The sequence below is a fragment of the Paenibacillus sp. P4_E11 genome, from assembly GCF_056401635.1.
This window is the reverse complement of the sequence record NZ_JBFUIX010000063.1, coordinates 1-41,582: the sequence shown is the minus strand read 5'-3', so window position 1 is coordinate 41,582 and position 41,582 is coordinate 1. Positions and strand designations below refer to the sequence as shown.

Sequence of the window (41,582 nt, the reverse complement as noted above, 5' to 3'; positions counted from 1 at the left end):
GTACCTACCGGCTGTGTGTTGATGTCTGGCGTTGCCGCATTCGTCAGCGCGTTAACGGTAACTTTGACCCTGTTGCTTATAGCCGAAGCGTATACGTTGCCGGTTACAGTGTTGTCCTCGTTCGTTACGACCACATAATAGTACGTGTCGCCGGGGCTTGAAGTCGGTACGGTGTATGAGGAGCTCTTTGCATTCAGTATTTCGAAGACGCCCATCATGCTATCCTGGGTATTTCGGTACCACTTGTAGCTTAGCGTTCCTTTGCTAGAGGTAGCCGCTACGCTTAGAGTGACGTTGCCGCCCTGATCGACCGTTGTACCTACCGGCTGTGTGTTGATGTCTGGCGTTGCCGCATCCGTCGGCGATACGGCTAATGCATGGAAAGAGAATAAATTTGATAGAACTAGGCATGTTACTAACCAAATGGAGAGTCGTTTCAACTTAATGCTCACTTTCGTTCCCGATATAAACCTTGATATTCCCATAGTTATGGAGTCTCCCTAGCTATTAATGTTCAACTGCTTTATACTAGCCCGCTTTTTAAAACTATGTTCCATACCTGTTATTAATCCAGTTAGTCTGAATCCATAGGGATTCAACAGAAAAAATCACCCCCTATATAGAGTTTATTAGCCACATACATATTCTTCAGCCCTAATAGCAGCCAGCAACCTTGATGAGTTGCTACRATTTTGAGTGAGCTGAAGCGTATTTATGTAAACACCATAATAATCCAACTGTAGTAACACTATCATGATAGCACATATTTTCGACAAATAGTTCCAAGTGCCATTGTATAAAAAATTAAGATCAAACTTAAGGAACGAGGTCTCTCAAACTCGTGACTTTAGTCATGAGTTAGAAAACTTCGGATAAGGTGCGTCATAAGACTCGTCAACGATCCGAAAAATGTTTAGGAATCAAGTACAAACATTATTTTATGACGAACTTGTGTACTAAAATTGAGGTGTGTTCCACAACGAAAGGAGATTGTGTTTAGAGGGGCTGCCCAAGAAACTCGTGACTTTAGTCATGAGAGGTTCAAGAGACTGGTTGTGTTTGGAAGAGTTGTGTGATCTTTTCTTATCGGCTTTCTAGGCGACATCCTCGATGAACTCTATGAGTTGCTTTAGGCAGAACGCCTCCGAATAACTGTCTCTCTATTACTCCGTCACAGGTGAGTGTGGCTACCCAAGGTAAAAAGCGAGAGAGTTAACCGCCTAACTCGATAGAAGCTGAAATAGCAAAACAATCAGACTTTATTACACTGTTATTTGCCCGGTCATCTTCTAAACTGATTTTGAAAGCGATACTAGCTTACAAATGATAAAGATGGAGGGTCGGAAACAATGGTGAAGAAAAGACTAAGCTTACTGATCGTCTGCGTTTGGTTCATGACGCTGCTGGCGGCGTGCGGCGGAGGCAATGAGGCCAAGAATGAAAGCAGTGACAAAGGTGCAGCCACGCCTGGCTCGGCACCCCCTGCAGCTGCCGTAACCCCAGCACCGAAGAAAGATCCGGTCGAGCTCGTATTCTACTCCGCATCCGGTGACTTCGACAATGACGGGTTCATGAACATGTTCGGCAACAAGATCAAGGAGAGATTCCCTCATGTCACAGTGAAGTTCCTCCCGTACAACGCGAACAACGTGATGTCGAAGATGGTTACCGCCAATGAAACGCTCGACATCCTGTACTATTCCAGCGGGCAGACGTCCGAATTGCTGCAATATGGACTTGAAACCGACATCTCCGATCTCGTCAAAAAGTACAACTTCGACTTGAGTCGGATGGAGCCGACCGCTATCGATTTTCAGAAAAAAATTGCCAACGGTGGTATTTACGGCATCCCAGTCTTCAACACATCCATGACACTCTACTACAACAAAGACCTGTTCGACAAGTTCGGTGTGAAATATCCGAAGGATGGCCTGAACTGGGATGAACTGTACGATCTGGCGAAGCAAATGTCTCGCACAGAAGGCAATGTGAAATACCCAGGCTTGGCGCAGTCGATGTCGCACAACATCATCATGAACCAATACTCCCTGCCATACACAGACGCATCGACGAATAAAGTGACATTCAGCACCGACACCTTCAAGAAGTTGTTCGAGCAAATGTCGAAGTTCTACTCGCTTCCTGGCAATGGCGTTGATAAAACGAATGTGGACCACGTATCCCAAGTCAACCTATTCGACAAAGACAAAAGAGCGGCTATGTTCCTAGGGCTGTCCACATTCTCAACCGTTCGTTACAAAGATACGATGAATTGGGACGTAGCTTCGTACCCGGTATTGAAAGACAAACCAGACGTTGGTCCGCAAGGTTATCCGACCTTCTTCTACATCACGAAGACGAGTAAGTACAAAGAGCAAGCGTTCGAAGTAATCTCGTATCTGGCTTCCGACGAATTCCAGACGTATCTGGCCAAGAACGCAATGTTCCCGGCTCTGAAAAACCGCGACGCGGTGATGAAGGATTTTGGTGCAAACGCGCCATACATGAAAGGTAAGAACATCAATGCGCTGCTGCCTAAAAACTTTGCCCCAATCGCGATGTCGACCAAAGCTCAGCTGATTTCTGCGACAAAAGCTTACAACTCCTTCCTGCCTTCCTGGAACGCAGTTCTCCTGGGGGAGAAGGACATGAATACAGCGATTCGCGAAGCGGAGGAGAAAGGCAACAAGGACGTTGCCGCTCTGCTGGAGACGATCAAGTAAACCTGCTATACATCAAAAGGGGAGCCATGCGGCTCCCCTCATGATTCCTTGACCGTTGGTGAGAACGGATCGGAATAGACGGCAGTTAAGCTGGATAAGCCTCTTCCGAAGCTGATGTCCAAGGTTTTGGCATATTCCGTCGGCTTCATACCCGTGAGTCGTTTGAATTGCTTGGAGAAATACTGCACGTTGTTGTAACCTAATGAATCGGAAATTTCCGTAATGGTCAGGTTATCTTCGCGAATGAGTCGTTTGGCTTCCTCGGTCTTGAGAATTTTGAAATATTMCATGACTCCGAGGCCGGTCTTCGCCTTGAACGAGGAGCTGAGCTGGGCTTTTCCGATACCGAAATGCCTGCATAACTCTTCCACGGTCAACGGGGAGGACAGACGCTCGCGCATATATTTCACGATATTGGCGAGTAGGCTGTTCTTCCTGTTGTCATGTGTAATTCCGGTGGTTTCCTGTTCTGGCGAGCTTACTGTGGTAGAGGAACGTCTGCGGATGAACTGGAGAAGTAAGATTTCCAAATAGTTTTTGATTAACTGCTCCCCGGCGTACGGAGCGTCCTGTTTGCGGAGGACGATGCAATCCTGCGTTAATAGCTCGAATGATTCGTAAGCTTCGTTCAATATAGTAGACACAATCGGCTTTTCGCCTGCCAGGAGCGGAAACGAAACGTTGGCCAAATATTCCATGCCGGATGCAGTGCAATCGAATGTGACGATCATCAAGTTGGGCGGATGGGCAGACGTACACCCCCAGTATAGCGTTTGCGGTTTGTAAAAAATGATGTCACCTTGTTTCAAGTTTTTGGTGGAATCGTCGAAAAAAACTTGCATTTCCCCCTTGACCATATAGCACATTGTCCAGAAATCGTGCTGGCTATGAACGGTCGTATAGTTGCGGGGGAGCTCAAAATAATAGAACGTGAACAGGTTCGTAATTTGTAAGTCTACATGGAGGGGATATTTGGGGTGAAGAAGTATGCTCATCTGGATATTCCTCCGCAATGAAAAGGTTTTCAATCATCTCATTTTATTATATCGTAAAATACAATCTAGTTGAAACAGACGGAGAGGATCGTAATCGTGAGAGATTGGTTGATGGAGGTACCGTCTGCACAGGATGTGGGCGCTAAAGGCGATGTGAAGGCAGTTTGGACGAACAAATGGGGGATTGTCCCAGCCATAAGGCCGATACAGGCTGCAGAGGAGCTTATAAGAGGTAGTATCCAATGGGAGTCCATCCCTTACTTGTCTGACTTCCGAACATTAGGCTCGGGAACGGAGGCGAGGTTGGTTACACAGATCCAGATCGCCTGCGACCGGGATTGTCTATATATACGAGTGATCGCTGTGCTACCGGGAGGGGAACGGTCATGCCCCCAGGAGCGGTTGGAACAGATCGATCTGCTACTAAGTCCGAGGGCGGCTGGGGATGAGTATGTGCAAATTCCAGTGCGGTTCTCCAATCGAAAGACAGAGGAAGAAGCGGGTCTGAACCTGTTAACCAACTGGGACACAATAGGTCCGATCAAATGGCGCAAGCCACTTGTTGAACAGGACTACCAGCTTGAGATAAATCGGACGGAGCTTGGTTGGGAAGCTCTTGTAATCATATCCTTCCATTCCTTGGGTGTCGAGTACATCCTCCCAGGGACAGAATGGAGATTCAACGCAATCCGCTACCAAGAAGGCGATGAGCCGGTGAGTTCATGGGTACCGCTATTGCAGTCTTACTACATGGACAACGCCATTAATACGAAACCGGATGAGCTACGCAACTATGTCGTCGGCTACAACGCAGCAGGACAGGGGCGGATGGGCAGTCTGTTGTTCCTTAATGATTCCTATGCAGGACAGGTGGAGGAAGGAATCGTGAATTCAGGTGGAGAGCAGATGTGGGAGCCGGAAAGATTTGATCTTCGCTATATCGATCACCATGAGAAAGAACTTTCATTTGATGATGTTAGTGATTCTGAAGAATGTGTTAAGGCCAATGTGGAACGGCGTGCAGCGCTGCAAATTCGCTGGAGGCAGCCTTCCGGACGGATGGTCGATGCCGAGGTGACGCAGTTGAAATGGGAGGAAGTTGAAGTGGGAGGGGGCAGCTGGATTGCCCGCTTCTTATCGCCTCCCCTCGTTGAGTCAGGTATGATTCAACTGCATTTAAGGTTCATGCCTCAGGGGAAGGGTGGAGTTGCGTACTGTGGAATAGTCGCCTTCGAGGAGGAGGCGTTGATCGCAGCCGGCAACGAAGTGATCCGCTCGAGCGGGCAAGCTGACGTGGACCCGTTCTGCTCGACAGAGCAAGCGGACGGGGTTGCACATCCATCGCAACGGGTCGAGCATGCACCTGCTTCTGCTATCGTGAAGCGCGTAATGGCGATCATGCCTGCGCAGCCGGGATTCCTGTTCACGGGTGTACCGCATGATCCTCTGACTCGGACGGACGCCGTCTACACGTTCAATCCCGATAAGCCGGACCAGCTTGTGTCGGTCAAGGACAGCATCGTGTACCCGAACGAGCAATACGTTGAGAATCGCCGACTCGTCGTGCACAACTCGAAGGGCGAAGAGGTCGTCTATCCATACCATGAGGGTGAAGATGGCCGACGCTATTTCATCACGGCTCATCTGTGGTATGAGCAGAAGCGTTATGCGCTGTCAGCGACCAAGGAGATCGCCCTCACCGATCCGTTAGGTGCTGCCCGTCTGCTATACCAATGGGTAAAGTTGTACGATGGATACGTGCCAGTGAACGATTACATTTGGCGCAACTATCCGGTTCATGCATCACGAACGATGCCTTATCCTTATTGGGGCGGTATAATGGCCCGCTGGTTCTGCCTGGAACTGTATGAACTGACCCCGATAATCGAGACATACGCCATCATTCGTGATTCGAACGCATTCGAGATGCTGAGTCGAGAGACTGGGGAGGATGTAGAGCATAGATTCGTGAACGACCTGCTTCTGAAGGAGCTGGCGTTCGTGACGAGCTATGTTGTGATTAACGGTAACCTCGATTATTTGATATGGTTGGGCTACATTCGGCTTGGAAAAGCACTCAGGGAGCCTGACCTCATTCACAGGGCTGTAAGGTTGATGAAGCAGTTTTACGAGAGCCAGTTCCTAGCCGACGGGTTCTGGAACGAAGTGTCGCTTAGCTATCACGAGCAGAGCGTGCATGGATTCCAGCAGGCGATCAAGGAACTGAATGGTTGGAGCGATCCGGTTGGTTACCTATCGCCACGTAATGGATTGCGGTTCGACAAGCTGGATTTACAAGGGCTGTTCCCAGGGCTTGCTCAATCCATTACCCTCGGTAGGCTGTTGACATACCCGGACGGCAAGTACATCCCGCTTGGCGACACCTGGGCATCCGACGAGCTCACACAGCCGTCAAGAGGAGCAAGTTCAGTGCTGCTTCCATCAGTACGGGTAGCCAAGCTTGCCGCGGGGGCCGGAGTCGAACAATCACAGGCTGTGTTACATTTCTCACCTAAGTATGGGCATCACCATGCTGATCCGTTGGGATTGATTATGTATGCGAAGGGGAAGGAGCTGCTGCCGGATATTGGCTACACTTATACGAGACATCGTCTGCTGTACGTGTCCACCTTCGCCCATAACACAGTCGTCGTAGATGGACGAGATATGGCGTGCAATTCTGGCCTCTCGCGGCATGGGGGCAATGTCATGGTATTCGCTCCGGTCGAGCAATCGTTCCAGATCGTTAAGGCCAGCCAGGAATCCGCCTATCCGAAAACCGAGCAATACACGCGTGAGCTCTGGTGGATCGGATTCGAGGGTGCAGCGGATGAGGAGGGTTACTTGGTCGATCTATTCCGGGTTGTTGGTGGTCGCCGCCATGAGTATACGTTGAACGGTGCCGCTAATGTCGATGCACGATGGCATACGGAAATCCAGCTCACCGATTATGGACCTTATCTGGTGCCGCCAGGGACCCTAGTGGTCGAGCCTGCAACGGAATACGATTATGGTCATGCGGGTGGGGAGTATTACGGCTATATGTACATGCAAGACGTGAAGCGAGCGGAAGTAAAGAGCGGCAAATACGGGCTGACCCTGATCACCGAGGATGGGACGTCAGAGTCTGCTAAACTGAATATTACAGGCTTCGTTGAGCCAGGCGGAAATGAATTGTTCGTAGGCAAATCCTCATCACTACGGACGACACGTACAGGCGGACCGCGTAACAAAAAGGCGGATATCAATGACCAGTTGACTCAATATTTTTTGCCCAAGTTCGTGCTGAGGCGAGAAGGCGAAGGGCATCAACAACTGAGTAGCACATTCGTAACGGTCATGGAGCCTTATACTGGGGCAGAACCGAGAATCAAGCGAATCGAGCAGTTGAATGTGGAATCGGTCGGACAAGGGAATGCAGCGGTCGCGATCACATATGAGAATGTAACGGATTATGTACTTAGCTCGAATGATTCGGATGCTCCGATGGTCGTCGGTGATATGCTCCTTCAAGGACGAATGGGCTTTATTCGGGTAAAAGATGGGCGAGTGAGTCAGTTGCGACTAATTGGGGGAACGCGGCTCAGAATTGGAGACACGGCGATTGTGGGCAGTGGACCGTTGCGAGGGACTGTTATCGGGACTACTAGAAAAGCAAATGGCGATGAAGAGAACAGGCTCATAACCGCAGAGCCAGTTCCGCATAAAATGAATGGGCAACACATCGTCGTCACTCATCCAGACGGCCAGACGTGTGGTCACCGGATTACAGCAATTTCCACTTATAGAGGCGGGTCGCAGTTGGCGATCGAATACGACCCTGGCTTCGAGATTGGCGAAGACGGCGTATCGGGTCAATGCTGTTATCCTCACCTGAAATGGCAAGGTGAGCACCGATACTGCATTGATAATATCGAGACATGGGTAATCAACAAGCCGGCGAAATAGACGCCGGCCTCTTGGTGTGCTGCACTATTAATGGGTCTCATATAGCATTTGGTTCTGAAACTCAGCTTATAACTTTCTCGCGACCAGGGTGAACGTCTTAGGTATCCCTTTGTCGAACACATCAGAAGAAGCATTCGCCTCTTCCTCCAGAAGCTCTACGAACAGACCGGCGCTGGCGACATTGGTTACGATCTCGCCTAGCGTCCACTTCCGCAGCTTGACTTTATACATGTCAGCAAGGTCGGTTCCGGCAAACTTGGCGTAGGCGACTTCCGTCTCTTCTATGGAAGTGTCGAAGTAGTCGCCGGTAACTTTGTGCTTACGAATGTTAGCAGTCGTGCCCCGTGAGCTGATCAGCTTAGTCGAGACAGGGTGAAAGTCCTGCAGGATGAGTCGTCCTCCTGGACGAAGCAGCTTGGATGCAATGCTAGTTAGCGGCTTGAGATCCAGAAAATAATGGAGGATGCCGAACTCCATCAGCACGACATCGTAGTCGCCAGTCAGTTCTTCCTCCGGTAGTTCCAGTACATCGGCGATCACGTACCGAATGTGGACGCCTGCTTCCTCAGCGAGTCTAGTGGCGTATTTGGCGTTCTCCGACGAGAAGTCGACGATCGTAACGGCGGCTCCGAGAAGAGCCATCGGAACGGCTTTGCCGCCGTGCGAGCCGAGCAGGTTCGCCACCTTCTTGCCAGACAGCTCACCTGTATACGCCGCGAAGGAGCGGATACGGGAGGCTGGATCCTGCTTGATCCGTGCCGCTGCCTGCTCCGGGGTGCCAAAGCGGTTCTCCCATGCGGCATAGGCGTGCTGATTCCAAGCTTGAGCATTACTGAGATTCATTTCTTTTTGCATTGTTCGTTCGATCCTCCGTCGGGCAATTCGTTAGTCAACAGTATACTGGACTGGACGAGAAGTCGCAATTGAGCAAGGCTACAATGGAGCGAGGGCTACGGGAATAGTGGAACATTGGTGCAAAATTCTGCACTTGCTATTGTATTAAAATACGAATTAATGCATAATTATAAGTAAATACAATCATTAATGTTGAGGTGAGTATTGTGATGATTGAATTCGTCAATCGAATACCGGATGCGAACAAACTGAAGCAGTTGCTGGGGCTGAGCTACAGGGGGCCAGAGGCTACTGCACAAACGTCTAATACGAATGACCGATATATAGCGGCTTATGATGAGAATCGCTTGGTTGGCTTCGGACATCTGAGCATGGAGATCAAGGTTGGGGACCGTACACAGGGGCATGCGCCAGAAATATTCGTGCTGTCCGAGTACCGCAACCGGGATTTGATCCCGACGATCGCGAAGCTATTACACGCACGCAAACATATCCACCGTCACTCCTCCTTAAAGTGAGGGGGTGGGTCCCCGCAAAGTAATCGGATTATACTCCGTAGCCTCCGCTTCACTTTGGGGGGGGGCTTAGGGGTGTTTTTTTCTTWGCATGGAAACAGGTTTGATGTATGATGGGATATATCGTCAAAGCTAACATCAGAAAAATAACTTTGCCTGGGCAAAGGGATCGGGAGGGTTGATTGGATGAATGAATTGAAGCATAAAATTCTGGAACTTCTTAAGGAAGATGCTCGACGTGGCGTCGATATCATCTCAACGATGCTGGACGTGAGTCAGCAAGCAGTCATTGATGCGATTGACGAGATGGAAGCGGACCATGTAATTGTGAAGTATGCAACTGTAGTCAATTGGAGCAAGGTTGACGATGAGAAAGTAACGGCGTTGATCGAAGTGCAAATTACGCCGGAACGTGGACGGGGATTCGATGCGATTGCGGAACGCATTTATTTGTATCCAGAAGTAAAATCGGTATACTTAATGTCGGGCGCCTATGATTTGCTCGTTGAAATCGAAGGCAAGAATTTGAAAGAAGTCGCGGCGTTCGTATCCAACAAACTTTCGCCGATCGAGAGTGTACTTTCGACGAAGACACATTTTATACTTAAAAAATATAAGCAAGACGGGATCATCTTCGAGGAACACGTGGACGACCACCGTATGCAGATTTCTCCATAAAGGAAGCGATGGCGATGATCAAACAAGATGAGTTACAGCCGGGAACGGCTACTGCAGCCAAGTCAATGAGCGACTATTTGTCACCGGTTGTTCGCGATATTCCGCCTTCAGGCATTCGCAAGTTTTTTGATCTCGTGAGCGCTAGTAAAGATATTATATCGCTTGGGGTGGGTGAACCGGATTTCGTAACGCCGTGGCGGGTTCGTGAAGCGTGTGTCTATTCACTCGATAGAGGTAGAACCGCTTATACACCCAATGCCGGGATGCCGGAATTAAGAGAAGCGATCGCCGACTATCTGAACCGCCAGTTCACGGTGTCCTATGAGCCGAAGGATGAGATCATTGTTACGATCGGGGGCAGCGAGGCGATTGATCTGGCTCTGCGAGCTCTGATCTGTCCAGGGGACGAGATTCTGATACCTGAGCCTTGCTACATCTCCTACTCGCCGATTACAGCGATTACGGGTGGTGTGCCGGTTGGGATTGAGACGTTCGCCAAGGATGAATTCAAGCTTACGCCAGAGTCGCTGCGTGCCAAGATTACACCGAAATCGAAGGTGTTGATCGTCTGTTACCCGAGCAATCCGACCGGAGGCATCATGACCCGTGAAGATTGGCTGCCGATTGCGAAGATCGTGGAAGAGAATGACCTGATCGTCATTTCCGATGAAATATATGCAGAGCTCACGTACGGAACAAAGCATGTCAGCTTCGCCTCATTGCCGGGCATGAAGGACCGGACCATTCTGGTCAGCGGTTTTTCCAAAGCATTCGCGATGACCGGTTGGCGGATGGGTTATGCTTGTGGGCACCGCGAGCTGATCGCGGCTATGCTCAAGATTCATCAATACACGGTCATGTGTGCACCCGTTATGGGCCAGGTCGCTGCCTATGCAGCGTTGACGAACGGGATGGATGAGATGGAACGGATGATGGAAGCCTATAACCAGCGACGCCGATTAGTCGTGAAAGGGTTCCGCGAAATCGGGCTGGAATGTCATGAACCTCAAGGTGCTTTCTATGCGTTCCCATCTATCGCTGCAACCGGACTTACTTCGGAGGAGTTCTGTCAGCGACTGTTGCTTGAAGGCAAGGTTGCGGCAGTGCCCGGTCAAGTGTTCGGTCTAGGAGGAGAGGGTTACATCCGCTGTTCCTATGCGACCTCTACAACTCAGTTAACCGAGGCGCTGGATCGGATCTCTACTTTTGTCGACAAAATTAGAGTCGGATAGACAGCGGAATGCAGTAGGGATAGTGCATTAGGCACTCTCGAAAATTGTTCATTTCTGGTATAATGGTCATAATTGCCATGCAGCAAACAGCGATCTTTGTCAAAGATTGAAACGGAAGGAGGGATTTCTATGTATTATGAAACAAGTATGGTTCGATTATCCAATCACAGTCTGGTACAGGAGCAATCGAAACCGATTCGTTGGTCATACCGTCTCAAGAAGAATTCCTCAAAGCCGGAACAACCGGAACCCGTCTCGTTGGAAGATGAAATTGTTCGATTGCGTAGGACGATGGAGCAGGCTTTCCTGGATAACCAGTCACTCACTGCCGAGATCGTCGTGGAAATTAGCCGTAAACTGGATGATAAGATTAATGAATTCATGAGAAAGTCCAAGTAGTAGGGGATGGACCGAACTCGTACGACAAAGACCTAGCGGGGTTTTCCTGCTAGGTCTTACTTTTTTCCAACGAAGGGGGAACCTGGCGTTTTATCCGTAGCCTCCATTATGATATGATAGAGTTGCAAGAATTGGAGAGTAGAGAATGTTAGAGGATACGGACCTAAGGGGAGAAACGGCAGATGAGGAAGAAGAAGTGGTCGCTTGCCATCGTAATTGTCTTAATTGTTAGCGTATTGGCCGGATGCGGCGGACCGAAATCAGACGTACCAGTGTTTGTCATGTTTCCAGAAAATGCACCTTTCAACAAGAGCGACGAGATGGAAGCATCACTTAAGGATAAGGTCGGAGAGACGCCAACCGTATCATTATTCGTCAGCCCGATGTTCAGTCTGGATAAGCTGGTTGTAGAGCTTGCGGCGGGAGATAATGGTTTGTTCATCGTGCCGAAGCAGCAATTCGACATATTCGCTAGCCAGGAAGGGTATATTAGTTTGGACGATACGTTCAAGAAAGAAGATTATCCAGTGGGTGTGTACAACGGTACGTTATATGGCGTTCCGGTTACGAATACTAAGTGGTTGAAGGACTTGGGTTACAAGGGCTCCGAAGTGATCGCCTACATCCCGTTCCGAGCTAAAGACAAGGAAAAGTCCAAGCAAGTGCTGAAAGCCATCATGGAGAAATAAGACCAGCGGACATCCGACATATGTTCCGATCGGATAACGAAAGAGGGACCTAGGTTCCTCTTTTTTTGACGATTCAGAAAGTATAACTCCGCTGATTGTTCATCGTCTCGGCAAACGCACGGCGTCAAAGGACGCCGTTAGGCGTTTATCCTTGACCTATTAGAATTTAGTTTATAAGTTTTTGAGGTGAAGGGGGCTTCATCCTTTATTCACATTTTGGTAAGGGTATGGAGCCGTATTCTAAAACGCATATTCTTTGATGAGAATAGACACTGGGATCGATTCGTGGAGAAGCACGGAAAAAAGATCCGTTCCAATTTGAAAAAGAAGTGAGCAAATTCCAAGGTTGTGGCAATCCGAAGAATGGATTTAAGCTACTGGTCTGCGAAGGCTGCCATGACATAAGACGAGTCCCGTACCGGTGTAAATGTACAACCTGTTCGTACGGGAGTTTCGCTTTTAATGATGATATGCTGAACCATACCACAAGTGATGGCAGGTTTCCACACCATATTTTATTGCCGAGCTAAACAAAATAGATGAATAAACCGATATAAAGTCTTAGCAAAAATTTACTAAATGAAAAGGAGAACATTGTAAATGAAAAAGAAGTTTTCAAAGTGGTTGCTGCTACCGTTAGGACTTGTTCTGCTCTTGCCAAGTGTAGTCGCCGGAGCAGACTCAAAAACGTCGGCTGATTTTAAAGATTTGGCGGGCATCGATGCAGCGCTTAAGGCCAAAATAGATGCGTTGCTGTCAAAAGGTGTCTTCGACGGTGTCAGTCAGGACTCTTTCGGAATCGATCAGAATATGACGCGGGCGCAAATGGCCAAAGTGGTGGCCTCGATTTACGGCGTTAAAATCGACAACTCTGTCAAATCCTCGTCTTTTAGCGACGTGAAGAGTGACGACGCTGCCAACGGTTGGGCTATTCCCTATATCGAAGCGGCGAAAAAGGCTGGATTAATCGATGGCATGACAGATACTACCTTCGCTCCAAGTGACAGTGCGACCTTGGGGCAAATGGCTACACTTTTAGTTAAAGGGTTAGGCAAAAAAGTAGACACAACGGGTACACCTTGGTACAGCGATGCCATCAAGCAAGCAGTGGACAATAATATTCTGCCGAAGGGAAGCGACGGAGGCAGTCTTGCTACCCGCTCTGATCTTGTCGTGGGCGCGTATGGCGGACAACAAGCGTACGTAGAGGCTAAACAATCAGCTGAACCAACGCCAACGAAGACACCAACACCAACACCAACGCCAACGAAGACACCAACACCAACACCAACACCAACACCAACACCAACACCAACACCAACACCAACACCAACACCAACACCAACACCAACACCAACACCAACACCAACACCAACACCAACACCAACACCAACACAGGAAGACACGACCGCACCGAGCATCATCGCAGCTACCATCAACGGCAACAATGTGGCAATCACAAGCGGGAGCAGCGGCAGTATCAGTCTGGCGTCCAACGCTTACTTAACATCGGGAACGATCACGTCGGATGAAGACGCCACATTTAGGGTCACATCTGTGCAAGGCGTAAACCTGGCGAATTATGCGTCCCTGCAATTCACGCAGCATCTAACCGGGGGAACCGCGGCGTCCTTGGACCTGATCAACTTCCTCGGCAGCTTGGATGCGCAACACAACGGCTTGTCCGTCAGTAAGCTGAAGATTCTCGGCAACAACTCGAACCAAATGAATGTAACAGGCACGTTAACGGATGCTGGGGGAAACTCTCGTCAAATCTCGCTCACGTTCTATTGGGGCCAATAATAGACCATACATACAAAAGGGGGCTGTCCGAAAAGATAAAGACTTTGGGCACTACCCGCAAAAAACAAATGGAATTCCATTAAGCAATAGACACCGCTAATCAAATCCATATTCCTGTACCAACCAGAAGACTGAATCGCCTCACCGCATAGGGGGGATTCAGTTTTTTTATATGGCTTGGAAAAGCCCCATATCCGTGGACTTCGCATAGCTTCGACCATTGAAGCAGTGAAGAATGCCCAGTGGCTTCTACATTTGTTCGGTAATGACGAATTCGGTTAGGAGTTGGTGAAATAGTATTGACGAATGTGGCGGAAACTCGTAAACTTAACATAAGGGTATAGGATGGTAAGACCAGGACAGGTCGGGTGATTACCAGCCGTGCTGATTTGAAATGGAAGGAACATGCAAACCATGGTTGAGCGTTTTGTCTCTTGTGGTCTGACCATATTATAAATGGCGATTTCAGGGGAAGCTGATCGACCACTATTGTGAAACCTAAAAAAATAGGCTTACAGCCACTACAGGGAGAGAAAATGTATGCATATTGATGGATTTATTACAGCACTTGGCACTCCGCTTGACAATGCGGGAGAGGTCGTCGTTTCGAGTTTACAGCGTCATGTTGAGGATCAAGTCCAAGCGGGCGCTGCGGCGCTCCTGGTCATGGGATCGATGGGACAGCAACCGTATATTAAAGCAAGTGAACCAGTTCGTATTGCCCGTACCGTCGTTGATACCGTGAAAGGCGCAAGCCCAGTCCTTGTCGGTGTAATGGACAATTCGATCGGTCGCGTGAAGGAGAGAATCGAAGAGCTGCGAGGACTTGATATTGACGGAGTCGTCATGACTACGCCTTACTATTATCCGATGTCCCAAGAGGATATCAAGGCATTCTTCACGGCACTTGCCTCAACATCACCATTCCCTATTTACTTGTATGATCTGACCGTCGTGACACAGAGTAAGATCACAGCAGATACTGCGGCACAGCTGATGACTGTTCCTAATATAGCCGGGATCAAGACAGGTGACTTGACGACCGCACGTGTGCTGTCGAGACTTAAGGCTTCCGTCAATCCTGCGTTCAGCGTCATGTTCAGTGGACTTGATCTGTTCGATGCCGCTTACGCGTATGGAATCCGACAAAATCTGGACGGGATGTTCAGCTGTACTGCGGCAATAGGGTCCAGAATGTACAAGGCACTGGCTAAAGGCGACAGCGTAACGGCTGCTCAAGCATTGGATGACATCTTACTAGTACGCGATACGTTCATACAAGTCGGTGTATTCCCAGCCTTCACTCACTCGATGAACCTGCTCGGATTCGAAGGATCGTTCCACCCTGATTATATGAAGCCACTGAATGCAGAGCGTCAGGAGATTGTGAAAGCTTGCATGAAGCAAGTGAACTTGATCTAAAGGTTGAGAAAAGTATAGAATACAAAACCATCTCTCGGTGAACGGGAGATGGTTTCGTGTTCTTCCGGGATTCGCACGGTATAAGAAAAAGCCGGAGGAGCAGGGCTCTTCCGGCTTGCCAAGCGTACAGACTTCATAAGCGGCGATTCGTCTATTCTTCAGAGAGTTCCTTCAGAGATTTAACTTTCCCATGAGGGTGCTGCGTTTGCTTGCGCATTTTGCTCGCGTTTTCTCGAAGTCTTTTGGACGTGGTCACTGGGAAAACCCCCTATTCGCTATGATGTTGACGCTCCTCTATAGGATGTCACACCATGCCGATCTTTACTCAACTAGGGTGTGGAATGAATCAACTTTCAATATTTGGAGGCTGTTGATTGGGTTGCTGTCTGCGATTGAGAATTCCTTTGGCGAATTTCCAACCAGCACCTAGTAAAACTACAACGACAATCCAGAATTTTTTGGCTAGCAGCACGATCAACGCAATTAGACCAACCTTCTTGGCGACAACCAACCCTGCGCCCCCGAGAATGAGTGCGGTTAATCCTAACTCGGACACCTTGTCCGTTGAGGCGTTGAAATCTTCGTACCGTTGTCCTTGTGTAGGGGTCAACTTCGGCAAGATTTGCTCGGTCAATACTTTGCGGTCGGCATCACGATGCGCGGGATCGGACACTAGAACGGCTGAGATATAACCGGTTCGTGTCAAGTAACGAACGTTGTAGTTGAGCAGCGGTACTTTCTGTGCATCTTCCGCGAGCATCGACCAAGTCAGATTATGAGTTTTGTCCTCATAGAAAGGATTGATGTCCCAGCCCGTTACGAAGAGCTGCTCTTCCTTGGTCCTGTTTTTATTGGATTCTTCCGTTCCCTTCTTATAGCTTTTCAATATGGCATCCGCATCAATCTTGCTCTTCTCCTCATCCTTGATGTGTCCGGACTCCGCATACTCGAATATGACGATCCAGTTTTGCTTAGGGTCTTTCGGGTAGACGCTGCCAATCTCTCTTCCGCTAGGTGAGTCTTTGCTATCTGTCATCATGAGCTTCGTGTTGTCCGAATCAAGAAAAACGAAATCCGTGCCCAGATCCAGGGATGCTATTTTCCCAAGCTGTACGGGCTTGCCGCCTTCGATCCAATTGTACTTTTTGTCCTCGGCCAATGCGTTGCCGGAAAACAACAGGATGCAGAGAAGGGATAAAGCTAAGGTTCGACGTAAAATCATGAATTGAGCCTCCATGCTCAGAGTAGGAAATCATCTCGGTTATACCATTTTATTACTATAAATCCAATAAAAATATTTACTAGGAGCACGAGAGTAGACTATCAGGACAAATCAGGACTATCGGGAACACTTGCCAGAATGAAGGTCATGAACTATAATTCATAGCGTGAAGCTTGATCAAACGAATACTTTGGAACACCCAACAGGTGCCGCACAAGTTCAGCCAATTGCTAGCGATCATGCGGTTAAAAGGGAAGTCGGTGCAAATCCGACACGGTCCCGCCACTGTAATATAGGGATTTTCTTCAATTAAGCCACTGTCCGTGAGGATGGGAAGGCGAGGAAAGTCAGCAACCTATAAGTCAGGAGACCTGCCTGTATGGAGTAAAGCTCATGGAATCCTTCGAGGAAAAGGACCGGCTGAATCAGGAAAATGAATGTTCGCATACTTCCGCGGAAGATGGATGTTTGTGGCGTTTCCTTCGATTTGCTGAACCTCTGTCCACCTGGATAGAGGTTTTTGTTTGTTAGACATTCCTTCTTAGCGTGTGTCCATGTTATTCTGGCGAAGCAAGCTCTCAACTATTGTTAGACGGGGAGAGATTGAGCATGAAGAAACAATTGGCCATATGGCTTGTGGCGGCACTGGTCGCGCTAAGTGCGGCCGGCTGTGCAGACAAAGAGAAAGAGGGCGTGAAAGAACCTGCCAAGGTTGCGGCATCAACGCCAGCACCGAGCCCGACAGCAGCGAATAGCAAGAAGACTGTTTATCCGTTGACGGTGAAGGACGCATCCGGTAAGGAAGTGACGTTCGCCAAAGCTCCTGAGCGAATCGTATCTCTTTCACCTAGTGAAACAGAAGTGTTGTTCGCACTAGGATTGGGCAGTAAAATAGTAGGGGTAACCGAATACGACGACTATCCGGCAGAAGCCAAAACGAAGCCGAAGATGGGCAACCTGCAGGGCAACACGGAGGCGATCATTGCGGCGAATCCGGACATTGTGTTCGCAGGGCTGTCCCTTAACAAGAAGTCGGTGGAGAAGCTGACGGAATTGAAGCTGAACTTATTCTCTGTAGAACCGAAGACAGTTGATCAAACGATGGACCGTATAGCTGTATATGGTAAAATTACCGATACCCAGGAGCAGGCAGACAAAGTCATTGCGCAAATGAAAGCCGAGAAACAGAAGGTCGTCGATGCGGTTAAAGGGTTGAAGGACGATCAGAAGAAAAAAGTATACATCGAATTCTCTCCCGGCTGGACAGTCGGCAAGGGTGAGTTCATGGACGATCTGATCACGCTGGCAGGCGGGGTGAACGTAGCATCTGACTTGACTGGCTGGAAAAAGATCAGCGAAGAAAAAATTATTCAGTCGAACCCGGATGTCATATTGTTCGCCAAAGGGGTGCCGGACTTGGAAAAAACGATTCGCGGCCGCAGCGGCTGGGATAAAATCAACGCGCTCAAAAATGCCCGCGTAGTCGGTCTGGACGATAACCTGTTGTCCCGCCCGGGTCCTCGCGTAACGCAAGGGTTGACTGATATTGCCAAAGCCATCTATCCGGATCTGGTGAAATAAGGATGAGGAAAAAGCTGTTATTGTGGGGAGGAGCAGGGATGCTTCTCCTTGTTCTCTCTATGGTTATCAGCTTGTCGATGGGATCGGCGCGACTTCCGATTTCACACGTATGGCTGATTTTGCTGCATCATATACCGGTAGTAGGGGACTGGATCCACCCTGTGTGGCCGGAATCGTCCGAACAGATCGTGCTGAAGGTGCGATTCCCTAGAATTATGCTTGGCATCCTGGTAGGCGCTTCTTTGTCGCTCGCTGGGGCCGGGTTCCAAGGCGTGCTGCGCAATCCATTGGCAGACCCTTACACGCTTGGTGTCGCGTCCGGTTCTTCCGTGGGAGCGGCTTTTCTTATATTATTCGGGCTGCAGTATGCGTTGTTGGGGAACTGGACGATTCCGGTTGTGGCGTTCGTGACGGGCTTGATCAGCTTATGGATTGTATTCCGATTGGCTAACTTCCAGGGCAAGTTCCAAATGGAGACGATGATACTGTCCGGTGTTGTGGTGTCGGCTTTTCTTGGGGCGATGGTATCGTTTATGGTGTCGCTGTCGAATCGTGTTGTGAATGAGATTTTGTTCTGGCTGATGGGCAGTCTGGCGCTTCGTGGATGGTCTTATTCAATCGTTGTATTACCTTATTTGGTCATTGGATTCGTGGTGCTAGTTATATATTCGCGATCGTTGAACTTATTTGCTCTGGGAGAAAGACAGGCTGCGCATCTGGGTGTTCCGGTCGAGCGTACGAAAAAGCTGGTGCTGGTGTTCTCGACCCTACTGACGGCTGCAGCAGTGTCGGTATCCGGGGTTGTTGGGTTTGTGGGGCTGATTACTCCGCACTTGGTGAGGCTTATAGTTGGCCCTGATTATCGATTGATCATCCCCTTGTCAATGATAGGCGGCGGTATATACGTGTTGTGGGCGGACACGGTGGCTCGGATGGCGCTCAGTCCGACAGAAATTCCGTTAGGCGTAGTCACTGCTTTTCTGGGAGCGCCATTCTTCGCGTATTTACTCAGTAAGCACAAGAAAACGATGAAGGGCTGATGGAGTACGATGATTGCTGTACATAACGTTTGCAAGTCGTTTGACCGTCAGCCGATCTTGAAGGACGTCGAGATGTCCGTACATCGTGGGGAGCTGTTCGGGATTATCGGGCCGAACGGTAGTGGAAAGTCCACTTTACTGAAGCTGCTGTCAGGTGTGGAGTCGGTGGAATCCGGTACGGTTCGGCTGGATGGACGGGAAATCGGGACGTATTCACGCCGAGAGATGGCCCAGTGGGTGGCCGTGCTGCAGCAAGATGCTCTGCCTGCGATCGGGTTCACCGTTCGGGACGTAGTGGAGATGGGACGGTTTCCGTTCCAGAACTGGCTGGGCGACGAGGCGGAGGATCAGGCCGTGCTGCTCGACGGCATTATGGAGAAGCTGGGCTTGCTCCATCTCGCCGAGCGGACGCTCGAGCATCTGAGTGGCGGCGAACGGCAGCGTGTCGCACTAGCCAAAGTGATGGCACAACAGCCCAAGCTGCTGCTGTTGGATGAGCCGACGACGTATCTCGACATCGGCTACCAGGTGCAGATGATGGACGCCGTTCGGCGTTGGCAGACGGAGGCCGACTTGACAGTCGTCGCTGTGCTGCACGACCTGAACTTGGCGGCGCAGTATTGCGACCGGCTGCTTGTGCTGCACGATGGCGCCGTAGCGCAAGTGGGCACTCCGCACGAGGTGATACGCCGAGAGCTGATCGCTGCCGTCTATGGGACGGAGCCGATCATTACGGCGCATCCTGTGAGTGGCGTGCCACAGATTATGCTGCAGCCCGGGTGGGTTGGGGTTTGAGGGGTGTAGGGGCGCGTGAAGGATGGACATCGGAGATCGAATGCTGAACGGTGAACACCGAATGCTGAATGCCGAAGACCGAACACCGAACACCGAATGCTGAACGCCAAACACGAACCAACAACTAAATAACGAACTCCAAATGGCGATGTCCGAATGTTTGAGTGCTGAACGGAAATACAGGATGTAGAAAGCTGAATGCCAGAGAATAGAAGAACTGAGTTCCTCTATTTGTATAAACAATGGAACAATCTCACGAATAGGAGAACTGAGTTCCTCTATTACGTCCAAGTAACAATATACTAGACAAGAAACTCGTGAATAGAAGAACAGGGTTCTCTTATTCTTGCTAACGCCGCGATAATATCACGAATAGAAGAACTGAGTTCCTCTATTCGTGAATGGAAGTATACAAACTTGGTATTGGGGGCTTGGGGATGACTAACAGTAGGGTGAATAGCGAACAAGAACAGCTCGTGACGGATTGGGTTGGGCAGATTCATCCGCTGGATGAAGGGACTATCTTAGCGGCGCGGCAGCGGTTGGATCAATTGACCAAACCGCCGGGGAGTCTCGGACGGTTGGAGGAGATCGCCTGGCAAGTGGCGGGGATTACCAGCACATTGGCCCCCGACTTGTCACGCAAGGCGGTCATTATCATGGCTGGCGACCACGGTGTGTGCGCAGAAGGCGTAAGTGCCTTCCCACAGGAGGTGACGCCACAGATGGTGTTGAACTTCCTGCACGGCGGAGCCGCTGTGAACGTACTGGCCCGTCATGTGGGAGCGGATGTGGTATGCGTGGATGTTGGCGTGAACGCCGACATGGCGCATCCACAGCTCGTGTCCCGCAAGGTGAAGTACGGAACGGCGAATATCGCCGTAGGGCCGGCGATGAGCCGGGAGGAAGCCGCTCAAGCGATCATGGCCGGCGTCGAGACGGTACGTGAGCTTGTTGAGCGCGGCTACCGACTGTTCGCGACAGGCGAGATGGGCATCGGCAACACCACGCCGAGTTCGGCACTACTCGCGGCGCTGACCGGTGCCGATGCCGAGACCGTAGTCGGTATCGGCACTGGCATCGACGAAGCGAAGCGACTGCACAAGGCCGCGGTCGTACGCCGCGCGCTGGAAGTAAACCGCGTCGACGCGGGCGACCCGCTCGACACGCTTGCTGCGCTCGGCGGCCTGGAGATCGCCGGCCTCGTCGGCGTGATCCTCGGCGCCGCCGCGCATCGCTGCCCCGTCGTGATCGACGGGTTCATTTCTTCGGCGGCTGCGCTAGTGGCGAGCCGCCTGTCGCCTGTGGCAGCAGGCTACATGCTGCCGTCGCATTTGTCACAGGAGCAAGGCCACCGGCAGCTCCTGGCTGGCATCGGGCTGAAGCCGATGCTGGAGATGGATATGCGCCTGGGCGAAGGCACCGGCGCTGTCTTGAGCTTCCCGATTGTGGAAGCGGCAGTGAAGATTATGAACGAAATGGCCACGTTCGAAAGTGCAGGCATTTCTAAGGAATAGGGGCGGGGACGAACATGACGATGAGGCATATTCTCGTAACAGGCGGCGCACGCAGCGGCAAGAGCGCGTTCGCCGAGCAATTGGCCGTACGCTTGGGCGAGCGCGGCACATACGTCGCGACGGCGCAGGCGCTCGACGCGGAGATGGCCGACCGCGTTGCCCAGCATCGCGCTCAGCGGGACAGCGCCGCGCCCGGCTTCTGGGCGACGGCGGAGGAGCCGCTAAGACTTGCCGAGTTGCTCGGCAAGCTCGGCTCCGCATCCGAGCAAGCCACGGCCCCGCCGCCCGGCTTCGGGCCCAAGCTCACCGCGCCTGTGACTCTCGGCACTGCACCCGAGCGCGCCACGCCTGCACCGATTGGCTCCGCACCCGAGCGCGCCACGCCTGCACCGATTGGCCCCGCGCCCGAGCACGCCACGCCTGCACCGATTGGCTCCGCGCCCGAGCACGCCACGCCTGCACCGATTGGCTCCGCGCCCGAGCACGCCACGCCTGCACCGATTGGCTCCACGCCCGAACGCGCCGCTGGCCCCAACAGCACTGTCGTACTGGTCGACTGCCTGACGCTGTGGCTGTCGAACTGGGTGCTGGCGCACGAGGAGGACGAGCGTTTGGCAGCGTTAATCGACGAGAAGCTTGATGAGCTAGTCGATGCGGTCCGCCAGTTTCAGGGGTCTCTGGTACTTGTCACCAACGAAGTGGGGAGTGGGATTGTACCTGCATACAAGTTGGGCCGTGTGTACCGTGACTTGGCGGGGCGCATGAACCAACGATTAGCGCAAGTAAGTGATAGGGTGTTTCTGGTTACGGCTGGTATTCCGATTGAGCTCAAAAGCCAAGCATTTTCCCTGGACAGCTTATAACCTATTCCTTAAATGAGCTACCCTTCCAAGAGGAGGATACTATTCATATAGACGGGTTGTTAGCAGCATTCTTATGGAAGATGTCAACTATACTGTGACCGCCCCATACTGATATAGTTGTTTAGAGGAAGATAACGGATAAAAGTTTGTGGTTACTACTAAGTTCGGAAACAGAAATAACGGAAATTTATTCCGCTAATGAACGAATAGAAGATTGTGCAACTCAAATAGTGGAGTATTTTTCCGCTATTCAAAATGTATCACCAATTTCACGGATGATGTAATGAAATAGCGGAAATTTTTTCCGCTAATTCATCTAAAAGGTCAGCCGTTTCAGCAATAACGGAAAAAATTTCCGTTATTTACGCTAGCGCAATCCACACAAGATGAAGGGGGCAACGGGGAATGCTGTTCTATTCCATACAAGAGACCGCATGGATGGTGGCTGCGGCGATCATTCTTGATTGGCTGATCGGCGATCCGCGCTGGCCTACCCATCCCGTCATCTGGATCGGACGCTTCATCAAGCGATTCTCGGGCTGGCTTCGCCGCGGCGAGGAGGCGGCTCCAGCGACTTCCGAGTCCCAGCCCGAGTCCCGGTCCGCCCCGTCCCCCTCACGTCTACGTGTACAAGGGATACTCCTGACGCTCGCCACCGTCTCGTTGTCGTTCCTGGCTGTCTGGGCAATCTGGGCGATTGCGCGCGAACTACATCCTTGGCTCGGCTATGCGGTCAACATCTGGTTCATCTCCACGACGATTGCGGTCAAGGGGTTACGCGATGCCGCGACGCTGGTGTACAAGCCGCTAAGCGAAGGCAACCTGCCTGAAGCGCGACGTTATGTCGGCTACATTGTAGGCCGAGACACCGATTCGCTGAATGAGAAGGAGATCGTGCGAGCCACGGTAGAGACAGTGTCCGAGAATACTGTTGACGCTGTCGTTTCACCGCTCGTGTTCGCTCTACTCGGCGGCGCACCGCTCGCCATGCTCTATAGAGCGGCTAATACACTCGACTCGATGGTCGGCTACAAGAATGAGAAATACATCCACTTCGGCTGGGCATCGGCGAGGTTCGACGATGTGCTGAATTACGTCCCAGCCCGTATGACTGGGCTCCTTATTGTCTTGTACAGCTTGTTCGAGCCCACCTTTTCCACCGGCAAGACGTTCCGCTCGATCCTCCAGTTCGCGCATCTGCACCCGAGCCCGAACAGTGGCATTCCGGAATCTGCGGTAGCCGGGGCGTTGGGTATCCAACTGGGAGGAACGAATCACTATGGGGAATTGATCAGCGATAGAGCCAGAATGGGCTGGCCGACTAGAGAGCTGGAGCAAGAGGACATTCGGCGAACGAATCGGGTCTGCTTCGGAATAAGCTTGCTGCTAACAGGGGGGTTCATAGTCATATGGGTACTTTCCGGCCTATAGTATGGCTGCAGGCAGTTGCAGCTGCATTTCAATTTCTGACCTGTATCCCGATTCCTATACAGCTGCATTATGATGAGCGATTGTTCCGCCGTAGCGCGGTGTTCTACCCGTTCGCCGGTGCGGTCATCGGACTAGTACTATTATTCGCGGCTGTCGCACTCGACTCACTGCTTCCTGCTGCTCCTGCTGCCGTGCTCCTGCTAGGAATCTGGATCGCACTCACGGGTGGGCTTCATATGGACGGGTTAATGGATACTGCGGACGGTGTACTGAGCCATCGCTCCAGAGAACGGATGCTGGAGATTATGAAAGACAGTCGAGTCGGAGCGATGGGCGTCATCGTCGGAGGCTGGCAACTTCTGCTGAAAGCCGCCTTGCTATATGCTTGGCTGGAGTATGCTCAGCAATGGCATGACCTGCTTATGCTTGTGCTGATTCCGATCTGGAGCCGGTTGTTCATGGTATGGGCCATTGCGGGCTGGCCATACGCTCGCCAGGGAGAGGGAATGGGGCGGCTCGTTGCGACGGTCTCTTACAGAGAGGGCTGGGTCGCATCACTATTGGCCACCGCCCTCACTCTGCTGACCTTATATATAGGGATAGTAAACGCAGAAGTCACGCTCTTACCCGCACTCCTATCCGCACTCGTCATAACAGTCGCCCTTGCCGCCGCCACGGCTCTAATCGGCTGGCTGCTGGCTCGCTACATGGCAGGCAAGCTGGGCGGCCTAACTGGGGACACCTACGGGGCTATCAACGAACTACTTGAATCCGCGCTGCTGCTGATCACTATGATCGCACTCATGCAGGGATAATCTGGATAGAAATGAGGCGTTACACGATGCTGGAACGATACGGTCACGGCGGAGACATTACGACAGCCGAAGATGAATTCGGCCTGCCCGAAGGCGGCTTCCTGGATTTCAGCTCGAACATGAATCCGCTGGGTCCTCCCGACATCATTGGGGAGCTCGTTGCTTCCCATTGGAAGGATCTCGCCCGCTACCCGGACCCGGCTGTGAGAGAACTCCGCACCAACTTGTCGCAAAGATACGATATCGAGCCGGACAGCATCTTGGTAGGAAACGGAGCCGCGGAGCTAATCGATCTGGCTGTGCGCGTGATTCGGCCGAATAGGACGGGTATTGCCCGACCCTCGTTCACGGAGTACGAGGAAGCGGTCCGGAAGACAGGCAACACGTGCCTGAACATCCCTTTATACGCGGAGTGCGGCTTCTCCCCACAGGAACAAGACGTCCGTGCGGCAGCGAAGCAAGCGGACTTGCTCGTATTGGGGCATCCGAACAACCCGACTGGACAATTACTCGATCCACAACTGATCCATACATTATCTCAAGATGGCGTTCCGATCCTGCTCGATGAGGCTTTCATGGATTTTGTACCGGATGAGCCGTCGTTCAGCTTGTTGAAGCTTGCTTCTCGCACCCCGCATCTGCACGTACTACGCTCCATGACCAAGTTTTACGCGATACCAGGTATTCGACTTGGGTTCATCGTGTCCCATCCGGACTCGATTCGGAAACTTCGGGAACAGCAGGTAACGTGGAGTGTGAATAGCTTCGCCCAACGAATCGGATCAGCGGTCTTGGATGAGTATGAATACGAGCGCCGAACGAGGCAGTGGCTGGCCGTGGAAAAACCTTGGTTAACAGCAAGCTTGTCAGAGATCGGAATGCAAGTGTATCCAGGGAGTGTCAACTACATCCTGTTCGCCCTCCCTCAGAACATTAAGCCGATCCGGGTCCAACAGGTTCAAAGGATGATGGGACGAAGAGGCATATTGATCCGCGATGCTTCTCTATTCGAGGGGCTCGATGATCGCTATGTCCGGGTCGCGGTTCGGTTGCGTGAGGACAATGAGCGGCTTGTAGCGGAACTTGCACGAGTAGTTCGACAGATCGAAGCAGGCGAGGAGGAAGCAATATGATTGGGGGAAATAGCGGCATTACTACATCCATGAGTTCTGAAAGCACAGCCATTTCGCCAACCCTCATGTTCCAGGGCACATCGTCCGATGTAGGCAAAAGCGTGCTGACAGCTGCTCTATGCCGCATCTTCAAACAAGATGGCTGGAAGGTTGCGCCGTTCAAATCACAGAACATGTCACTCAATTCCTACGTTACGCCGGACGGCAAAGAAATCGGTCGAGCTCAAGGCATGCAGGCAGACGCTTGCGGCATTGCAGCTACGACTGACATGAACCCGATTCTGCTTAAGCCGAAGCAGGATATGGTATCCCAGGTTGTCGTACACGGTAAGCCACTGCGGGATTACAACTTCAGAGCTTACCGCGAGAACTACTTGGCGGAAGCAGAGGTTATCGTTCGCGATGCGCTTAATCGGCTTCGGCAGCGCTACGACATCGTCTGCATCGAAGGGGCAGGCAGCCCGGCGGAAATCAATCTGAAAGACCGCGACATCGTCAACATGCGACTAGCCGGCTGGGCAGACGCTCCGGTCGTTCTCGTTGCCGATATTGATAGGGGCGGTGTGTTCGCGTCGATTGTCGGGACGATGGAGATATTGACACCAGAAGAGCGAGATCGGGTGAAAGGCTTCGTCATCAACAAATTCCGCGGGGATGTCTCGCTGCTTCAACCGGGTCTGGATTGGCTGGAGCAGAAGACAGGCAAGCCTGTGCTCGGTGTAATCCCATACTTACGTAACCTTGGACTGGAGGACGAGGATTCCGCCTCGCTCGACGCCAAACTGAGTCAACAACGCCATCAGGCCGTATCGAGCACCAAGCTCGATATCGTCGTGCTGCGCCTGCCGCGTATTTCCAACTTCACCGACTTCGACCCTTTATTCGCAGAATCGGATGTTTCGGTCCGATACGTATCGTCGCCGGAGGAATGGGGAAAGCCGGATGCGGTCATCATACCGGGCAGCAAAAATACGGTCGAAGACTTACTATTTTTGCGAGAGAGCTATCTGGCGGAGCGTGTGATTGCATTCGCCGCCTTGGGCGGCCACCTAATCGGCATATGCGCTGGGTATCAGATGCTTGGTCGCAGTCTGCTTGACCCCGATCTGGTGGAGTCCGATAAACCTGAGTTGGCCGGCCTGGACTTGTTCCCGACCGAAACGGTGTTCGTAGGAGAAAAACGAACCGAGCGTATCGGAGGTACAACTTCTATGTTCATGCTGGATCAAGCAGCAGTGGAAGCTCCGACAATCAGCGGTTACGAAATTCATATGGGCCGGACCCGCTTCCTGAAGCCTGTCATCCACCCGTTCCGCATCCGTATCCACGATGCACCGAACGAGCCGGAGTCGTATCATGATGACGGGGCGATCTCGGAGAACGGGCGCATCTGGGGCACATACATTCATGGCATTTTGCACAACGACGAGCTGCGCCGGGCATGGCTGAATCAGATCCGGGTATCCAAGGGCTGGGAGCCGGTTCCCGAGGCCGCCCATTATCAACATTTGAGGGAAGAAGCGTTCGATCGATTGGCTCAGCATGTGAGGGAACATTTGGATATGGAACGTATTTATGCGATGATGGGACTTGAGAATAGAGTTTCGTCCTGAACCAGACTTATGGGAGGAGAATGTGGGATGAGAATTTATACACGTACGGGGGACAAAGGCCAGACTGGAGTAATCGGAGGCAGAGTCGATAAGGATGATGTAAGAGTAGAAGCTTATGGTACGGTTGACGAGCTGAATTGTTTTGTCGGCCAGGCGATGAGCTTCATGAATGGAGAGAAGTATGCTGACTTGCTGGCAGACATGTTGAACATTCAACATGAGCTGTTCGATTGCGGCTCCGACTTGGCGCTCTTGAAGCAGGATCTGCGGCCTTACAAAGTAACAGCAGAGATGGTCGATCAACTGGAAGCGTGGATTGACAAGTATGATGCCGAGACCCAGGACTTAACCCGCTTCATCTTGCCAGGGGGCAGTGCTGTTTCTTCTGCTCTGCATGTGTGCCGCACGGTGTGCCGCAGAGCCGAACGCCGAGTGGTCACGCTGGCCAAGGAGCAGCCGATCAACGATGAAGTACGCCGGTATTTGAATCGTCTGTCTGATCTGTTCTTCACGATCGCCCGCACGGCCAACGCCAGAGAAGAGGTTGCCGATGTGGAGTATGTACGAAGTGCCGAAGTATTCCGGAGAAAATAATGGGTTATTACGAAGCGTTAACTTACCAAATCGAACCTGAAGATGAGGGCATGCTGCTGAAGACGGTATTGTTCAATAGAATGGGGCTGTCCCGCAAGCTGATGTCTCGCGTGAAGCAGACGGAGCAAGGCATCACGCTGAATGGGGAACGTGTATACACGACGGTCCGAGTCAAGGCCGGAGATCTTGTAGCGATTCGGATGGAGGAAGAGGAGTCGGATGACATTTTGCCTCAAGATCTGCCGCTGCAAATTCTGTTCGAGGATGAGCACCTGCTCGTCGTGAACAAGCCTGCGGGGCAGATTGTCCATCCGACGCATGGTCATTATACGGGCACACTGGCGAATGCAGTTGTGTTTCACTGGCAGCAGCAAGGGCTGAAGGTCCGATTTCGCCCTGTGCATCGACTGGATCAAGACACCTCGGGTGCCCTGTGTATTGCCAAAAATCCATTCATCCATCAGAACATCTCCGAGCAGATGCAAGCGAATGAAGTGGATAAACACTATATCGCCTTCGTCTACGGTATCGTCAGCCCGGCGAGCGGGACGATCAATGAACCGATCGACCGTGATCCGGATCGTCCGCATGTCCGAATTGTCACGCCGAGCGGCTATCCTTCGGTTACGCACTATGCGACAGAACGAACATATGGAGCTTCAGCCTCACGTGTATGGCTGAAGCTGGAAACCGGGCGCACCCATCAAATTCGGGTGCACATGCGGCATCTCGGTCACCCGCTTATCGGGGATGCCATGTATGGCTTACCTAGTCTTCCCGCAACAGAGATGAGCCTATTGTTTGACCCGAATATGGATGAGCAGATCGCCCGCCATGCTTTGCATGCGTCTAGGCTGGCGCTGACGCATCCCGTGACGAAGGAGCGGGTCGAGTTCGAGGCACCACTTCCTACCGATCTCACCGTATTGGTCCAGGAGCTGGACAAGCTACAATTCTAGAACGCGATCGCAACTGCTTAAACATAGAGCAACGGGAAGGGCATGCCCTTAACGGATGGCTCTTTTTTTGCTAAAGTGAATGGGTGAGGAAGTTATGGAACGGGGGCAATCGGATGGAGCCATTCACGAAGCGGGTAATTGAAGTAATCAAGAGTATACCGAGTGGACGTGTGATGTCGTACGGCCAAATTGCACAGGAGGCGGGCAGCCCTCGAGGAGCTAGGCAGGTTGTGCGAATTTTGCATTCGATGAGTGGCAAATACGATCTGCCGTGGTACCGGGTAGTCAATGCTCAAGGGGAGATTGCCCTCCAGGACGATGAAGGGCGCTTTCTACAGACGTCCCATCTGCAAGAGGAAGGGGTCGACGTCGATAGCAAAGGAAAAGTGGATTTAGCCCACTACAGGTTCCATCCGAATTAAAGTGTGTTATATTGGATATTACCTATACGATATTGCACAATGGAAAGAAGGACTCGACTTGCCTCGACTCGTCTATGCAGCACTATTGGCACTCAGTCTTATCTGGGGCGGTTCGTTTTATTTTGTCAAAGTACTTTTACATGATTTCGGCCCTTGGACCATCGCTTTCCTACGCTCGGGATTCGGGCTGGCTACTGTTATAATCATGATGTTGATACTCCGCAAGCCATTCGCCATCCGATCGATTCCGTGGATTCCGATGAGTGCGATGTCAATAATTAATACGGCTATCCCTTGGGCGCTTATTGGAATGAGTGAGACGAAGCTAACCAGCAGTATGGCCTCCATCCTGAATGCGACAACACCGGTGTGGACAATCGTGGTAGGTATCCTCTTTTTCAGGAATCACTCGAACCGATATCAGTGGTTGGGTATCGGTGTGGCAACTATCGGTCTTCTCGTATTGTTGGGCATTCGCCCTGGTGCCATCCTTTCGGTAGACATGTTCGGATTTGGATGCATGTTGGCCGCTGCCTTTTGCTATGGAGTCGGATCACAGCTATCAAAGCGTCTGCTCTCCGGCTATTCGATGTATCAAATCACATTCGGCACTCTCCTGACCAGTATGATCGGCAGTGGAATTGTCGCTTTTACAACGGAGTCCATCACCGCAGCTGACATTACCTCCGTAACTAACATTCCGATGATTGTAGGATTAGGGGTGTTCGGTTCGGGGTTCGGCTATATTCTCTACTACTATATGGTGCAAAAGGGAAGTCCCGAGTTCGCGACGATGGTTACCTATCTAGTCCCATGCACCGCCCTGATCTGGGGGTATACGTTGCTGGATGAACCGATCCACTGGAATTTGTTAGCGGGACTCGCGATCATATTAGCAGGTGTATTCTTGGCGAACCGACCATCGCGGCAGTTGCAAAAAGAGAGAAAGGGTTAGGCGAATGGAGCAATCATCCCAATCAACCTACGAAATCGCGCAAGTATGTTTATTGGCCGGGAAGATCATGCTGGAGAACGGTGGGGAAACGTACCGGGTGGAGGATACGATGATGCGTGTTGCATCTGCGTTCGGCATCCCGAATTCCCACAGCTTCGTGACTCCCACCTGCATCATCTTCTCGATAGACGGGCCGGAACAGATTACCCGGTTAATCCGAATCTCGGATCGGTCTACGGATCTGCGTAAGGTTACGGTCGTGAATCATATTTCCAGAAAGATCAGCCGAGGAGAATTGTCAGTTGCTGAGGCGTATCGGCTGCTCGAACAAGTCGAAGCGGCCAGCACCGGCTTTCCGGTTTGGTTCAAGATTGCAGCGGCAGCTCTTGCAAGCGGGTGCTTCTTAATTATGTTCGATGGGCAGTGGCACGATTTCATTCCCGCTCTTCTTACAGGTGGAGCGGGTTGGTCGTTCTTGATCTACTTTCATCGCGTCGTGCCGATCAAGTTTTTTGCCGAGTTTCTGGCATCGTTACTTATTGGATTATTGGCTTCCTTGTTTCTGAGACTAGGGATTGGCCATGATCTGGATAAAATGATTATCGGTTCGGTTATGCCCCTTGTCCCAGGTCTACTGATCACGAATGCGGTCCGGGATTTAATGGCGGGGCACTTTGTGTCGGGATTGTCCAAAGGGGCGGAAGCGCTGCTTACGGCTTTTGCAATTGGAGCGGGTATAGCATTCGTGCTGTCTTTTTACAGCGGGGGAGGGATTGGCTGATGGTCGAACAACTTGTAGTGAGCTTCGTAGCTTCGGCTGCATTCGCCATCCTCTTCAACGTACCGAGAGGGACTTTGCTGCAATGTGGATTCGTTGGCATGTTCGGCTGGCTAATCTACATCGCCTTGTTGAGAATACCCGCCGATCCAATTCTCGCTACGCTGATCGCCTCCTTCTTCGTGGCCGTGACGAGTCAAGTATTCGCACGCGTATACAAAATACCGATTGTCGTCTTCAGTGTGGCAGGCATCATACCGCTAGTTCCCGGCGGACTTGCCTACGATGCGATGCGCAACATAGTCGAGAATCATTATGACGTAGCCGTGCAGCTGGCGGCGAAGGCGTTCATGCTGTCCGGCTCAATCGCGATCGGGCTTGTCTTCTCGGAAGTGATCAATCATTTCATGCGAAAGCCTAGGATGTAAATTTCAAGTATTCACCATCTTCGCCATATGGTATATTAAGGAAATATCATTTTCCGGCGGAGGTCCACCACACGATGTCCCACTCGCAAACCCAGATCAGCAGCAACAACCAGCCTCAAACACAGATCCCACCGGATGAAGAGCAACTGAGCAAGAAGCAAATACGCCGCAAAGTATTGGATCTTGCCTGGCCGACACTGACCGAGATGCTATTAAGCAACCTGATTATGATGCTGAACATGATTATGGTCAGCCGGGTCAGCGCGGAGGCTGTAGCCGGGGTTGCGCTCACCAGCCAGCCGATCCAATTCTGCATGATGCTCTTCGCCGCCATGAACATCGGTTCGACGGTCATTGTGGCTCGTGCGATTGGCGGCGGCAACAAGGAAGAAGCGGACCGTTCGGCGCAGACGAGCTTTAATGTCAATATCATGTTCATTATCCCGATCGTGCTAGTGCTGATCGTGTTCGCCTCGGACATTTTGCGCTTGATGGGGGCGACGTCCGAAGTCGTGGCTGGCAGTGTAGGGTATGCACGGCTGTCGTTCCTGGCATTCGGCTTTACGATTCTGACCAACAGCGTCTCATCTGTATTGCGCGGAGCAGGGGATACGAGGACGTCGGCGAAGATCAATGTCACGACTGATGCGATCATCGTGGCGATTGGAGTACCGCTTATCTATGGTTGGTTCGGACTACCGGAGCTCGGTTTGTTGGGGGCAGGAATCTCGACGTTATTCGCACGTCTGCTGGCTGCAGTTTGGATGCTGAGCGGCGTGTTCTCAGGCCGTAAGAAGATCAAGCTGCGTCTTTCGCAGATCGGCCAGATGAATCGGGAGCTGATTCGCCGTATTCTCAAGATCGGGCTACCTGGTGCTGGAGAATCATTCGTGATACGGGTCGGACAAATTTTCTTAACGGTGCTTATCGCTGGACTAGGGACGCAAGTGTTCGCCGCAAACCAAATTGCGTTCAACATTCTAGGACTGACATGGATGCCTGCTCTCGCATTGGCGAGTGCCGCCACAACCTTAGTCGGTCAAGGACTGGGCGCGCAAAAGCCGCAGTTGGCGGAGCAGCTGGCCTGGGAGACGAATAGACTAGGGATGATTGCATTAGGAGCATTCGGAATCGTCTTTATATTTGGTTCCAAGTGGATTCTTCTGTTGTATACGAATGATCCGGAAGTGATTCGACTAGGCACGATTGCGATGCAGGTGATCGGGCTCACGCAAGTATTCCAAGCGGCTCAATACATATTGGCTGGGGCACTGCGAGGAGCAGGGGACACGAGATTTTCGCTTAAAATTACGTTTATCGGGGTTTGGGGTATCCGAGTATTGCTCACGCTGTTGTTCGTCTATGGGTTCCATTGGGGATTGCTGGGTGCCTGGTTGGCGATTGCCGTAGATCAGGTTTACCGGTCTGTCTTCTTGGCGCTCCGATTCCGCAAAGGGGATTGGAAGAAAATTAAAGTATAGGGCTGTCCACATAACCGAATAGAAGACAACAGGTCATTCGCGTCCGACATTTGCCTGTCTCGAAAGGCTTGTTTTTTGCGGCTTTGTCGGCTATTCTTGAGAGTGGACCTCGAGTCTGAATGACGGAAGAAAGGAACTTACACGCATGCCAGTTACGATGTACTTATACCCCAAGTGTGACACTTGCCGAGACGCTCTTAAGTCCTTGAAGCGCAAAGGAGTTGAGCCTGAGCAGATCAATCTGTTCGAGACGCCGCCATCTGCCGATATATTAAGAGAAATCATAGATCGAAGCGGGCTGGAGCTGAAGAAGTTTTTCAACACCTCTGGTGAAGTGTACAAGGAATGGAACTTGAAGGACAAGCTTCCGGGCATGACCCGCGACGAGATGATCGACTTGCTGGCCTCGAACGGAAGATTGATCAAGCGACCGATTGTTGACGATGGACACCACGTCACAGTTGGCTATAAAGAAGAGCAGTACGAACAAGTATGGGGTTCTTCAGGAGCCCCAAAGTAACAAGCCTACCGTATTGCGCGGTTGATAGACGAGAGACGGGAGGTTGTGCACTTGGCAAGTTCAGGGAAGCCGGATAATCCCAGATGGTGGGGCGTTAGCGCGATTGGCGCCTTTTTGCTTGCCCAGGCGAAGACACTGATCTCGATCTTCCAGCTAGGAAAGGCCGGCGGAGCAGTACTTAGCGCAGGTGTAGCGATCGCTCTCTATGCTTGGTTGTACCAATGGGAGTTCGCAGTAGGTGTCGTGATTATGGTGTTGTTCCATGAGTTAGGCCATATATGGGCGGCGCGACGCAAAGGCATTCCGGTTACTGCACCCTTCTTCATCCCGTTCCTCGGAGCGCTTATTATGTTGAAGCGAAATCCTAGAGATGCGGTCACAGAAGCGTATATTGCTATCGGCGGACCGGTTCTCGGGTCAGCAGCTGCTTTTGTCTGCTTTTGCCTGGCGTGGGCTACGGATCATCCTCTCTTCTATGTCATTGCGTATATCGGCTTCGTGCTGAACCTGATCAATCTGCTGCCTATTCATCCGTTGGATGGGGGGCGGATCGCTACAACGGTCACGCGCTGGATGTGGATTGCAGGGTTGTTATCAGGCATTATCATCGTCATCTACATCAAATCGATACTTCTGTTCATTGTCTGGGCGCTGTTCTCCATCGATCTGTTTCTGCGGTTCATATGGAAGACCAATGGTCGGGGAACTACATATACGGTGTATGGCAGAATTGATGTGCCTTCCACGCAGATTACGAATCCGGATTGGCTCATTAACGGCTATCAGCACGTGGGCGAGTTGGATTACACGACCTACTGCGAGCTGGACGGCCGACAATTCGTAGAGATTCGCTGGGAACTGGCTGACCGGGTGAAACGAATCGAAATGCAGGAGCAAGGAATCATTAGCCGGGTTCACAGTACGGGAGTTGATTTCAAATGGAATCAGATTCCGAAGCGGCTCGTGATGAAGTACGAAGTCGACTATGTGCCGCACGAGAATGAGAACTACTATGTGGTATCACGTCCGTTGAGATGGAAGTTCGGGTTGGCATACGGAGGGCTGGCGCTATTCCTGCTCTTCATGTTATGGGCGATCCAGCAGCAATTGCCTCCATATACAGGACTTTTGCATTCCTTGACAGGTGGGCGGTATTAGCGACTCGACAAATTTCCCGGGAAATGAGTCGTGCAAGATGAAGCGGTTTGTCGGAATTTAGGATGCACGAGTAATTGCAGTGATTTATTAGGATTCATTACTTATACGAGGGAGTGGGTATGATGTCGGAAAAACAACCGTCGGTGCTGCTGGTGGATGGGATGGCGCTCTTGTTCCGTGCTTACTTTGCTAGCGCCTACAGCGGCTATATTAAGCGGACAAGCACTGGAGTGCCGACTAATGCGGTGTATGGCTTCGTGAAGTACATGCTCGATGCGATCGAGATGTTCGGCCCGACGCACGTCGTATGCTGTTGGGATATGGGCAGCAAGACGTTCCGTACCGAGCAATTCGCAGAGTATAAGGGCAATCGGCCAGATGCGCCGGAGGACCTGATCCCGCAGTTCGACTTGGTTAAAGAAGTCGTGTCCAGCTTCGGCATTCCGAATGTCGGCATTCCTGGCTATGAAGCGGACGATTGCATCGGGACGTTGTCGCTTGCGTTCAGCCGCGACTTGGATGTCTTCATCCTAACTGGTGACCACGATATGCTCCAGCTCGTGTCCGAGCGGACCAAGGTCATCATAATGAAGAAGGGCCCGAACAACTACATGGTCTATGACCTGCAGACGTTGAAAGAAGAGAAGCAGCTCACGCCGGCGCAAATCATCGACTTGAAAGGTCTAACTGGCGATACGAGCGACAACTATCCTGGCGTGAAGGGCATTGGTGAGAAAACAGCAGTGAAGCTACTGCTGGAGTACGAATCAATCGATGGCATTCTTGCCAACATCGAGGTTCTGCCCAAGAGCGTCAAGGCCAAGATCGAGGCTGAGCTTGAGATGCTGCACCTGTGCCGCGATCTAGCTACTATTCGTCTGGACGTGCCGGTCGCTTGCACACTGGAATCTAGCGTTTGGGAGATCGACCGCCATCAAGTGATTGCGAAGTTCGAGGAATTGGAATTCAAGGGACTCATGAAGATGATTAATTAATCCTATACGTACGAAGTGAACAACCTCCGGGGCTGCTGCCTGCGGAGGTTGTTCATTTTAGATTTCCGGTCAGTTTTTTTTCTATACAGGGAAAAGGAAATTAGTAGGGATGGCTCGAATGTATCGGAAATGAATGGGGGCAAAGATTGCTATGAGCAACGATACGATATTGAAAGTTACAGCTTACATCACGAGATACGAGGATGGCCATAAGCAGCTCTTGGTGTTCCGTGAGCAAGGGTTCGAGCATCTGGGCTATCAGGTACCGGGGGGGACTGTCGAGCCGAATGAAGGCTTGGTAGACGCGCTGATCCGGGAAGTGAAGGAGGAAGCCGGCCTTGTGCCGATGCAGATCATGCTGCTCGGAGAATATACGTACTACACGGAAGCAACCGATCGCACAACGAAGCGCTTCTACTATCAGATGGAGGCCGAATGCCAGGAGACGTTCACCCATGTGGTGCAGAGCAACGACGAAGATAACGGCTGGATTTACCATTATTCGTGGGTCAACCTGGATGAATTAAGTGGCTTGCATGGTTACCTGGGGGTTTGTCTGAAGGATCTGGACATCTACTTGGAAGAGAGCGAGCAATTTGGTTAATGGTGCAACTCCCAAGGAATGGCTGCGTACCTATATATAGCGTACACGCTGTTCTTGAAGGGAGAACTTACATATGATCTTGCAGCATCTGAGCAGATCACGCGGATTCCAGGTGACTATTGTGGGTATCATAGCCTTACTCGTTGCCATTTGGGCGATTCCGCACTTTTTCACGAAAGTCGTTTATCTCAATGCGTACAAATATTCGAAGCTTTCCCATGAGGGAGATGCGATTACGTATCACTCCAATAGCAGCGAGGCGAAGGACGTCGTAGTAACAGACTTCCCGGATCGCAAGGAGCTCCTCATCGAAGACAAGATGTACACGGTTCGAGAGGTTCGAGGAAAGGACGATCCGACATTTCTCATCTCCTATCCGAATGGCGGCACCTATACGGCAGTTCGACACAGCGGCATATTCCTAGTCTACGACGATCAAGGTGACATGGTCTCGCAAGTAACAATTTATGTGGATGATAAAAGAGTGCTTAGTCCAAACGAAGAAGTATACTTGCCCAGCCAGCTGGTTACGTTGGCGTATACCCAATATCAATCGTTTAATGGCAGCATCTTCGGCTTTATGGGGTCCATTGCACTGTTCCTTTATGGCTGGTGCGGATTCCGCTATGAAGCGTTTCAACGGTTCATGTTTACCCTCTCTTACGGTCTATGGGTCAAGGACCCAGAGCCAAGCGACTTTTATTTTGCCGTCACCAAGTTCGCCGCTTGTATCATCATGGTTTGTGCGATTGGACTGGGATTGAAATCTTTGTAATTCGTCTTAGCGATTGCTTGCTGAAAACATAAGTAGCCCATAACAACCTTCCGGCATATGCTGTGTGAGGTTGTTTTTTATTTGTGCATCATTTATTTCCAAAAAACGCATTGACACACCGACCAGACGGGTGCTATTATATCCAATATCATAGTAAGTTTATCGGAATAATAAAGTTTGTCTACCGGACAACCGGAGCGAAGCACAATTCGTAATTCAAAGCAGAACCGATGAACTGTAAGTGATTTATAACCATTTTTTATAAAAAGGGAGAGTTATCGTTATGAGTACGAATCAACCGACTGTGCTTCGGTCCATTCGCAAAGTTTCGCTGTTAAGCGCATTAGCCTTATCCTTGGTAGGCTTGACGGCTTGCGGTGGAAGCTCCGGGACAACATCTAACACGGCTGCAGGAGAAACTCCAAGCGCAGGCGCTACGAAGAATCTTAAACCAGTAGAACTATTGAACGTATCCTACGATCCGACCCGCGAACTTTATCAAGAATATAACAAAGCATTCGCTAAATACTGGAAAGAAAAGAAAGGCCAAGAAGTTACAATCAAGCAATCACATGGCGGTTCGGGCAAGCAAGGCCGCTCGGTAATCGATGGATTGGAAGCAGACGTAGTCACATTGGCACTTGCTTATGACATTGACGCCATCCAGGAAAAGGGCCTCCTTCAGAAAGATTGGCAGAGCAAGCTGAAGAGCAACAGCTCACCATACACCTCGACGATCGTATTTCTGGTGAAAAAAGGAAACCCGAAAGGCATCAAAGACTGGGACGATCTGATCAAGCCGGGTATCCAGGTCATCACGCCGAATCCGAAGACTTCAGGCGGCGCTCGCTGGAACTACTTGGCGGCATACGGCTATGCGTACAACAAGAATGGCAAGGACGATGCGAAGGCGAAGGAATTCCTCGGTAAGCTGTTCAAGAACGTACCGGTACTGGACTCCGGTGCTCGTGACTCCACCACAACGTTCGTCCAACGCGGAATTGGCGATGTGCTGCTCGCTTGGGAGAACGAAGCCTACCTCTCGATTAATGAGTTCGGCAAAGACAAATTCGAGATCGTGAATCCTTCTGTCAGCATCTTGGCGGAACCGCCTGTAGCCGTAGTCGACAAGGTCGTCGACAAGAAAGGCACTCGCGAAGTGGCGCAAGCTTACTTAGAATATTTGTACACCGAAGAAGGCCAGAACATCGCGGCCAAGAATTACTACCGTCCACGCCTTGAATCCGTAGCGAAGAAATACGAATCGCAGTTCCAGAAGATCAACATGTTCACGATTGACGATCCAATCTTCGGCGGTTGGACCAAAGCACAGAAAACTCACTTCGCCGACGGTGGCGTGTTCGACCAGATTTACAAACCATAATTGTAGCGGAATGGATGCAGTCCGGGCTGTCGGACATCATCCCATAGCGGGGAGAGAAAGGGTTTATGGCGAAAGGTTGGAGAAAGCGCAGTATTATACCCGGATTCGGCATCTTGATGGGTTTTACTGTCCTGTATTTGAGTTTGATCGTCCTTTTACCACTATCGGCAATATTCATTAAGACATCCGGCATGGGCTGGGAGAAGTTCTGGCATACGGTAACAGACCCGCGGGTTGTAGCAGCTTATAAGATCAGCTTCGGTACGGCGCTCGGTGCCGGTATAGTGAATTCGATATTTGGGTTCATTGTAGCCTGGGTGCTTGTCCGATACACATTTCCAGGAAAAAAGCTTGTGGACGCCATGGTCGATCTGCCCTTCGCTCTTCCGACAGCGGTTGCTGGCATCGCCTTGACGACGATCTATTCGCAGAACGGTTGGATTGGGAAGATACTGGAGCCGCTCGGCATCAAGATCGCCTTCACACCGCTCGGTATCATGCTGGCGCTGACGTTCATCGGCATCCCGTTCGTCGTCCGAACGTTGCAGCCGGTCATCGAGGAACTGGAGAAGGAAGTGGAAGAAGCCGCAGTCAGCCTGGGGGCTAATCGGTGGAGGACGTTCCGCAAGGTGTTGTTCCCAGAACTGCTGCCTGCGTTGCTGACTGGGTTCACGTTAGCCTTCGCAAGGGCGGTAGGCGAATACGGTTCGGTCGTATTCATATCTGGCAACATGCCGATGAAGACGGAGATCGCTCCGCTGCTCATTATGACGAAGTTGGAGCAATACGATTATACGGGAGCGACGGCGATTGCGCTTGTCATGCTCGTCATTTCCTTTCTCTTGCTGCTCATTATTAATTTCCTGCAATGGCGGTCGAATCGACATGCCACTACGTTGCAGTAAGGAAGGGAGAGCGAATGCATGGCTGGCTATGTAACGACTGTACCCAAGACGAGGCCATCTAGTGCCTCAAGGCCCCAGCACATTACGGAACCACGTCTGGTCAAGTGGATTCTGATTTCGATAGCTCTGTTGTTTCTAGGATTTCTACTTGTGCTGCCCTTGGTTAGCATATTCGCTGAGGCGTTCCGCAAGGGTGCCGAGGTGTACGCCGCCGCGCTGGTCGAATCGGATGCAGCATCCGCCATTCGCTTGACCTTGACAGTAGCGGCGATTGCTGTACCTGCGAACTTGATCTTCGGGATTGCGGCGGCATGGGTGATCACGAAGTTCAGCTTCAAGGGTAAAAACTTACTAATCTCACTCATCGATCTCCCTTATGCCGTATCACCGGTCATTTCGGGGTTGATCTACGTATTGCTGTTCGGCGCACACGGCTGGTTCGGACCTTGGCTGCAAGCGCATGACATCAAGATCCTGTTCGCCCTGCCAGGTATCGTGCTGGCGACGATCTTCGTCACCTTCCCCTTCGTAGCAAGAGAGTTAATCCCGCTCATGCAAGCGCAGGGTAACCAGGAAGAGGAGGCGGCTGTTACACTAGGCGCAAAGGGCTGGCGCATCTTCTGGAAAGTGACGCTGCCTAATATCAAGTGGGGATTGCTGTATGGCGTCATTCTGTGTAACGCCAGGGCGATGGGAGAGTTCGGTGCTGTCTCGGTCGTGTCCGGTCATATCCGGGGTTCAACGAATACGATGCCGCTGCACATTCAGATTTTGTATAATGAATACAATTTTGCCGGTGCATTCGCCATGGCCTCTCTCCTGGTGCTGTTGGCTGTCGTAACGCTTATCATCAAGAGCTTGATCGAATGGAAATATCAACCTCGGCACAGTCGGGAAGGAGAGTAAACCGGATGCATATCGTAGCCAAACACTTGACGAAAAGCTTTGGCAGCTTCCAGGCGACGAAGGACGTGAGCTTCGAGATTGAGAAAGGGAAGCTGATAGGACTGCTTGGCCCGAGTGGGGGAGGGAAAACCACGATACTCCGTATCCTCGCGGGACTGGAGCAGCCGGATACAGGGGACATCTTGTTCCACGGACAGCGCGTGAACGACTTACCACCGCAACAGCGGGGCATCGGCTTCGTCTTCCAGAACTATGCGTTGTTCCGCCATATGAGCGTGTTCGATAATATCGCGTTCGGCTTGACGGTGCAGAAGCGGACGAAGGCGCAGATCAAGGAGCGCGTGAGTGAACTGATTGAGCTGACCGGTCTGAAGGGGCTGGATAAGCGGCTGCCGAATCAGCTGTCCGGTGGTCAACGCCAGCGCGTCGCCTTCGCCCGGGCGATTGCGCCTGAGCCTCAGCTGCTGCTGCTCGATGAGCCGTTCGCAGCGATCGACGCCAAGGTACGCAAGGAGCTGCGTACGTGGCTGAAGGAGATGATCGATCGTGTGGGCATCACGACGATCTTCGTTACCCACGACCAAGAGGAAGCGGTTGAAGTGGCGGATCAACTCATGATTATTAACAACGGCAAGCTGGAGCAGCAAGGAGCGCCAATCGATATTTACAGATACCCGCAAACGCCATTCGTGGCTAGTTTCATTGGTGAATCGAACCAATTGGACGATCCCTCGCAGCTGAAAGGCTTCGAGCAACTGCAGCTGCCGGGTGCGAAGGCGATGATTCGGCCAGAGTTTCTTGAGATTGGCTTGCCGGGTGAGATCTCTCTCACTTCTGCAGCAGAAGAGGGCCATGTAAGGAACGTCTACTTCCGCGGCACCAATTGGCAGGTAGAAGTTGAAGTCGGAGAAAGCCGCTTGTTCGGCTACCGTTCCCTGGAGTTGCCGATATTGAATCCAGGCGATTCCGTGAAGGTGTTGGTTCATAGGCTGTATCTATACAAGGAGTCGGAGCATGTAACGCAGGAGAACGGGTTGAAATTCGATCCGATGCCTGTTCATATTTAATAGAAAATGGAGGGATTAGCATGGCGAAGCCGTTAGAAGTCGATGAGTATTGGAGCGAGCGTATTATTCAAAGCGTGAACGGATTGGAATATGGCACGGTTCAAATCGTGGTTCATGACGGAAGAATCGTTCAGATTGAGCGGACCGAGCGAAAACGATTCGAAGCGGAACCTGCTGCTCCGCGGAAGCCGAAGGAAAAGCAAGTGACCGTGAACAATAATAATTAGTCGCGGGTCAACCGGAACAGCCCCGCGTGCCTTGTCGGGACCGCTGTAAGCCGAAAAAAAGGCTGTCGATTAACTGTTGATAGAAGCAAAAACGGCCGTTCCAAGTGAAAAAGGACCCCTTTAGCTCAAACATCTTGTTTGAACCTCCCTGATTG

At 51.4% G+C, this 41,582-nt stretch carries 39 protein-coding genes, 3 pseudogenes and 1 riboswitch; of the genes and pseudogenes, 37 read left to right on the top strand and 5 right to left on the bottom strand.

Translation table 11 applies throughout. The annotated features are described in order from the left end of the window. Window positions 1-485 (bottom strand): annotated as a pseudogene (locus tag AC1DWB_RS21860) (hypothetical protein); the annotation flags it as partial. 864 nt (window positions 486-1,349) lie between these two features. Between AC1DWB_RS21860 and AC1DWB_RS21855 the strand changes: the two are divergent. Beyond that, window positions 1,350-2,723 carry an ABC transporter substrate-binding protein gene (locus AC1DWB_RS21855; RefSeq protein ID WP_477543206.1) on the top strand — a complete coding sequence of 458 codons (1,374 nt, stop codon included), beginning with the start codon at window positions 1,350-1,352 and terminating at the stop codon, window positions 2,721-2,723. Between the two features lie 38 nt (window positions 2,724-2,761). Here the strand turns inward: AC1DWB_RS21855 and AC1DWB_RS21850 are convergent, their stop codons facing one another. Further along, on the bottom strand, window positions 2,762-3,718 hold the full coding sequence (locus AC1DWB_RS21850; protein WP_477543205.1) for an AraC family transcriptional regulator: 957 nt from the start codon (window positions 3,716-3,718) through the stop codon (window positions 2,762-2,764). A gap of 96 nt (window positions 3,719-3,814) precedes the next feature. Between AC1DWB_RS21850 and AC1DWB_RS21845 the strand changes: the two genes are divergently transcribed. Then, window positions 3,815-7,666: a heparinase II/III domain-containing protein gene (locus AC1DWB_RS21845; RefSeq protein ID WP_477543204.1), complete on the top strand. Its 3,852-nt coding sequence runs from the start codon at window positions 3,815-3,817 to the stop codon at window positions 7,664-7,666. 66 nt (window positions 7,667-7,732) lie between these two features. On the opposite strand, the gene AC1DWB_RS21840 is transcribed toward AC1DWB_RS21845, so the two are convergent. Next, a complete protein-coding gene (locus AC1DWB_RS21840; RefSeq protein WP_477543203.1) occupies window positions 7,733-8,521 on the bottom strand; it encodes a class I SAM-dependent methyltransferase in 789 nt (262 codons plus the stop codon). A gap of 209 nt (window positions 8,522-8,730) precedes the next feature. Between AC1DWB_RS21840 and AC1DWB_RS21835 the strand changes: the two genes are divergently transcribed. From AC1DWB_RS21835 to AC1DWB_RS21800, 8 genes and pseudogenes are all read left to right on the top strand, one after another. Then, window positions 8,731-9,039: a hypothetical protein gene (locus AC1DWB_RS21835; RefSeq protein ID WP_477543202.1), complete on the top strand. Its 309-nt coding sequence runs from the start codon at window positions 8,731-8,733 to the stop codon at window positions 9,037-9,039. 183 nt (window positions 9,040-9,222) lie between these two features. Then, on the top strand, window positions 9,223-9,714 hold the full coding sequence (locus AC1DWB_RS21830; RefSeq protein WP_477543201.1) for an Lrp/AsnC family transcriptional regulator: 492 nt from the start codon (window positions 9,223-9,225) through the stop codon (window positions 9,712-9,714). A gap of 14 nt (window positions 9,715-9,728) precedes the next feature. After that, window positions 9,729-10,946: an aminotransferase class I/II-fold pyridoxal phosphate-dependent enzyme gene (locus tag AC1DWB_RS21825; protein ID WP_477543200.1), complete on the top strand. Its 1,218-nt coding sequence runs from the start codon at window positions 9,729-9,731 to the stop codon at window positions 10,944-10,946. Between the two features lie 129 nt (window positions 10,947-11,075). Next, on the top strand, window positions 11,076-11,345 hold the full coding sequence (locus AC1DWB_RS21820; RefSeq protein WP_477543199.1) for an aspartyl-phosphate phosphatase Spo0E family protein: 270 nt from the start codon (window positions 11,076-11,078) through the stop codon (window positions 11,343-11,345). 182 nt (window positions 11,346-11,527) lie between these two features. Then, on the top strand, window positions 11,528-12,034 hold the full coding sequence (locus AC1DWB_RS21815) for a hypothetical protein (RefSeq protein WP_477543198.1): 507 nt from the start codon (window positions 11,528-11,530) through the stop codon (window positions 12,032-12,034). Between the two features lie 216 nt (window positions 12,035-12,250). Next, window positions 12,251-12,483 (top strand): annotated as a pseudogene (locus tag AC1DWB_RS21810) (transposase zinc-binding domain-containing protein); the annotation flags it as partial. A 151-nt stretch (window positions 12,484-12,634) separates the two neighbouring features. Beyond that, complete coding sequence (locus tag AC1DWB_RS21805) at window positions 12,635-13,837, top strand: S-layer homology domain-containing protein (RefSeq protein WP_477543197.1); 1,203 nt, start codon at window positions 12,635-12,637, stop codon at window positions 13,835-13,837. A gap of 540 nt (window positions 13,838-14,377) precedes the next feature. Next, window positions 14,378-15,259, top strand: coding sequence for a dihydrodipicolinate synthase family protein (locus AC1DWB_RS21800; protein WP_477543196.1), 882 nt, complete (start codon window positions 14,378-14,380; stop codon window positions 15,257-15,259). 151 nt (window positions 15,260-15,410) lie between these two features. On the opposite strand, the gene AC1DWB_RS21795 is transcribed toward AC1DWB_RS21800, so the two are convergent. Together AC1DWB_RS21795 and AC1DWB_RS21790 are read right to left on the bottom strand one after the other, a co-directional pair. After that, window positions 15,411-15,515, bottom strand: coding sequence for a DUF6254 family protein (locus tag AC1DWB_RS21795; protein ID WP_477543195.1), 105 nt, complete (start codon window positions 15,513-15,515; stop codon window positions 15,411-15,413). Between the two features lie 90 nt (window positions 15,516-15,605). Then, complete coding sequence (locus AC1DWB_RS21790) at window positions 15,606-16,481, bottom strand: DUF2167 domain-containing protein (RefSeq protein WP_477543194.1); 876 nt, start codon at window positions 16,479-16,481, stop codon at window positions 15,606-15,608. Between the two features lie 187 nt (window positions 16,482-16,668). Beyond that, a riboswitch (cobalamin riboswitch) is annotated at window positions 16,669-16,874 on the top strand. Window positions 16,875-17,090: 216 nt separating this feature from the next. Between AC1DWB_RS21790 and AC1DWB_RS21785 the strand changes: the two genes are divergently transcribed. The 27 genes and pseudogenes from AC1DWB_RS21785 (at window position 17,091) to AC1DWB_RS21655 (ending at window position 41,427) form a co-directional block, all read left to right on the top strand. Beyond that, window positions 17,091-18,062, top strand: coding sequence for an ABC transporter substrate-binding protein (locus AC1DWB_RS21785; RefSeq protein WP_477543193.1), 972 nt, complete (start codon window positions 17,091-17,093; stop codon window positions 18,060-18,062). 2 nt (window positions 18,063-18,064) lie between these two features. Further along, on the top strand, window positions 18,065-19,102 hold the full coding sequence (locus tag AC1DWB_RS21780) for a FecCD family ABC transporter permease (RefSeq protein WP_477543192.1): 1,038 nt from the start codon (window positions 18,065-18,067) through the stop codon (window positions 19,100-19,102). 9 nt (window positions 19,103-19,111) lie between these two features. Beyond that, a complete protein-coding gene (locus AC1DWB_RS21775; protein WP_477543191.1) occupies window positions 19,112-19,897 on the top strand; it encodes a heme ABC transporter ATP-binding protein in 786 nt (261 codons plus the stop codon). Between the two features lie 437 nt (window positions 19,898-20,334). Beyond that, window positions 20,335-21,414, top strand: a complete 1,080-nt coding sequence (gene cobT / locus AC1DWB_RS21770) for a nicotinate-nucleotide--dimethylbenzimidazole phosphoribosyltransferase (RefSeq protein ID WP_477543190.1) — start codon at window positions 20,335-20,337, stop codon at window positions 21,412-21,414. A gap of 14 nt (window positions 21,415-21,428) precedes the next feature. Beyond that, window positions 21,429-21,653 (top strand): annotated as a pseudogene (locus AC1DWB_RS21765) (bifunctional adenosylcobinamide kinase/adenosylcobinamide-phosphate guanylyltransferase); the annotation flags it as partial. A gap of 75 nt (window positions 21,654-21,728) precedes the next feature. Beyond that, a complete protein-coding gene (locus tag AC1DWB_RS21760; RefSeq protein ID WP_477543208.1) occupies window positions 21,729-22,277 on the top strand; it encodes a bifunctional adenosylcobinamide kinase/adenosylcobinamide-phosphate guanylyltransferase in 549 nt (182 codons plus the stop codon). A gap of 405 nt (window positions 22,278-22,682) precedes the next feature. Then, window positions 22,683-23,708 (top strand): adenosylcobinamide-phosphate synthase CbiB, encoded by a 1,026-nt coding sequence (gene cbiB, locus AC1DWB_RS21755; protein ID WP_477543189.1) that lies wholly within the window; start codon window positions 22,683-22,685, stop codon window positions 23,706-23,708. Next, entirely contained in the window at window positions 23,687-24,523 is an 837-nt protein-coding gene (gene cobS / locus AC1DWB_RS21750; protein WP_477543188.1) for an adenosylcobinamide-GDP ribazoletransferase, read from the top strand. Before cbiB ends, cobS begins: the two co-directional genes overlap by 22 nt. A 26-nt stretch (window positions 24,524-24,549) precedes the next feature. Then, window positions 24,550-25,656, top strand: a complete 1,107-nt coding sequence (gene cobD, locus AC1DWB_RS21745) for a threonine-phosphate decarboxylase CobD (RefSeq protein WP_477543187.1) — start codon at window positions 24,550-24,552, stop codon at window positions 25,654-25,656. Next, window positions 25,653-27,269: a cobyric acid synthase gene (locus AC1DWB_RS21740; RefSeq protein WP_477543186.1), complete on the top strand. Its 1,617-nt coding sequence runs from the start codon at window positions 25,653-25,655 to the stop codon at window positions 27,267-27,269. The genes cobD and AC1DWB_RS21740 overlap by 4 nt, the downstream gene beginning before the upstream one ends. Window positions 27,270-27,296: 27 nt before the next feature. After that, a complete protein-coding gene (locus AC1DWB_RS21735; RefSeq protein WP_477543185.1) occupies window positions 27,297-27,863 on the top strand; it encodes a cob(I)yrinic acid a,c-diamide adenosyltransferase in 567 nt (188 codons plus the stop codon). After that, window positions 27,863-28,822, top strand: coding sequence for an RluA family pseudouridine synthase (locus AC1DWB_RS21730; protein WP_477543184.1), 960 nt, complete (start codon window positions 27,863-27,865; stop codon window positions 28,820-28,822). Before AC1DWB_RS21735 ends, AC1DWB_RS21730 begins: the two co-directional genes overlap by 1 nt. Window positions 28,823-28,935: 113 nt before the next feature. Beyond that, window positions 28,936-29,244, top strand: a complete 309-nt coding sequence (locus AC1DWB_RS21725; protein ID WP_477543183.1) for an MGMT family protein — start codon at window positions 28,936-28,938, stop codon at window positions 29,242-29,244. A 58-nt stretch (window positions 29,245-29,302) separates the two neighbouring features. Further along, window positions 29,303-30,199: a DMT family transporter gene (locus AC1DWB_RS21720; RefSeq protein WP_477543182.1), complete on the top strand. Its 897-nt coding sequence runs from the start codon at window positions 29,303-29,305 to the stop codon at window positions 30,197-30,199. Between the two features lie 4 nt (window positions 30,200-30,203). After that, window positions 30,204-30,980 (top strand): threonine/serine exporter family protein, encoded by a 777-nt coding sequence (locus AC1DWB_RS21715; RefSeq protein ID WP_477543181.1) that lies wholly within the window; start codon window positions 30,204-30,206, stop codon window positions 30,978-30,980. Then, complete coding sequence (locus tag AC1DWB_RS21710; RefSeq protein WP_477543180.1) at window positions 30,980-31,405, top strand: threonine/serine exporter family protein; 426 nt, start codon at window positions 30,980-30,982, stop codon at window positions 31,403-31,405. The genes AC1DWB_RS21715 and AC1DWB_RS21710 overlap by 1 nt, the downstream gene beginning before the upstream one ends. Before the next feature lie 74 nt (window positions 31,406-31,479). Continuing rightward, on the top strand, window positions 31,480-32,886 hold the full coding sequence (locus AC1DWB_RS21705) for an MATE family efflux transporter (protein ID WP_477543179.1): 1,407 nt from the start codon (window positions 31,480-31,482) through the stop codon (window positions 32,884-32,886). 145 nt (window positions 32,887-33,031) lie between these two features. Beyond that, window positions 33,032-33,406, top strand: a complete 375-nt coding sequence (locus tag AC1DWB_RS21700) for an arsenate reductase family protein (RefSeq protein ID WP_477543178.1) — start codon at window positions 33,032-33,034, stop codon at window positions 33,404-33,406. A 51-nt stretch (window positions 33,407-33,457) separates the two neighbouring features. Continuing rightward, entirely contained in the window at window positions 33,458-34,564 is a 1,107-nt protein-coding gene (locus tag AC1DWB_RS21695) for a site-2 protease family protein (RefSeq protein WP_477543177.1), read from the top strand. Between the two features lie 122 nt (window positions 34,565-34,686). Further along, window positions 34,687-35,559: a 5'-3' exonuclease gene (locus AC1DWB_RS21690; RefSeq protein WP_477543207.1), complete on the top strand. Its 873-nt coding sequence runs from the start codon at window positions 34,687-34,689 to the stop codon at window positions 35,557-35,559. 151 nt (window positions 35,560-35,710) lie between these two features. Next, the gene (locus AC1DWB_RS21685; protein ID WP_477543176.1) at window positions 35,711-36,163 is read left to right on the top strand and encodes an NUDIX domain-containing protein; all 453 of its coding nucleotides are present in this window, start codon (window positions 35,711-35,713) and stop codon (window positions 36,161-36,163) included. 73 nt (window positions 36,164-36,236) lie between these two features. Further along, the gene (locus AC1DWB_RS21680; RefSeq protein WP_477543175.1) at window positions 36,237-36,938 is read left to right on the top strand and encodes a DUF6199 family natural product biosynthesis protein; all 702 of its coding nucleotides are present in this window, start codon (window positions 36,237-36,239) and stop codon (window positions 36,936-36,938) included. 283 nt (window positions 36,939-37,221) lie between these two features. Then, window positions 37,222-38,322 (top strand): sulfate ABC transporter substrate-binding protein, encoded by a 1,101-nt coding sequence (locus tag AC1DWB_RS21675; protein ID WP_477543174.1) that lies wholly within the window; start codon window positions 37,222-37,224, stop codon window positions 38,320-38,322. A 65-nt stretch (window positions 38,323-38,387) separates the two neighbouring features. Further along, window positions 38,388-39,227 (top strand): sulfate ABC transporter permease subunit CysT, encoded by an 840-nt coding sequence (gene cysT, locus AC1DWB_RS21670; RefSeq protein WP_477543173.1) that lies wholly within the window; start codon window positions 38,388-38,390, stop codon window positions 39,225-39,227. 18 nt (window positions 39,228-39,245) lie between these two features. Further along, window positions 39,246-40,133 (top strand): sulfate ABC transporter permease subunit CysW, encoded by an 888-nt coding sequence (gene cysW / locus AC1DWB_RS21665; protein WP_477543172.1) that lies wholly within the window; start codon window positions 39,246-39,248, stop codon window positions 40,131-40,133. A gap of 5 nt (window positions 40,134-40,138) precedes the next feature. Next, window positions 40,139-41,200 carry a sulfate/molybdate ABC transporter ATP-binding protein gene (locus tag AC1DWB_RS21660; protein ID WP_477543171.1) on the top strand — a complete coding sequence of 354 codons (1,062 nt, stop codon included), beginning with the start codon at window positions 40,139-40,141 and terminating at the stop codon, window positions 41,198-41,200. Window positions 41,201-41,220: 20 nt separating this feature from the next. Next, window positions 41,221-41,427 carry a YezD family protein gene (locus AC1DWB_RS21655; protein ID WP_477543170.1) on the top strand — a complete coding sequence of 69 codons (207 nt, stop codon included), beginning with the start codon at window positions 41,221-41,223 and terminating at the stop codon, window positions 41,425-41,427. The last annotated feature ends 155 nt before the right edge of the window (window positions 41,428-41,582 follow it).

What these genes read in the sequence shown, in the direction of transcription:
- AC1DWB_RS21855 (WP_477543206.1), top strand. Translation starts at nt 1,350, where the DNA reads ATGGTGAAGAAAAGACTAAGCTTACTGATCGTCTGCGTTTGGTTCATG.
- AC1DWB_RS21840 (WP_477543203.1), bottom strand. Translation starts at nt 8,521, where the DNA reads ATGCAAAAAGAAATGAATCTCAGTAATGCTCAAGCTTGGAATCAGCAC.
- AC1DWB_RS21835 (WP_477543202.1), top strand. Translation starts at nt 8,731, where the DNA reads ATGATTGAATTCGTCAATCGAATACCGGATGCGAACAAACTGAAGCAG.
- AC1DWB_RS21830 (WP_477543201.1), top strand. Translation starts at nt 9,223, where the DNA reads ATGAATGAATTGAAGCATAAAATTCTGGAACTTCTTAAGGAAGATGCT.
- AC1DWB_RS21825 (WP_477543200.1), top strand. Translation starts at nt 9,729, where the DNA reads ATGATCAAACAAGATGAGTTACAGCCGGGAACGGCTACTGCAGCCAAG.
- AC1DWB_RS21820 (WP_477543199.1), top strand. Translation starts at nt 11,076, where the DNA reads ATGTATTATGAAACAAGTATGGTTCGATTATCCAATCACAGTCTGGTA.
- AC1DWB_RS21815 (WP_477543198.1), top strand. Translation starts at nt 11,528, where the DNA reads ATGAGGAAGAAGAAGTGGTCGCTTGCCATCGTAATTGTCTTAATTGTT.
- AC1DWB_RS21805 (WP_477543197.1), top strand. Translation starts at nt 12,635, where the DNA reads ATGAAAAAGAAGTTTTCAAAGTGGTTGCTGCTACCGTTAGGACTTGTT.
- AC1DWB_RS21800 (WP_477543196.1), top strand. Translation starts at nt 14,378, where the DNA reads ATGCATATTGATGGATTTATTACAGCACTTGGCACTCCGCTTGACAAT.
- AC1DWB_RS21790 (WP_477543194.1), bottom strand. Translation starts at nt 16,481, where the DNA reads ATGATTTTACGTCGAACCTTAGCTTTATCCCTTCTCTGCATCCTGTTG.
- AC1DWB_RS21785 (WP_477543193.1), top strand. Translation starts at nt 17,091, where the DNA reads ATGAAGAAACAATTGGCCATATGGCTTGTGGCGGCACTGGTCGCGCTA.
- AC1DWB_RS21780 (WP_477543192.1), top strand. Translation starts at nt 18,065, where the DNA reads ATGAGGAAAAAGCTGTTATTGTGGGGAGGAGCAGGGATGCTTCTCCTT.
- AC1DWB_RS21775 (WP_477543191.1), top strand. Translation starts at nt 19,112, where the DNA reads ATGATTGCTGTACATAACGTTTGCAAGTCGTTTGACCGTCAGCCGATC.
- cobT (WP_477543190.1), top strand. Translation starts at nt 20,335, where the DNA reads ATGACTAACAGTAGGGTGAATAGCGAACAAGAACAGCTCGTGACGGAT.
- cbiB (WP_477543189.1), top strand. Translation starts at nt 22,683, where the DNA reads ATGCTGTTCTATTCCATACAAGAGACCGCATGGATGGTGGCTGCGGCG.
- cobS (WP_477543188.1), top strand. Translation starts at nt 23,687, where the DNA reads ATGGGTACTTTCCGGCCTATAGTATGGCTGCAGGCAGTTGCAGCTGCA.
- cobD (WP_477543187.1), top strand. Translation starts at nt 24,550, where the DNA reads ATGCTGGAACGATACGGTCACGGCGGAGACATTACGACAGCCGAAGAT.
- AC1DWB_RS21740 (WP_477543186.1), top strand. Translation starts at nt 25,653, where the DNA reads ATGATTGGGGGAAATAGCGGCATTACTACATCCATGAGTTCTGAAAGC.
- AC1DWB_RS21735 (WP_477543185.1), top strand. Translation starts at nt 27,297, where the DNA reads ATGAGAATTTATACACGTACGGGGGACAAAGGCCAGACTGGAGTAATC.
- AC1DWB_RS21730 (WP_477543184.1), top strand. Translation starts at nt 27,863, where the DNA reads ATGGGTTATTACGAAGCGTTAACTTACCAAATCGAACCTGAAGATGAG.
- AC1DWB_RS21725 (WP_477543183.1), top strand. Translation starts at nt 28,936, where the DNA reads ATGGAGCCATTCACGAAGCGGGTAATTGAAGTAATCAAGAGTATACCG.
- AC1DWB_RS21715 (WP_477543181.1), top strand. Translation starts at nt 30,204, where the DNA reads ATGGAGCAATCATCCCAATCAACCTACGAAATCGCGCAAGTATGTTTA.
- AC1DWB_RS21710 (WP_477543180.1), top strand. Translation starts at nt 30,980, where the DNA reads ATGGTCGAACAACTTGTAGTGAGCTTCGTAGCTTCGGCTGCATTCGCC.
- AC1DWB_RS21705 (WP_477543179.1), top strand. Translation starts at nt 31,480, where the DNA reads ATGTCCCACTCGCAAACCCAGATCAGCAGCAACAACCAGCCTCAAACA.
- AC1DWB_RS21700 (WP_477543178.1), top strand. Translation starts at nt 33,032, where the DNA reads ATGCCAGTTACGATGTACTTATACCCCAAGTGTGACACTTGCCGAGAC.
- AC1DWB_RS21690 (WP_477543207.1), top strand. Translation starts at nt 34,687, where the DNA reads ATGTCGGAAAAACAACCGTCGGTGCTGCTGGTGGATGGGATGGCGCTC.
- AC1DWB_RS21685 (WP_477543176.1), top strand. Translation starts at nt 35,711, where the DNA reads ATGAGCAACGATACGATATTGAAAGTTACAGCTTACATCACGAGATAC.
- AC1DWB_RS21680 (WP_477543175.1), top strand. Translation starts at nt 36,237, where the DNA reads ATGATCTTGCAGCATCTGAGCAGATCACGCGGATTCCAGGTGACTATT.
- AC1DWB_RS21675 (WP_477543174.1), top strand. Translation starts at nt 37,222, where the DNA reads ATGAGTACGAATCAACCGACTGTGCTTCGGTCCATTCGCAAAGTTTCG.
- cysT (WP_477543173.1), top strand. Translation starts at nt 38,388, where the DNA reads ATGGCGAAAGGTTGGAGAAAGCGCAGTATTATACCCGGATTCGGCATC.
- cysW (WP_477543172.1), top strand. Translation starts at nt 39,246, where the DNA reads ATGGCTGGCTATGTAACGACTGTACCCAAGACGAGGCCATCTAGTGCC.
- AC1DWB_RS21660 (WP_477543171.1), top strand. Translation starts at nt 40,139, where the DNA reads ATGCATATCGTAGCCAAACACTTGACGAAAAGCTTTGGCAGCTTCCAG.
- AC1DWB_RS21655 (WP_477543170.1), top strand. Translation starts at nt 41,221, where the DNA reads ATGGCGAAGCCGTTAGAAGTCGATGAGTATTGGAGCGAGCGTATTATT.